53 protein-coding genes and 1 pseudogene (1 of these 54 only partly in view) are annotated in these 55353 nt (G+C 74.5%); 27 read left to right on the forward strand and 27 right to left on the reverse strand.

Annotation, left to right across the window (positions count from 1 at the left end):
* Window positions 1-101: 101 nt before the first annotated feature.
* Entirely contained in the window at window positions 102-302 is a 201-nt protein-coding gene (locus ABTZ91_RS24585) for an antitoxin (protein ID WP_352079389.1), read from the reverse strand.
* 168 nt (window positions 303-470) lie between these two features.
* Between ABTZ91_RS24585 and ABTZ91_RS24590 the strand changes: the two genes are divergently transcribed.
* Window positions 471-1760 (forward strand): alpha/beta hydrolase, encoded by a 1290-nt coding sequence (locus tag ABTZ91_RS24590; protein ID WP_352079390.1) that lies wholly within the window; start codon window positions 471-473, stop codon window positions 1758-1760.
* 101 nt (window positions 1761-1861) lie between these two features.
* On the opposite strand, the gene ABTZ91_RS24595 is transcribed toward ABTZ91_RS24590, so the two are convergent.
* The 4 genes from ABTZ91_RS24595 to ABTZ91_RS24610 all read right to left on the reverse strand — a co-directional run bounded on the left by ABTZ91_RS24595 (window position 1862) and on the right by ABTZ91_RS24610 (window position 6818).
* Window positions 1862-3193, reverse strand: coding sequence for an ABC transporter permease subunit (locus ABTZ91_RS24595; protein ID WP_352079391.1), 1332 nt, complete (start codon window positions 3191-3193; stop codon window positions 1862-1864).
* Window positions 3190-3990 carry an ATP-binding cassette domain-containing protein gene (locus ABTZ91_RS24600; protein WP_352079392.1) on the reverse strand — a complete coding sequence of 267 codons (801 nt, stop codon included), beginning with the start codon at window positions 3988-3990 and terminating at the stop codon, window positions 3190-3192. Before ABTZ91_RS24600 ends, ABTZ91_RS24595 begins: the two co-directional genes overlap by 4 nt.
* Window positions 3991-4082: 92 nt before the next feature.
* Entirely contained in the window at window positions 4083-5171 is a 1089-nt protein-coding gene (locus tag ABTZ91_RS24605) for a substrate-binding domain-containing protein (protein WP_352079393.1), read from the reverse strand.
* Between the two features lie 228 nt (window positions 5172-5399).
* A complete protein-coding gene (locus ABTZ91_RS24610) occupies window positions 5400-6818 on the reverse strand; it encodes an aminopeptidase P family protein (RefSeq protein WP_352079394.1) in 1419 nt (472 codons plus the stop codon).
* Window positions 6819-7130: 312 nt separating this feature from the next.
* On the opposite strand from ABTZ91_RS24610, the gene ABTZ91_RS24615 reads away from it, so the two are divergent.
* The 5 genes from ABTZ91_RS24615 (at window position 7131) to ABTZ91_RS24635 (ending at window position 14853) form a co-directional block, all read left to right on the forward strand.
* The gene (locus tag ABTZ91_RS24615) at window positions 7131-8114 is read left to right on the forward strand and encodes a helix-turn-helix transcriptional regulator (protein WP_352079395.1); all 984 of its coding nucleotides are present in this window, start codon (window positions 7131-7133) and stop codon (window positions 8112-8114) included.
* Window positions 8115-8525: 411 nt separating this feature from the next.
* Window positions 8526-8777, forward strand: coding sequence for a hypothetical protein (locus ABTZ91_RS24620; RefSeq protein ID WP_352079396.1), 252 nt, complete (start codon window positions 8526-8528; stop codon window positions 8775-8777).
* Window positions 8778-8880: 103 nt separating this feature from the next.
* A complete protein-coding gene (locus ABTZ91_RS24625; RefSeq protein ID WP_352079397.1) occupies window positions 8881-9651 on the forward strand; it encodes an HlyD family efflux transporter periplasmic adaptor subunit in 771 nt (256 codons plus the stop codon).
* A gap of 116 nt (window positions 9652-9767) precedes the next feature.
* Entirely contained in the window at window positions 9768-11885 is a 2118-nt protein-coding gene (locus tag ABTZ91_RS24630; protein ID WP_352079504.1) for an NHLP family bacteriocin export ABC transporter peptidase/permease/ATPase subunit, read from the forward strand.
* Between the two features lies 1 nt (window position 11886).
* Window positions 11887-14853 (forward strand): NHLP bacteriocin export ABC transporter permease/ATPase subunit, encoded by a 2967-nt coding sequence (locus ABTZ91_RS24635; RefSeq protein ID WP_352079398.1) that lies wholly within the window; start codon window positions 11887-11889, stop codon window positions 14851-14853.
* A 49-nt stretch (window positions 14854-14902) separates the two neighbouring features.
* Here the strand turns inward: ABTZ91_RS24635 and ABTZ91_RS24640 are convergent, their stop codons facing one another.
* From ABTZ91_RS24640 to ABTZ91_RS24660, 5 genes are all read right to left on the reverse strand, one after another.
* Entirely contained in the window at window positions 14903-15550 is a 648-nt protein-coding gene (locus ABTZ91_RS24640; protein WP_352079399.1) for an alpha-ketoglutarate-dependent dioxygenase AlkB, read from the reverse strand.
* 69 nt (window positions 15551-15619) lie between these two features.
* A complete protein-coding gene (locus ABTZ91_RS24645; protein WP_352079400.1) occupies window positions 15620-16486 on the reverse strand; it encodes an SDR family oxidoreductase in 867 nt (288 codons plus the stop codon).
* 230 nt (window positions 16487-16716) lie between these two features.
* The gene (locus ABTZ91_RS24650) at window positions 16717-18291 is read right to left on the reverse strand and encodes an NAD(P)/FAD-dependent oxidoreductase (RefSeq protein ID WP_352079401.1); all 1575 of its coding nucleotides are present in this window, start codon (window positions 18289-18291) and stop codon (window positions 16717-16719) included.
* Window positions 18278-18742, reverse strand: coding sequence for an SRPBCC family protein (locus ABTZ91_RS24655; protein ID WP_352079402.1), 465 nt, complete (start codon window positions 18740-18742; stop codon window positions 18278-18280). Before ABTZ91_RS24655 ends, ABTZ91_RS24650 begins: the two co-directional genes overlap by 14 nt.
* Entirely contained in the window at window positions 18721-19800 is a 1080-nt protein-coding gene (locus ABTZ91_RS24660) for an SDR family NAD(P)-dependent oxidoreductase (protein WP_352079403.1), read from the reverse strand. The genes ABTZ91_RS24655 and ABTZ91_RS24660 overlap by 22 nt, the downstream gene beginning before the upstream one ends.
* A gap of 224 nt (window positions 19801-20024) precedes the next feature.
* Here ABTZ91_RS24660 and ABTZ91_RS24665 point away from each other — a divergent pair, with 224 nt between their 5' ends.
* The 5 genes from ABTZ91_RS24665 (at window position 20025) to ABTZ91_RS24685 (ending at window position 25754) form a co-directional block, all read left to right on the forward strand.
* The gene (locus ABTZ91_RS24665; protein WP_352079404.1) at window positions 20025-21782 is read left to right on the forward strand and encodes an ABC transporter substrate-binding protein; all 1758 of its coding nucleotides are present in this window, start codon (window positions 20025-20027) and stop codon (window positions 21780-21782) included.
* Between the two features lie 6 nt (window positions 21783-21788).
* Window positions 21789-22760: an ABC transporter permease gene (locus ABTZ91_RS24670; protein WP_352079405.1), complete on the forward strand. Its 972-nt coding sequence runs from the start codon at window positions 21789-21791 to the stop codon at window positions 22758-22760.
* Entirely contained in the window at window positions 22757-23743 is a 987-nt protein-coding gene (locus ABTZ91_RS24675; RefSeq protein WP_352079406.1) for an ABC transporter permease, read from the forward strand. Before ABTZ91_RS24670 ends, ABTZ91_RS24675 begins: the two co-directional genes overlap by 4 nt.
* Complete coding sequence (locus ABTZ91_RS24680; RefSeq protein ID WP_352079407.1) at window positions 23743-24747, forward strand: ABC transporter ATP-binding protein; 1005 nt, start codon at window positions 23743-23745, stop codon at window positions 24745-24747. Before ABTZ91_RS24675 ends, ABTZ91_RS24680 begins: the two co-directional genes overlap by 1 nt.
* Window positions 24748-24818: 71 nt before the next feature.
* Entirely contained in the window at window positions 24819-25754 is a 936-nt protein-coding gene (locus ABTZ91_RS24685; RefSeq protein WP_352079505.1) for an ABC transporter ATP-binding protein, read from the forward strand.
* A 20-nt stretch (window positions 25755-25774) separates the two neighbouring features.
* Here the strand turns inward: ABTZ91_RS24685 and ABTZ91_RS24690 are convergent, their stop codons facing one another.
* Both ABTZ91_RS24690 and ABTZ91_RS24695 read right to left on the reverse strand, forming a co-directional pair.
* Window positions 25775-26932: an LCP family protein gene (locus ABTZ91_RS24690; protein ID WP_352079408.1), complete on the reverse strand. Its 1158-nt coding sequence runs from the start codon at window positions 26930-26932 to the stop codon at window positions 25775-25777.
* A 177-nt stretch (window positions 26933-27109) separates the two neighbouring features.
* On the reverse strand, window positions 27110-27769 hold the full coding sequence (locus ABTZ91_RS24695) for a hypothetical protein (RefSeq protein WP_352079409.1): 660 nt from the start codon (window positions 27767-27769) through the stop codon (window positions 27110-27112).
* 642 nt (window positions 27770-28411) lie between these two features.
* Between ABTZ91_RS24695 and ABTZ91_RS24700 the strand changes: the two genes are divergently transcribed.
* Together ABTZ91_RS24700 and ABTZ91_RS24705 are read left to right on the forward strand one after the other, a co-directional pair.
* Window positions 28412-29191 carry an NPP1 family protein gene (locus ABTZ91_RS24700; protein WP_407078021.1) on the forward strand — a complete coding sequence of 260 codons (780 nt, stop codon included), beginning with the start codon at window positions 28412-28414 and terminating at the stop codon, window positions 29189-29191.
* 240 nt (window positions 29192-29431) lie between these two features.
* A complete protein-coding gene (locus tag ABTZ91_RS24705) occupies window positions 29432-32680 on the forward strand; it encodes a BTAD domain-containing putative transcriptional regulator (RefSeq protein WP_352079411.1) in 3249 nt (1082 codons plus the stop codon).
* Window positions 32681-32765: 85 nt separating this feature from the next.
* On the opposite strand, the gene ABTZ91_RS24710 is transcribed toward ABTZ91_RS24705, so the two are convergent.
* A complete protein-coding gene (locus ABTZ91_RS24710) occupies window positions 32766-33053 on the reverse strand; it encodes an antibiotic biosynthesis monooxygenase family protein (RefSeq protein ID WP_352079412.1) in 288 nt (95 codons plus the stop codon).
* A 99-nt stretch (window positions 33054-33152) separates the two neighbouring features.
* Here ABTZ91_RS24710 and ABTZ91_RS24715 point away from each other — a divergent pair, with 99 nt between their 5' ends.
* The gene (locus tag ABTZ91_RS24715) at window positions 33153-33725 is read left to right on the forward strand and encodes a TetR/AcrR family transcriptional regulator (protein ID WP_352079413.1); all 573 of its coding nucleotides are present in this window, start codon (window positions 33153-33155) and stop codon (window positions 33723-33725) included.
* A 33-nt stretch (window positions 33726-33758) separates the two neighbouring features.
* On the opposite strand, the gene ABTZ91_RS24720 is transcribed toward ABTZ91_RS24715, so the two are convergent.
* The gene (locus ABTZ91_RS24720) at window positions 33759-34700 is read right to left on the reverse strand and encodes a MerR family transcriptional regulator (protein WP_352079414.1); all 942 of its coding nucleotides are present in this window, start codon (window positions 34698-34700) and stop codon (window positions 33759-33761) included.
* 127 nt (window positions 34701-34827) lie between these two features.
* Here ABTZ91_RS24720 and ABTZ91_RS24725 point away from each other — a divergent pair, with 127 nt between their 5' ends.
* Window positions 34828-36318: an alpha/beta hydrolase gene (locus tag ABTZ91_RS24725; protein WP_352079415.1), complete on the forward strand. Its 1491-nt coding sequence runs from the start codon at window positions 34828-34830 to the stop codon at window positions 36316-36318.
* Between the two features lie 95 nt (window positions 36319-36413).
* Here ABTZ91_RS24725 and ABTZ91_RS24730 read toward each other — a convergent pair whose 3' ends face one another.
* Window positions 36414-37079 (reverse strand): Tat pathway signal sequence domain protein, encoded by a 666-nt coding sequence (locus ABTZ91_RS24730; RefSeq protein ID WP_352079416.1) that lies wholly within the window; start codon window positions 37077-37079, stop codon window positions 36414-36416.
* Window positions 37080-37190: 111 nt separating this feature from the next.
* Between ABTZ91_RS24730 and ABTZ91_RS24735 the strand changes: the two genes are divergently transcribed.
* The 4 genes from ABTZ91_RS24735 to ABTZ91_RS24750 all read left to right on the forward strand — a co-directional run bounded on the left by ABTZ91_RS24735 (window position 37191) and on the right by ABTZ91_RS24750 (window position 39580).
* The gene (locus ABTZ91_RS24735; protein WP_352079417.1) at window positions 37191-37322 is read left to right on the forward strand and encodes a hypothetical protein; all 132 of its coding nucleotides are present in this window, start codon (window positions 37191-37193) and stop codon (window positions 37320-37322) included.
* A gap of 239 nt (window positions 37323-37561) precedes the next feature.
* Window positions 37562-38269 (forward strand): TetR/AcrR family transcriptional regulator, encoded by a 708-nt coding sequence (locus ABTZ91_RS24740; protein ID WP_352079418.1) that lies wholly within the window; start codon window positions 37562-37564, stop codon window positions 38267-38269.
* 202 nt (window positions 38270-38471) lie between these two features.
* Window positions 38472-39125: a DUF6230 family protein gene (locus ABTZ91_RS24745; protein ID WP_352079419.1), complete on the forward strand. Its 654-nt coding sequence runs from the start codon at window positions 38472-38474 to the stop codon at window positions 39123-39125.
* 2 nt (window positions 39126-39127) lie between these two features.
* Window positions 39128-39580: a DUF6114 domain-containing protein gene (locus ABTZ91_RS24750; protein WP_352079420.1), complete on the forward strand. Its 453-nt coding sequence runs from the start codon at window positions 39128-39130 to the stop codon at window positions 39578-39580.
* Between the two features lie 151 nt (window positions 39581-39731).
* Here ABTZ91_RS24750 and ABTZ91_RS24755 read toward each other — a convergent pair whose 3' ends face one another.
* A complete protein-coding gene (locus ABTZ91_RS24755) occupies window positions 39732-40082 on the reverse strand; it encodes a helix-turn-helix domain-containing protein (protein WP_352079421.1) in 351 nt (116 codons plus the stop codon).
* A gap of 71 nt (window positions 40083-40153) precedes the next feature.
* On the opposite strand from ABTZ91_RS24755, the gene ABTZ91_RS24760 reads away from it, so the two are divergent.
* Together ABTZ91_RS24760 and ABTZ91_RS24765 are read left to right on the forward strand one after the other, a co-directional pair.
* A complete protein-coding gene (locus ABTZ91_RS24760) occupies window positions 40154-41050 on the forward strand; it encodes an NAD(P)-binding domain-containing protein (protein WP_352079422.1) in 897 nt (298 codons plus the stop codon).
* 138 nt (window positions 41051-41188) lie between these two features.
* Window positions 41189-41926, forward strand: coding sequence for a dienelactone hydrolase family protein (locus ABTZ91_RS24765; RefSeq protein WP_352079506.1), 738 nt, complete (start codon window positions 41189-41191; stop codon window positions 41924-41926).
* 90 nt (window positions 41927-42016) lie between these two features.
* Here the strand turns inward: ABTZ91_RS24765 and ABTZ91_RS24770 are convergent.
* Window positions 42017-42223: pseudogene (locus ABTZ91_RS24770) on the reverse strand (alpha-hydroxy-acid oxidizing protein); the annotation flags it as partial.
* A 159-nt stretch (window positions 42224-42382) separates the two neighbouring features.
* Window positions 42383-42964 carry a Type-2Aa cytolytic delta-endotoxin gene (locus ABTZ91_RS24775; RefSeq protein WP_352079423.1) on the reverse strand — a complete coding sequence of 194 codons (582 nt, stop codon included), beginning with the start codon at window positions 42962-42964 and terminating at the stop codon, window positions 42383-42385.
* A gap of 454 nt (window positions 42965-43418) precedes the next feature.
* On the opposite strand from ABTZ91_RS24775, the gene ABTZ91_RS24780 reads away from it, so the two are divergent.
* Together ABTZ91_RS24780 and ABTZ91_RS24785 are read left to right on the forward strand one after the other, a co-directional pair.
* Window positions 43419-44582: a hypothetical protein gene (locus ABTZ91_RS24780; RefSeq protein ID WP_352079424.1), complete on the forward strand. Its 1164-nt coding sequence runs from the start codon at window positions 43419-43421 to the stop codon at window positions 44580-44582.
* 64 nt (window positions 44583-44646) lie between these two features.
* Window positions 44647-45195, forward strand: coding sequence for an NUDIX hydrolase (locus ABTZ91_RS24785; protein WP_352079425.1), 549 nt, complete (start codon window positions 44647-44649; stop codon window positions 45193-45195).
* Here ABTZ91_RS24785 and ABTZ91_RS24790 read toward each other — a convergent pair.
* Both ABTZ91_RS24790 and ABTZ91_RS24795 read right to left on the reverse strand, forming a co-directional pair.
* Window positions 45174-45515 carry a VOC family protein gene (locus tag ABTZ91_RS24790; RefSeq protein WP_352079426.1) on the reverse strand — a complete coding sequence of 114 codons (342 nt, stop codon included), beginning with the start codon at window positions 45513-45515 and terminating at the stop codon, window positions 45174-45176. The genes ABTZ91_RS24785 and ABTZ91_RS24790 overlap by 22 nt on opposite strands.
* A gap of 13 nt (window positions 45516-45528) precedes the next feature.
* Window positions 45529-46299 (reverse strand): methyltransferase domain-containing protein, encoded by a 771-nt coding sequence (locus ABTZ91_RS24795; protein WP_352079427.1) that lies wholly within the window; start codon window positions 46297-46299, stop codon window positions 45529-45531.
* Between the two features lie 28 nt (window positions 46300-46327).
* Here ABTZ91_RS24795 and ABTZ91_RS24800 point away from each other — a divergent pair, with 28 nt between their 5' ends.
* The 4 genes from ABTZ91_RS24800 (at window position 46328) to ABTZ91_RS24815 (ending at window position 49960) form a co-directional block, all read left to right on the forward strand.
* Complete coding sequence (locus tag ABTZ91_RS24800; protein ID WP_352079428.1) at window positions 46328-46831, forward strand: MerR family transcriptional regulator; 504 nt, start codon at window positions 46328-46330, stop codon at window positions 46829-46831.
* Window positions 46810-47694 (forward strand): DUF6585 family protein, encoded by an 885-nt coding sequence (locus tag ABTZ91_RS24805; RefSeq protein WP_352079429.1) that lies wholly within the window; start codon window positions 46810-46812, stop codon window positions 47692-47694. Before ABTZ91_RS24800 ends, ABTZ91_RS24805 begins: the two co-directional genes overlap by 22 nt.
* 150 nt (window positions 47695-47844) lie before the next feature.
* Complete coding sequence (locus tag ABTZ91_RS24810) at window positions 47845-49032, forward strand: phosphodiester glycosidase family protein (protein WP_352079430.1); 1188 nt, start codon at window positions 47845-47847, stop codon at window positions 49030-49032.
* Between the two features lie 130 nt (window positions 49033-49162).
* Window positions 49163-49960 carry a VOC family protein gene (locus tag ABTZ91_RS24815; RefSeq protein ID WP_352079431.1) on the forward strand — a complete coding sequence of 266 codons (798 nt, stop codon included), beginning with the start codon at window positions 49163-49165 and terminating at the stop codon, window positions 49958-49960.
* Between the two features lie 137 nt (window positions 49961-50097).
* Here the strand turns inward: ABTZ91_RS24815 and ABTZ91_RS24820 are convergent, their stop codons facing one another.
* The 7 genes from ABTZ91_RS24820 to ABTZ91_RS24850 form a co-directional block, all read right to left on the reverse strand.
* The gene (locus tag ABTZ91_RS24820; RefSeq protein WP_352079432.1) at window positions 50098-50292 is read right to left on the reverse strand and encodes a hypothetical protein; all 195 of its coding nucleotides are present in this window, start codon (window positions 50290-50292) and stop codon (window positions 50098-50100) included.
* Between the two features lie 125 nt (window positions 50293-50417).
* Complete coding sequence (locus ABTZ91_RS24825) at window positions 50418-51050, reverse strand: hypothetical protein (RefSeq protein WP_352079433.1); 633 nt, start codon at window positions 51048-51050, stop codon at window positions 50418-50420.
* Entirely contained in the window at window positions 51047-51754 is a 708-nt protein-coding gene (locus ABTZ91_RS24830) for an ATP-binding cassette domain-containing protein (RefSeq protein ID WP_352079434.1), read from the reverse strand. The genes ABTZ91_RS24825 and ABTZ91_RS24830 overlap by 4 nt, the downstream gene beginning before the upstream one ends.
* Window positions 51747-52829, reverse strand: coding sequence for an ABC transporter ATP-binding protein (locus ABTZ91_RS24835; protein ID WP_407078020.1), 1083 nt, complete (start codon window positions 52827-52829; stop codon window positions 51747-51749). The genes ABTZ91_RS24830 and ABTZ91_RS24835 overlap by 8 nt, the downstream gene beginning before the upstream one ends.
* Window positions 52826-53671 carry an ABC transporter permease gene (locus ABTZ91_RS24840; RefSeq protein WP_352079435.1) on the reverse strand — a complete coding sequence of 282 codons (846 nt, stop codon included), beginning with the start codon at window positions 53669-53671 and terminating at the stop codon, window positions 52826-52828. The genes ABTZ91_RS24835 and ABTZ91_RS24840 overlap by 4 nt, the downstream gene beginning before the upstream one ends.
* Entirely contained in the window at window positions 53664-54656 is a 993-nt protein-coding gene (locus ABTZ91_RS24845; protein WP_352079436.1) for an ABC transporter permease, read from the reverse strand. Before ABTZ91_RS24845 ends, ABTZ91_RS24840 begins: the two co-directional genes overlap by 8 nt.
* Window positions 54653-55353, reverse strand: the 3' portion of a protein-coding gene (locus ABTZ91_RS24850) for an ABC transporter substrate-binding protein (RefSeq protein WP_352079437.1). It continues 928 nt past the right edge of the window; only the last 701 of its 1629 coding nucleotides appear in the window; its start codon lies off the right edge, out of view; the stop codon is at window positions 54653-54655. The genes ABTZ91_RS24845 and ABTZ91_RS24850 overlap by 4 nt, the downstream gene beginning before the upstream one ends.

Below are 55353 nucleotides of genomic sequence, written 5' to 3' on the forward strand. Positions count from 1 at the left end.
GGCGTGCGTCCCGCAGCACGCCTGCGCCCCCCCGCCCGGCGGGGGGCGCGGCGGACGGACGGGGGCGCGCGGCCGCACCCCGGCCGCGCGCCCTTCCCAGATCACCGCTGGGGCGGCTCCTCCGGGGGTCGCTGGGGCGTGTCGCCCAGCTGCTGCCTGAGCTTCTCCTGGGCGGTGTCGACGTGACGGCTGTACTTGCCCTGCGTCCTCTTGTCGACGTAGTCGCCGCCCTTGTCGACGGCCTTTCCCGCCTGGTCCTCGTGCCCCTTGAGCATCTGCTTGAGCTTGTCCATCACGGACATCGCGGCCCTCCTCGGATGGCCCCCCTGTCCCGTCCAGGATCCCGGAACGGTCCGCCGACCGCATCCGCAGGACGGAGGGAGGCGTCCACCGTGGGGGCTACGGCGGCGGCACGAGCTCCGACCGTGGGCTGACGCAGGGGCGGTGGGCGGCGCCGTAACGTCCTCGGCATGATCAAGCCGACTCGGGCGGCCGCTGCCGCCCTTCTCGCCTGCGCGGTCGCGTTACCCCTGACCGCCCTGCCCGCCTCCGCTGCCACCCCGGCGGCACCGGCCGTGACGCCGGCCTCCGCCTTCCACTCGTCCGACGCCCTCACCTCCCCCGGTGCCCTCTCCGCCCTCGCCTCCCCCGGCACCTCTGGCGCACCCGCCGCCCTCTCCGGCCCGTCCTCGCGGGCCGCCTCCGTCCCGCTCGAACTCCCCGCGCCCACGGGGAAGTTCGGTGTCGGCGGCACGACCCTCCCTCTCGTCGACCGGTCCCGGCCGGATCCCTGGGTGCCCGCGGCGGACGGCCGGGAGCTCATGGTGACACTGCACTATCCGGCGGCCCGCCGCGCGTCGGGCGGGCCCGCCCCGTACGCGACCGAGGAGGAGGCCCGGCTGCTGCTGCAAGGGGTGGGCGTGACCGACCCCGGCTCCGTACGCGCCCTGGCCGGCATGGGCACGTACACCGCGACGGACGCGCGGCCGGCGCCGGGCCGGCATCCGCTCGTGGTGCTCTCGCCGGGCTTCGGGGTGCCGCGGTTCACGCTCACCCACCTCGCCGTGGACCTCGCCTCACGCGGCTATGTGGTCGCGTCCGTCGACCACGCCTACGAGACCTCGGGCACCGCCGTCCCGGGCGGACGGATCCTCACCTGTGTGGCCTGCACCGCCCTGGAGGAGGGCCGGGCGAAGGGCAGCGACGTGACGGCGGCGCGGGCGGCGGACGTCCGCTTCGTCCTGGACCGGCTGACCGGGCCCCGGCCCGCGTGGCGGTACGCGGCACGGGCGATCGACCGGTCGCGGGTCGGCATGGCCGGGCACTCCATCGGCGGCGCGAGCGCCGCCACCGCCATGGCCGCGGACCGGCGGATCGACGCCGGGGTGAACATGGACGGCACCTTCTGGGACGCGTTGCCGGCCGACGGCCTGGGCGGGCGGCCGTTCCTGTTCCTCGGCACGGACGAGTTCCACCGTCCGGGCGGCGAGGACACCAGCTGGGACGCGACCTGGCGCGCGCTCGGAGGCTGGAAGCGCTGGCTGACGGTGTCCGGATCCGACCACTTCAGCTTCTCCGACGGCCCCGTGATCCAGCACCACTTCGGGCTGCCCGCGGGACCGATCCCGGCCGGCCGGGCGCTCGGGGTGACCCGTGCCTACCTCGCCGCGTTCTTCGACGAGCATCTGCGCGGCCGGCCGCAGGCCCTGCTCACCGGACCGAGCCCGGAGCATCCGGAAGTGACGTTCCAGCAGCCGTAGCCGTAAGCCGTCGTCGTACCCGTAGCCGTAGTCGTGGTCGTGGTCGTCGCCACAGCGGCAGCCCCACCGTGCCGCGGGCGCGCCCGAGTGCCCCCAGGGCCTCAGGCGCGTCCCGCGGCCTTCTGGCTGCGCCGGGACAGGGAGTCGACGACCACGGCGGCGAGCAGCACCGAACCGGTGATCATGAACTGGACGGCGTTGCTGACGCCCATGATGTTCATGCCCGACTGGATGGAGCCGATCACCAGGGCGCCGAGCAGGGCCGACCAGACCGAGCCGCGTCCGCCGAACAGGCTCGTGCCGCCGATGACGGCGGCGGCGATCACGTTCATCAGGAGGTTGCCGCCGCCGGAGGTCTGGCTCGCGGACTGGATCTGCCCGGCGAGGAAGATCCCGCCGATCGCGGCCATGGTGCCGGCGATGGTGAAGACGCTCATCCGGACGAAGGGCACGCTGATGCCGGCCCGGCGGGCGCCCTCGATGTTGCCGCCGACCGCGAAGATCTGCCGCCCGTAGCGGGTGCGGCGCAGCACGAAGTCGAGCACCACCAGCAGGATCAGGAAGATCAGCAGTGCCAGCGGCAGTCCCTGGTAGCGGTTGAGGATGTACGCGGCGGCGAAGGCGAGGGCCGCGATGACGACCGTGCGCAGCACGATCTCGGCGACCGGCCGGAACGGCACCCGGGCGGCCCGCCGGCGCCTGGCGTCCAGGAGCGAGGCGAGCAGGAAGAGTCCGACGCCCACGGCGGCCGTGACGTACGCGGCGGCGGGGCTGTGGAAGATCGTCGAGTACAGCTTGGAGACGACGCTCTCGCCGGGGATGTTGACCGTGCCGGTGGTGCCGAGCACCTGGAGCATGAGCCCGTTCCAGGCGAGGTTGCCCGCGAGGGTGACGACGAACGCGGGCACGCCGACCTTGGCGAAGAAGAAGCCGTGGATCAGGCCGACGGCCGCTCCCCCGGCGACGGCGACGAGCAGCGCCAGCCATTCGTTCATGCCGTTCAGGACGTTGAGGACGGCGAAGATCGCCGCGCACAGACCGCTGACGGAGCCGACGGAGAGGTCGATCTCGCCGAGCAGCAGCACGAAGACGATGCCGACGGCGATCATGCCGGTGCCGACGATCTGCTGGCTGAGGTCGGAGAGGTTCTGCGCGGAGAGGAAGGCGCTGTCGAGGCTGCCGAAGACGGTCCAGATGATGATCACGGCGACGACGACGGGCAGGGATCCCAGCTCGCCGCTGCGGAGCTTGCGGCGGAACTCGCCGAGGTAGCCGCGCAGGCCCTCCTCGCGGACGATCAGCCGGCTGTCGACGGCGGGCACGGCCTCGGGCGCGGGCCCGGCCCCGGGCTCCTGCCCGGCGGCGCCGCGCGCGACCGGGCCCTCAGGGTCGCGGGGGTCGCGGGGGTCACGGGGGTCCTGGGAGCGTTTCATCGCGTCTCCTCCCCCCGCTGTTCCCGCTCCTCGCGGATCCGGGCCTGCCGGCGGGTGACGGCGCTCTCGGTGGCACCGGTGATGGCGGAGATGATCTCCTCGGTGGTGGTGGAGCGTTTGTCGAAGAGTCCGTTGTTGCGGCCGAGCCGCAGCACCGCGATCCGGTCGGCGACGGCCATCACGTCCACCATGTTGTGGCTGATCAGGATGGTGCCGAGGCCGTGCTCGCGGAGCCGTTCGACGAGGTCGAGGACCTGGGCGGTCTGCTCGACGCCCAGCGCGGCGGTCGGCTCGTCGAGGATGACGACCTTCGGGTCGCCGATGAGCGACCGGGCGATCGCCACCGTCTGGCGCTGGCCGCCGGAGAGCGAGGCGACGGGAATGCGGACCGAGGGGATCCTGATGGAGAGGGTGTCGAGGAGTTCGCGGGAGCGCTGCTCCATGCGGACCTCGTCGAGGACGCCGAAGCGGCGCAGCTCCCGGCCGAGGAAGAGGTTGCCGACGACGTCGAGGTTGTCGCACAGCGCGAGGTCCTGGTAGACGGTCGCGATGCCGAGGTTCTGGGCGTCGTGGGGCCGGTTGATCGAGACCGGCCGGCCCTGCCATGTGATGACCCCGTCGTCGGGTGGATTCACCCCGGCGATCGCCTTGACGGCGGTCGACTTCCCGGCGCCGTTGTCGCCTACGAGGGCGACGACCTCACCGGGACGCACCTCGAGGTCGAAGTCCGACAGGGCCTGGACCGCGCCGAACCGTTTGGAGATCCCCCGCAGCGTCAGCACTGGTGCTTCCGGCACCGCGACCGCCTCCTCGGCGGGATACGGGCTGTGCCCGGGGCAGGGCTCCCCGGGTGCGGGCTCCGGTGACGGGTCACCGGAGCCCGGCCCGGCTACTGGAGTCCGGCCTGCTTGCAGGCGTCGGCGTAGGCGGGCGTGCAGATCTCCTGGACCGTGTACAGCCCGTCCTTGACGACCGTGTCCTTGATGTTGTCCTTGTTCACCACGACCGGGGTCAGCAGGGTGGCCGGGACCTTCTGCCCGCTGCCGCTGGTGACGGTGGTGGGGGTCAGGTCCTTGGAGAGCGGCTTGCCCTCGGCGAGCTCGACCGCCATCCGGGCGGCGATGTCGGCCTCCGGCTTGTACGGCTTCTCCACGGTGATGGTCTGGGTGCCGAGCAGGATCCGCTGGATTGCGTCGAGTTGGGCGTCCTGGCCGGTCAGCGGCACGTTCATGCCGGCGGCCTTGAGCGCGGTCGCGATGCCGGCGGCCAGTCCGTCGTTGGCCGAGTAGACGCCGACGATCCGGTCCTTGCCGAGCGCGCTGATGGCGCCGGACATCTGCTGGTTGGCGTTGTTCGGGTCCCAGTTGGGAGTGTCGTACTCCTTGCCGATCTTCACCTTGCCGTCGAGGACCGAGTGCGCCCCGGCCTTGAACTCGGCGGCGTTGGGGTCGGTGGGCGATCCGTTGTGCATCACGATCTCGCCGTCGTCGGCCTTGTCGCCGATGGCGTCGAGGAGCGCCCTGCCCTGCAGCTCGCCGACCTTGCGGTTGTCGTACGAGACATAGGCGTCGACCGGGCCCTGGGCGAGGCGGTCGTAGGCGACGACCTTCACGCCCGCCCGGTTGGCCTTCTCCACGGAGGACTGGATGGACTTGGCGTCCACGGCGTCCAGGATGAGGACCTTGTTGCCCTTGGCGAGGGCGGTGTTGACCTGCTGTTGCTGGGTGGTCGCGCTCTCGGCCGCGTTGTAGTAGTCGATCCGGGCGCCGGGCGCGAGTTCCTTGATCTTGGCCTCGATGTAGGGCCGGTCGAACTTCTCGTACCGGGTGGTCTTGCTCTCCGGCAGCAGCAGTCCGATCCTCACGTCCTCCTGGGCGGCCGCCTCGCCGGTCGCCTGCGCGCCGCTGGTGGCGAGCGCGCCCAGGGACAGGGCGGCCGTTCCCACGAGGGCGATCGCCGCTCGCACTGTACGGGTCATGGCGGGCTCCTTCCGCGCGCCCTGGGTCCCTCCACCGCGGGACTGTGGGGCTTTCGAGAACCGCCAAGCCGCGGGAGCGCCGGCGCACCTATGGCCTATGTACCGACACTAGCCCCCGCTCGGGGGCGGCGCAGGCCGAGCGGGGTCAGCCGGTGGCCGGCCGGGGCCGGGGCCGGCCCGGGCCGGCCGGGGTCGGGATCAGCCGGGTCGGCCGGTGGCCGGCCGCGGTCAGCCGGCGGTACGGGCCATCCAGGCCTCGACCTCGTCGGCCGAGCGCGGCAGGGCGGCCGAGAGGTTCTCGTGGCCGTCCTCGGTGACGAGCAGGTCGTCCTCGATGCGGACGCCGATGCCCCGCCACTCCTCGGGCACGGTGAGGTCGTCCGGCTGGAAGTACAGGCCCGGCTCGACGGTGAGGACCATGCCCGGTTCGAGGACGCCGTCGACGTAGTCCTCGACGCGGGCCTCGGCGCAGTCGTGGACGTCGAGGCCGAGCATGTGACCGGTGCCGGCCATGGTGAAGCGGCGCTGGAGGCCCAGGGCGTAGGCGCGGTCGGCGGGGCCCTCGACGAAGCCCCAGTCGACCAGGCGGGCCGCCAGGTGACGCTGGGCCGCCTCGTGGAAGTCGCGGTAGGCGGCGCCGGGCTTCACGGCGGCCATGCCGGCCTCCTGGGCCTCGTACACCGCGTCGTAGACCCGGCGCTGGACGGGCGTGAAGGTGCCGCTGATCGGGAGGGTGCGGGTGACGTCGGCGGTGTAGAGGGTCCTGGTCTCCACGCCCGCGTCGAGGAGCAGCAGTTCGCCGGGCCGGACGGGGCCGTCGTTGTCGGTCCAGTGCATGATCGTGGCGTGTGCGCCGGCGGCGCAGATCGAGCCGTAGCCGACGGAGTTTCCCTCCAGGCGGGCGCGCCGGAAGAAGGTGCCCTCGATCCAGCGCTCGGAGGTGGCGACGGCGCGGGAGAGCTCGGCGACGGCGTCGGTGAAGCCGCGCACGGTGGAGTCGACGGCCTTGCGCATCTCGCCGATCTCCCAGGCGTCCTTGACGAGCCGGAGGTCGCCGAGCGCCTCCTCCAGCTCGGCGTCGCGCTCCTCGTCGGTGGTGACGGCGGCCTCGAGGGCCGGGTCGACGCCGCGGACGATCCGGGTGGGGACGGTGGAGGCGGTGGAGGCGGCGAGGTCCTGGGCGGCGGTGCGCACGTCGCGGCAGGTGAGGCCGAGGACGCGCGCGGACTCGGCGAGGGAGCGGCGGCGGCCCGTCCACAGTTCGGCGTGGTAGCCGATCCAGAACTCGTCGGTGTCCCGGCTGTCGCGCGGCAGCTGGTAGCAGTACGCGTCGTGGCCGCCGTCGGGGCGGGGCTCCAGGACGAGGGCGCCGTCGCGGCTCTGGTCGCCGGTCATGTGCACGTAACCCGAGTAGGGCCGGAACGGGTAGGTGTCGTCGTTGGAGCGGACCTTGAGGTTCCCGGAGGGGATCACGAGGCGCTCGCCGGGGAAGCGGGCGGAGAGCGCGGCGCGGCGGCGGGCCGCGTGCGGGGCCTGCTCGTCGAGGGTGAGGTCGTGCCGCTCGGTGTCCGCCCAGCCGGTGCGCATGAGCGCGGACAGTTCCTCGGAGATCGCGGTGTACAGACCGTTCTTTCGGCGCTTGGCCACGGGTGCCCCTTCGTCGGGTGGGTGTGTGCGCTGTGTCGGCCCCTGGACGGTAGCCCTCGCGGCGGCCGCCGGGGGCCGAGGAGTGTCAGTGGCACTGATCGGCCACGCCGGGAGCGTGGGGCGCGTCGATAATGCGTCGCGTGACGAGCGGACGGACGACGAGGGGGACGGACGGATGACGAAGGAGACGGACGGACGACGAGGGGGACGGACGGATGGCGAAGGAGACGGGCGGATGACGAGGGGGACGGCGGATGACGAAGGGGACGGACGGATGACGTGGGGCGCGTCGCACGAGGAAGGGGTCGTCGCATGACCGACGGGAGGCTCGGGGAGGCGCTGCGGCTGCTCGGTGTCGGCGAGGCCGCCCGCCGGGTCTACCTGGCGCTGCTCGACGCGGCGCCCGCGCCGCTGGGGACGGTCGGGCGGGCGGCCGGGCTGGGCGGGGCGGAGCTCGCGGCGGCGTACGGGGAGCTGGTCGAGGCGGGTCTCGCGAGTGCCGCCGCCGGGGACGGGGACATGGTGGCCCCGGTGCCGCCGGCGGCGGGTCTGGAGATCCTGGCCCGGCACCGGGCGGCGGAGCTGGAGGAGTCCAGGATCGCGGTGGGCGGTGCCTTCGAGTCGTTCCGGCGGCACCGGCTCGCCGCGTACAACGACCATCTGGTGGAGGTCGTCACCGGGGACGCGATCGGTCCCCGGATGCGGCAGGCGTGGGCGAGTGCGCGGGAGCAGATCCGGCAGCTGGACTCGCCGCCGTACGTGCCGATCGCGGGCGCCACCGAGGACGCGCTGGCGACGCTCGCCCGGGGCGTGAGGCAGCGGGTGGTCTACTCGCAGGGCTCGCTGGAGCATCCGGGCAAGCTGGCGACGGTCGTCGAGCCGTGCATCGAGGCCGGCGAGCAGGCGAGGGTGCTGCCGTCGGTGCCGGTCAAGCTGCTGATCATCGACGAGGCGTACGCCCTGGTGTCGCTGTCGATCCAGGAGGCGGACGTGGTCAACACGGTCCTCGTGGTGCAGCCGTGCGGGCTGCTGTCCGCGCTGGTGGCGCTGTTCGAGCAGTCCTGGCAGAGCGCCCTTCCCTTCCACGGCCGCACCGCCCGCCCGGCCGGTCTGGCGCCCGCCGACCGGCGGCTGCTGCGGCTGCTCGCGGGCGGCGCGAGCGACGAGGTGATCGCCCGTGAGCTGGGGATCAGCCGCCGCACCCTGTTCCGGCGCCTCCAGGTCCTGATGGCCCGGCTCGGCGCGGCGAACCGGTTCCAGATGGCGCTGCAGGCCCAGCGCTCCGGGTGGCTGTGACGGCCGGACTCCGTACGGGCCGGGCGCGCCGGCCACGGACGGCCCCCGGCCCCGTGGCGCCCCCCGCGGGGCCGACGGGCCGCTCCCGCTCTCTGCCGAGAATCCGCACATTGTGTACGTGCGGCGAAGTCGGCCTCCCTCGCCGCTCCCCGGTCGGGCACCGGCACCCGGGCCCTTCTGCCCTCATTGGGCGTGTTCGTCCCCCGGGTGAACCGGACCGCCGAAATCCGTTACTCCCTCCTGCGGAGAACGTGTCGCCATCGTGTGAAACATGCTGCACGCCGGTCGCCCGACGTGCACGAACGCACCTGAAAGAGCGTCAACGAAATTGGATCGGCCACCCGTTCGCGTGCTTTGATCTGCCGCGCCGCGGCAATCGGATTCCCCCCTCCCTGACGAAAGGTGCGCTCCATGCGTAACGACATCGAGACCATCGAGCTCGACGACAACGCCCTCGACGCCGTCTCCGGCGGTGTCATCAGCGTGAACGGCGGTCTCGCCGGCGCCGCGACCGGTGACGTCGCCTCCGTGCTCGGCACCGTCGGCAACCTGCAGACCGTGCAGGCCGTCGAGGGCATCGCCACCGGCGTCCCGGGCCTGGCCCAGGGCATCACCGGCGTCTCGGTGAACACCGCCGCCGTGACCGGTCTCGCCGGTCTCTGAGCAGACCCGTCCGTGGACCCCGGGGCGCTTTTCCGCCCCGGGGTCCACGGCCCCCGCCGCTCTTCGTGGCGCAGCGCAGCACCTGCAGTCGAAGGAACAGTCCATGCAATTCCGTCAGAAGGCTCTGTCCAAGCTGCAGTCGCCCGAAGAACTCGATCTTCCGGTGCGTTTCGCCCGGCCCCAGGGCCGTCTCGTCCTGGCCGTCACGGTCCTCGTCATGGCCGCCGCCGGGGTGTGGGCGTTCACCGGCACGGTGACCTCCAAGCTGAGCGCGCCCGGGATCCTCACCCGGCCCGAGGGCCGGTATCTGCTGCAGAGCCCCGTCGCCGGACAGGTGACCGAGCTCCTCGTCGCCGAAGGCGCGCGGGTCTCCCCCGGTCAGCCGCTCGCCGTCGTCCGCACCGAGCGGGGCGACCGGCCGGTGCGCGCCGTGGCCGGCGGCCGGCTGGCCGCGCTGCACGTGGCGACGGGCGCCGTGCTCGCGACCGGCGCCGACGTGGCGACCGTCGAGCGCGTCACCGATCCGAACGACCCCCTCGTGGCCGTCCTGTACGTGCCGCCCGGCGCCAACGGCACCGTCCGGGCGGGTGCCCGGGTCGACATCACCCTGCCCTCCGTGGCCGGGGACGGCAGCGCGGTGCTGCGCGGCCGGGTCGGCTCGGTGGGCCGCGCGCCCCAGACGCGCGCGCAGATCGGCGGCTTCCTCGGCGACGACGGGCTCGCCGCGCAGTTCACCCGGCAGGGCAGTCCGGTCGCGGTGCTCGTGACCCTGGAGCGCTCCGGCGGCCGCCCGGACGCCGACGACTCCGGCACGCCGGTCGCCGGCGCCGTCCACCTCTCCTCGCAACGCCCCGTCGACTGGCTGCTCCCGTGAACCGGCTGAACCCGCGCAAGAAGACCTCCCCGACCCGCCGCCGTCCCGCGCCCCGGCGCCGCCCCGTCCTGCGGGGCGGCAGGCCCCGGACCGTCCGCACCCCCACGGTGCTCCAGATGGAGGCGGTGGAGTGCGGCGCCGCCGCGCTCGCGATGGTGCTCGCCCACTACGGCCGCCACGTGCCGCTGGAGGAACTTCGGATCGCCTGCGGCGTCTCCCGGGACGGTTCGCGGGCCAGCAACCTGCTGAAGGCGGCGCGGAGTTACGGGCTCCAGGCCAAGGGCATGCAGATGGACCTGGCGGCGCTCGCCGAGGTCGTGGCCCCTGCGGTGCTGTTCTGGGAGTTCAACCACTACGTCGTCTACGACGGCATGGGCCGGCGCTTCGGCCGGGCCGGGGTGTACGTCAACGACCCGGCCAAGGGCCGCCGGTTCGTGCCGATGGAGGAGTTCGACACCGCGTTCACCGGCATCGTCCTCGTCTTCGAGCCGGGTGCCGGTTTCCGCCCCGGCGGGCGCCGGCCCGGCGTTCTCGGCGCCCTGCCCGCCCGGCTGCGCGGCACCTCGGGCACGATGGCCGCCGCGGTGCTCTCCAGCATCCTGCTGGTGGCCGTCGGCGCGTGGGTGCCGGCCCTGAGCCGTACGTACATCGACACCTTCCTCATCGGCGGCCAGGACTCGCTGCTCGGGGTGCTGTTCGCGGCGATGGCGACCGCGCTGGTGCTCACGGCGGTGCTCACCGCGCTGCAGCAGACCAATCTGCTGCGCGGGCGGATCGTCTCCTCCACCCTCGGCGGGGCCCGCTTCCTGCGTCACCTGCTGCGGCTGCCGGTGGCCTTCTACGCGCAGCGCAGCCCGGCCGATCTGGTGCAGCGGCTGCGGTCCAACGACTCCGTCGCCGAGACCCTCGCCCGCGACCTGTCGGCGGCCGGCGTGGACGCGGTGGTGGTGCTGCTGTACGCGGTGCTGCTGTGGACCTACGACCCGCAGCTCACCGTCGTCGGCGTCGGCGTCGCGCTGCTCAACGTGGTGGCCCTGCGGATCGCGGTCCGGGTCCGGGCCACCGGAACCCACAAGCTGCGCGCGGAGAGCGCCCGGCTGACGAACACCTCGTACGGCGGTCTCCAGCTGATCGAGACGATCAAGGCGACGGGCGGCGAGGACGGTTTCTTCCGCCGCTGGTCCGGGCAGCACGCCGTCACCCTCGACGTGCAGCAGCGGCTCGGGGTGCCGAGCGCGTGGCTGGCGATCGTCGCGCCCACCCTCGCCGCGTTCAACAGCGCCCTCATCCTGATGATCGGCGGACTGCGGGCCGTCGAGGGCCATCTGACGGTGGGGCTGCTCGTCGCCTTCCAGACCCTCGTGACCGGCTTCACCACGCCGATCGCCCGGCTCGGCGCGGTCGCGGGCCGGGCGCAGGACTTCGCCGCCGACGTCGCCCGGCTCAAGGACGTCGAGAACTTCCCCGTCGACCCGGTCCACACCCGGCGCGAACCCGCCGGCGGTGCCCGCCGGCTCACCGGCCATGTGGAGCTCGACGGCGTCACCTTCGGCTACAGCCCGCTCGACCCGCCGCTGCTCACCGACTTCTCGCTCGCCGTCGGGCCCGGCCGGCAGGTCGCGCTCGTCGGCGGCTCCGGCAGCGGCAAGTCCACCGTCTCGCGTCTGATCGCCGGCCTGTACGCCCCCTGGGAGGGCACCGTCCGGATCGACGGGATGCGGCTCGCGGACATCCCGCGCGGCGCGCTCGCGGCCTCCGTCGCCTTCGTCGACCAGGACGTCTTCCTCTTCGAGGGCACCGTCCGGGACAACGTGGCGCTGTGGGACCCGTCCGTGCCGGACGAGGCCGTGGTCGCCGCGCTCGCGGACGCCTGCGTCCTCGACGTGGTGTCCCGGCGGCCGGGCGGCATCCACAGCCGGGTCGAACAGGACGGCCGGAACTTCTCCGGCGGCCAGCGCCAGCGCCTGGAGCTCGCCCGGGCCCTGGTCCGCGACCCGAGCGTGCTGGTGCTCGACGAGGTGACCAGCGCGCTGGACGCGGTGACCGAGCGGGAGGTCATCGACAACCTGCGGCGCCGGGGCTGCGCGTGCGTGGTGATCGCCCACCGGCTCAGCACCGTGCGGGACAGCGACGAGATCCTCGTCCTCGACCGGGGCACGGTCGTCGAGCGCGGCCGGCACGCCGACCTGGTGGCCGCGGGCGGCCCGTACGCCGAACTGGTCAAGGAGCACTGACGTGACCTCGCCGACCCCGTTCCCGGCCCCCTCCCCCACGGCGGCCGCGGCCGCCCCGCCGTCCGACCCGGTGCTCGCCGCGCTCGGCGGGCTCGGCGCGGGCGTGGACTGCTCGGGCCTGCGCAGCCTCGCCCTGGAGGGCCCGTCGGTGCTGTGGCTGGTCGTCCACGGCAGCCTCGACCTGTTCGCGGTGGACGCCGCGCACGCCGGCGCCTGGCACTTCCTCGGCCGGGTGGAGGCGGGCGCGCTGCTGCTCGGCCCCGCCGAGGGCCCCCGGCACACCCTGGTCGGCCGGCCCTCCCAGGAGTGCCTGTTGCGCCGGATCGAGCTGCGCGAACTGCGGCGGCCGGAATACGCGGCCGTCCCCGAGCAGGGCACCTGGGGCGGCGCCTGGGGCGGATCGTGGTACGAGGAGCAGCCGGGGGCGTACGGGGCGTACGACGGGTACGGGACGGCCGCACCGGCCGGCTCCCCCGTCGGCGCGCCGGTCGCGAGCCCGCTGGAGGACGCCTTCGCGCTCGGCATCGGCCGGGGCCTTCGGGTGCTGTACGAGGCTCCGCTCGACGGCAGGTTCGGGCAGGCGCGGGGCGGCGCCGACGACGAGGTCGTGTGGATGCACGTCACCCCGGGCGGCCTGGCGTACGGCGCGGCCTACGAGGCGGAGGCGGCCGGCACCCTGCTCGTCGACCCGGTGCTGTGGCAGGGCATGGTCGAGCAGCAGTACCGGCTGCTGTACGCGCTCGACGACTGGATCGAGGAGCGCGAGCGCGCCCAGGAGGACCGGACGGCGGCCGGCCTGGCGGCGGGCCGGGCGGCCGGCAGCGAGGCGGACCGGGCGCTGCTCGCCGCCCTCGGGCGTCCGGGCGGGCGCGACCGGCGCGCCGACGGGGCCGACGCCACCCTCGCCGTGTGCCGCCTGGTGGCCGCGGAGGCCCGCATCGCGCTGCCGGAGTCGGTCGCCTCTGCCGTCTCCGCGACGGCGGGGAGCGGCGAGGAGCGGACGGACCCGGTGGACCGCATCGCGCTCGCCGCCCGGATCCGCACCCGCGAGGTCGGGCTGCGCGGGCGCTGGTGGCGGGAGAACTGCGGGCCGCTGGTCGGCCGTCGTGACGCGGACGGCTCACCGGTCGCGCTGCTGTGGCGGCGCGGCCGTTACGTGGCGGTGGACCGCGCCGGCGGGCGGCGGGAGCGGATCGGGGAGGCGAACGAGGCCGACTTCGAGCGGCGGGCCGTGATGTTCTACCGGCCGCTGCCGGAGGGCCGCCTCGGGCTGCCCCGGCTGCTGCGCTTCAGCCTCCGGGGTACCCGCCAGGAGCTGCGCGACCTGCTCGTGGGCGGGCTGGTGGCGGTGGTCCTCGGCGCGACGGTGCCGGTGGCGACCGGGCGGATCCTCGGCGAGTACGTGCCGGCCGCCGAGCACGACCTGATCGTGCAGACCTCGCTGGCGCTCGTGGCGACCGCCGTGGTGTCGGCCGCGTTCATGCTGCTGCAGAACGTCTCCCTGCTGCGCATGGAGGGCCGGATCGAGGCCACCCTCCAGCCGGCGGTGTGGGACCGGCTGCTCCGGCTGCCGACGACCTTCTTCACCGGACGCTCGACGGGTGAGCTGGCCAACGCGGCGCTCGGCATCGGCGCCATCCGGCGCATGCTGGCCGGGGTCGCGCCCGTGTGCCTCCAGGCGGGCACGGTCGGCGTGACCAACCTGGTCCTGCTGCTCGTGCACAGCGTGCCGCTCGCCCTGGTGGCGCTCGCGCTGCTGTTCGTCGTCTCCGCGGTGTTCCTGGGTCTGGGGCTGTGGCAGCTGCGCTACCAGAGGCGGCTGGTCGAGCTGGGCAACCGGCTGGACAACCAGGCCTTCCAGACCCTGCGCGGGCTGCCCAAGCTGCGGGTCGCCGCCGCGGAGAGCTTCGCGTACGCGGCCTGGGCGCGGGAGTTCGCCCGTACCCGGGTGCTCCAGCAGCGGGCCGGCCGGATCCAGAACGCGCTCACGGTGCTCGGCGCGGTGTGCCTGCCGGTGTGCTCCCTGGTGATGTTCATGCTGCTGGCCGGACCGGCCCGCGGCAGCCTGTCCGCCGCCGAGTTCCTCACCTTCTCCACCGCCCTGACGATGCTGCTGTCCTCGGTCACCCAGCTGACCGGAGCGCTCCTGTCGGTCGCGGCGGTGCTCCCGGTGTTCGAGCAGGTCGAGCCGATCCTGCGGGCGGAACCGGAGGTGCGCGGCGGGGCGGCGCGGCCCGGCGTGCTCAGCGGCGCGATCGAGGCCCGGCAGCTGTCGTACCGCTACAGCGAGGACGGCCCGCTGGTCCTCGACGGCGTCGACCTGGCGATCCGGCCCGGCGAGTTCGTCGCGATCGTGGGGGCGAGCGGCTGCGGCAAGTCGACCCTGCTGCGGCTCCTCATCGGCTTCGACCGGCCCACCGAGGGCAGCGTGCTGTACGACGGCCAGGACCTGGCCGCGCTCGACCAGGCGGCGGTGCGCCGCCAGTGCGGGGTGGTCCTCCAGCACGCCCGGCCGCTGACCGGGTCGATCCTCGACTGCCTGCGCGGCGCGGAGGCGTACACGCTCGAAGAGGCCTGGGAGGCCGTGACGCTCGCGGGGCTCGCGGAGGACGTCAAGGCCATGCCGATGGGCCTGCACACGATGCTGTCGGACGGCGGCGCCACCGTGTCCGGCGGGCAGCGGCAGCGTCTGATGATCGCCCAGGCCCTCATCCGCAAGCCGCGGATCCTCTTCCTCGACGAGGCGACCAGCGCGCTCGACAACGAGGCGCAGCGGGTGGTCATCGAGTCCACGAAGGCGCTGGCCGCGACCCGGGTGGTGATCGCCCACCGGCTCTCCACGGTCATGGGCGCCGACCGGGTGATCGCGATGGCGGAGGGCCGGATCGTCCAGCAGGGCACTCCGGCGGAGCTGCTCGCGGACGCGGGCGGGCTGTTCCACGAGCTGGTGCGCCGCCAGCTGCGCTGACTCGTTTCTCGGGGCTCGGTTCGCCTCGATCGGCTCGTTCGCCCGTGTCTCAGCTCACCCCGCGGGGGCGGAACTGCACGCTGATGCGGGGGCCGACGGCGCGGGTGGTCTTGGGGACGGCGTGCTCCCAGGTGCGCTGACAGGAGCCTCCCATCACGAGGAGGTCGCCGTGACCGGAGGGCAGGCGGAGGGCCACCGGGCCGCCGCCGCGCGGGCGGAAGGCGAGGTCGCGCGGGTCGCCGAGGGCGAGGATCGCGACCATGGTGTCCTGGGTGGAGGAGCGGCCGGTGCGGTCGCCGTGCCAGGCGACGCTGTCGCGTCCGTCGCGGTAGAGGCAGAGCCCGGCCGTGACGAAGGGCTCGCCCAGCTCGTCGGCGTAGTGCGCGTCGAGGGCCGCGCGGGCCTCGACGAGCGCGGGGTGCGGGAGCGGGGCGCCTTCCCGGTAGTACGCGAGGAGCCGCGGGACGGCGACGACGTTGTCGTACATCGTGCGCTCCTCGGCCTGCCAGGGCACGCCGGTGACCAGCTCCTCGAACAGGGCGTCGGCGCCGTGGAACCAGCCGGGCAGGTGGTCGACCCAGGCGCCGTCGCCCAGCTGCGTGCGCCGGACGCCGTCGAGGGGGCCGGGTCCGATGTCGGAGCCCTGGTCGAAGAGGGAGCCCTGGAATCCGGGGAGGTGGGGTCGTACGGCGGTCATGGTTCCAGCCTAGACGATGAATCGAACGTTCGAGCGATTCGGGTCCGGTGGGCAGGAGGACGCGGCGGGTCAGGAGGCGAGCAGGCGCCGGTAGCTCTCCGGGTGGGTCGCGAGGAAGTCCGCGAAGGACTGCGGCGGGTGCCCGGTCAGGGTGCGCACGTCGTCGGACACGTCGTCCATCTCCCCGGCGGCCACGGCCTCGTAGGAGGTCACCCACCCCTCGACCTCCCACTCGGGCGCGTCGTAGACCGCGCGTGAGGCGTACGCCTCCTCGCGGGTCTCCGGGCGGTAGGTGATCGTGCGCCCGCACGCACGCGTGAGCGCGGCCGCGACCTCGTCGAAGCTCAGCGCCTCGGGGCCGGTCATGTCGTACGTGGCCCCGTCGTGCCCCTCGCCGAGCAGCACCGCCGAGGCGGCGTCGGCGATGTCGTCGTGGGTGACGGCGCCCACGCGCCCGTCGCCGGCCGGTCCGCGCAGGACGCCCTCGGAGGAGGTCATCGCGACCAGGTCGGCCTGGTAGGTGCTGTCCCGCAGAAAGGTGAAGGGCAGACCGGTGGACCGGATGTGCTGCTCGGTGTGCCAGTGGTCGCGGGCGAAGGTGAAGGTGGCGTGCGGGGCGGCGTTGAGGTACGAGAGGTAGACGATCCGCCGCACCCCGGCGGCGACGGCGGCGTCCACGGCCGTGGCGTGGGTCCTGACCCGGCCGGGCGCCTCGTGGGCGGAGACGAGGAAGAGCGTGGCCGCGCCGCCGAGGGCGGCCCGCATCCCGGCGGCGTCGTCGTAGGACGCGGCCTCGGTGTCGGCGACCGGCAGCGCCGCCAGCTTCGCCGGGTCGCGCCCCAGCGCCCGGACGTCGGCGCCCGCCTCCGCGAGGTGCCGCACCACCCGCCGCCCGATCCGCCCGGTGGCCCCGGTGACCGCGATCAGCTCGCCCATGCCCTGCCGTCCTCTCCGCCGGACCCGCGCCCGCGCGCGCCTGAACCCCCATTCGACCGCGACCAGGCGCCGCGCGCACCCGCGCGCGTACGGGCGGGAGGCGGTCGGGCGTCAGGCGGCGGTCGGGCGTGAGGCGACCGGGCATGAGGCGATCGGGCGTCCGGAGGGTCTGGCGAGAGGGCATCGGGCGGCTGCGGCCGGGCCGGACCCGCCGTCAGGCCCCCCGGCGTTCACCGCCGCCGGAGCCGTGGGTGCGCCCTGAGCGCGGCGCGGGCCGCGTTGGCGCCCGGGGCGCCGTGGACACCGCCGCCGGGGTGCGCGGTGGCGGAGGCGAGGTAGAGACCCCGGACCGGGGTACGGGGGCGGCCGGTGCCGGGCAGGGGGCGGAAGACGAGCTGCTGGTGGAGGTTGGTCGTGCCCTGGTTGACCGCGCCTCCGACCAGGGCCTGGTTGCGCCGTTCCAGGTCGGGCGGGGCCAGCACCCGGCGGGCCAGGATCGTGGCCCGGAAGCCGGGGGCGAGCCGCTCGATCCCGGCCTCGACGCGGTCGGCGACGGCCTCCTTCTCCGCTTCGTCCCACCGGCCTGTGAGCCCGTCGGGTCCGGCGTCGCCCCGGATGCGCTGGGGCACGTGGGTGTACCCCCAGGCGGACTCGGTGCCCGCGGGAGAGCGGGACGGGTCCGCGGTCGTCATCTGGCCGAGCACGGTGAAGGGCACCTCCGGGACCTGCTCCATGGCGAGCTGTCCCGCGAAGCGGGTGAGCGCGTCGACGCCCTCGGCGACGTGAACCGTGCCGGCGCCCCGCGCGCCCGCGCAGACCCAGGGGATGGGGCGCGCGAGGGCCCAGTCCACCTTGACGGTCGCGAAGTCCCACTGGAACCGGGCCAGGTCGGCCCGCACGCGCGCGGGAAGGTGCTCCTCGCCGACCAGCCGCCGGTAGAGCAGGGGCGCCGGGACGTCGGCGAGGACGGCCCGCCGCGCCGGGATCTCCGTACCGTCGTCGAGGCGTACGGCGACGGCACGGCCCGACCGCACCAGGACCCGGGTCACGGGGTGGCCGCAGCGCAGTTCGCCGCCCCGGTCGCGCAACCGGTCGACGAGGGCGCGGGTGAGCATGCCGGCGCCGCCCACCGGCACGGGGAAACCGTGGACCTGGCCGAGCATGGACATCAGCCAGCCGAAGCCGCCGCCCAGGGCGGACTCGGGGCCGAGGTCGGCGTGCAGGGCGTTGCCGGCGATGAGGAGCCTGCCGCCCTCGCCCGCGAAGTTCTCCTCCCCGAAGCGGCGGGCGGGCAGCAGCATGGTCCGGGCGAGCCGCAGCAGGTCGGGGCCCGTACGGCCGGCGAGGCGCAGCCCGGCCAGGAGGGGCGGGAAGGGAGTGAAGAGGGAGCGGACGAGGTCGTCGCCGACGCGTTCCCACAGGCGGTGCAGGCGCTCCCAGGCGGCGCCGTCACCTGCCGAGAAGCCGTCGACGGAGTCGGCGGTCCGCCGTACGTCCCGGCCCAGGACCGCGCAGCGCCCGTCGGCGAGCGGGTGGGCCACGACGTCGGGGGCGTGGCTCCAGCGCAGGCCGTGGCGTTCCAGGTGGAGCGCGCCGAGCACCGGCGAGGCGGCGGCCAGCGGGTAGAAGGCGCTGAAGGTGTCGTGGACGAAGTCCGGGTGGACGCCCCGGTCGCTGCGCACGGCGCCGCCCGGTTCGTCCTGGGCCTCCAGGACCACGACGTGCCAGCCGGCGTCGGCGAGGACGTTGGCGGCGACCAGACCGTTGGGGCCCGCGCCGATGACGACGGCGTCAGGCGGGGGCACGGGACGGGTCCTCGCGCGGGCCGGCCTTCTCCCTGACGGCTCGTTCGAGGCGGGCGAGCATGCTGCGGTGCCGCCAGCGGATGAGCGCGTCCAGGGCGGTGTTGTGCAGGGGGGTCGCGGGCCCGGTGAGCGGGTGCTCGTCGACCAGGACCAGGCAGCCTTCGCCCCACCGCAGGGTGCGGAAGCCGATGCGGGCGCTGCCGAGCCCGTTGACCGCCTCCAGCTCCAGGCGGTCCTGCGGCTCGCAGAGCCGCGAGATGGTCCTGCCCTCGACGGTCCACGGGCCGAGTTTCACGGTGTAGCCCAGCTCGGCGCCTTCGGCCGGCCACGCGCCGTCGCGCTCCCAGGTGTCGTGGGTGCCCACCACCCAGCGCGCGTAGAGCTCCCCGTCGCCGAGGACGGACCAGACGTCCGCCGGGGGCGCGTCGATCAGTCGGTGCCATTGAGCCATGAGCGGGGTCTCCTTACGGGTCGGGTGAACGGACGCGGGAGAGAAGAGGTCGGCCGGGAGCGGGTCCGGGCGGCGGCCCGGACACCGGCGGCGGCCGCGCCGAGGGCCGAGGCGGCACAGGCGGCGCGGGCTGCCGTACGTGCCCGGCCGGCGCGCCCGCCCCGTACGGCGGCGGAGTCGCCGGACGGGGTGCGCAGACGGCCCGCCGTGTCGTCGGCCGAGCCCCGGGGGCCGAGGTAGTGGTGCTCGGTGCGCCAGGCGACGAGGCCGAGCACGGGCCGCCGGGCGACGGCCGTCGCGGCGGGCAGCAGCCGTGCGCCCGGTCCGACGGTCACCCGGCGGCGGGGACGGACGGCCGTGTGCACGACGGCGCGGGCCACCCGTTCCGGTGTGGCGACCGCCGGCAGGGCGCGCAAACGGCGGCCGGTGCGGTTGGCGGCGTGGTGGAAGAACGGGGTGTCGACCCCGGTCGGCAGGAGGGTGCACACGGCGACGCCGCGGTCGCCGGCGAGCGAGAGTTCCCGGCGCAGGGTCTCGTCGAGGGTGACGAGCGCGGCCTTGGACGCGGCGTAGGCGCCCATGTAGGGGGCCTGGACCGCCGCCCCGAGCATCGAGGAGATGTCGACGATCACTCCTCGGCCCTGGGCGCGCATCGCGGGCAGGGCCGCCCGTGCGCCGTGGAGGGCGCCCAGCACGTTGACGTCCCACAGCCGGCGCATGTCGTCGAGCGGCACCTCGGCGAGGCTTCCGAGGACGCCGACGCCGGCCGCGTTCACCCAGACGTCGATGCGGCCGTACCGGGTGAGCGCCGTGCGGGCGACCCGGTCCACGGCCGCGGCATCGGTGACGTCGGCCGGCACGGCGACCGCCTCGGCCGCCGGGTGCGCGGACCGGCACTCTTCCGCCACCTCCTCCAGCACCTCGCGGCTGCGCGCGGTCACCACGACGCGGGCGCCGCGCCGCGCGAAGGCGAGCGCCGTGGCGCGGCCGATGCCGCTGGAGGCGCCGGTCACGACGGCGACGAGTCCGGGCCGGATGCCGTGTCCGAGCAGGTTCACCCCCGGCGTGTCTCCCGCTGACGACGGTTTCATGCCTCGCGCGGCGAACCGAGTGCGCATGGGGAGGACCGAGCGGGTCCGGTGGGAGCGGAACCGGCCCGGTGGTGAGGGGAGGTCCCGGGAAATCGGCGCGGCGACGTCCGAGGGCTTGCGCAGTACAATTTCACATTACTATTTTACGGGTCACATTTCAGTCTGAGCCTCTCCTCTCGGAAGTGACCCTGATGGACCAGCACGCTCGACTCGCCTCCGCCGCCGCCCTGTTGACGGCCCTCGCGCTCACCACCGCCGGTTGCTCGGGCGCGGCCGGCGGCACCGCCGCGGGCGGCGGACGCCCCGGCTCCCATCCCGCGACCGGCACCAACGGCACCGTCGTCGGCGGCACTCCGGTCAAGGGCGGGACCCTGACCGTCCTGTCCAGCCAGGACTTCACCCACCTCGACCCGGCCCGCAACTGGGTGATGGGCGACATGGACTTCGGCACCCGGCTGCTCTACCGGACGCTGCTCACCTACCAGGCCCGGCCGGGGGCCAAGGGAGGCGAGCTGGTCCCCGACCTCGCCGAGGACCTCGGCACGTCGTCGAACGGGGCCAGGACCTGGACCTTCCGCCTGAAGAAGGGTCTGAAGTACGAGGACGGCACCCCCGTCACCTCCCGGGACGTCAAGTACAACGTGGAGCGGTCCTTCTCCCCCGACCTGCCCGGCGGCCCCGACTACGCCGCCCGGTACCTCGCGGGAGCCGAGGGCTACCAGGGCCCGGCCGGCGGCAGACACCTCGACTCGGTCAGGACGCCCGACGAGCGCACGATCGTCTTCGAACTGCGCAAGCCCTTCGCCGAGTTCCCCTACGCGACGGTGCTGCCGACCTTCGCCCCCGTGCCCAGGTCCCAGGACAGGGGCCCCCGCTACGACAACCGGCCCTTCTCCTCGGGGCCGTACAAGATCGAGTCGTACGCCCGCGACAAGCAGCTCGTCCTCGTCCGCAACCCCCACTGGGACCCCGCCACCGACACCGTCCGCAAGGCCTACCCGGACCGGATCGTGGTGACGATGGGCCTCAAGGGCAACCAGATCGACGACCGGCTGATCGCGGGCGCCGGCGCGGACGCCTCCGCCGTCGCCTGGGCGAAGCTCCGCCCCGAGTCCACGCCCAAGGTCCTCACCAAGCCCGACGTCCGGGCCCGGCTCCTCGCCGAGTCGACCAACTGCACCGAGATGCTGCAGATGCACACCGGCCGCGCCCCCTTCGACGACATCCGGGTCCGCAAGGCCGTGAGTCACGCCCTCGACCGCCGGGCCGTGCTCACCGCCTCCGGCGGCCCGGCCTTCAACGACCTCGCCACCGCGCTCATGCCCGGCTCCCTGTTCGCCGGCGGCAAGCAGCCCGACACCCTGCGGATCCCGCCGACCGGCGACGTCACCAAGGCCAGGCAGCTCCTGAAGGAAGCGGGCAAGGCCGACGGCTTCTCCACCGGCCTCACCGTCTCCACCGGCGACAAGGCCGTCGCCGAGGCCGTCCAGCAGTCCCTCGGCCGCGCCGGCATCAAGGTGGTCATCGAGACCGTCGACCCGTCCGCCTTCTACGACACCATCGGCGACACGAAGAACCGCACCGACCTCGTCTACACCGGCTGGTGTCCCGACTACCCCTCGGGCTCGACCTTCCTGCCCTTCGTCTTCGACGGCCGCTTCATCAAGGAGAAGGGCAACTCCGGCAACCACTCCCTCTTCCGCGACCCGGCCACCATGAAGCGGATGGACGAGATCGCCGCGATGACCGACGCCGCGCAGGCGGGCAGGGCCTGGCAGGAACTCGACGGACGGATCCTCGCCAAGGCGCCCACCGTGCCGGCCGTCGTCGAACGCCTGCCGCTGCTCGTCGGCCCCAACATCGCGGGCGCCTTCGGCCACACCTCCTTCGGCGGTCAGATCGACTACGCGACCGTCGGCCTCAAGGACCCCGCGAAGAGCGGAAGCTGAGAGGCCGTGAACTCCACCGACACCGCACCGGGCGCCGGGAGACCACCGGCCGCCGACGCCGCGAAACCCTCCGCCGCCGGACGCGGCGGCCCCTGGCGGCTCGCCGCCGCCGAGCTGCGCCGCCGCACCTCCGCCCTCGTCGCGCTCGGCGTCGTCGCCCTCTTCGCCGTGATGGCGACGGCCGCCCCGCTGCTGAGCGCCTTGGGCGGCTGGGGCCCCGACGAGTTCGACCCTTCGGCCGTCGACCCGTACCTGGGCGGCCTGCCCATCGGACCGCTCGGCGGAATGTCCTCCGAACACTGGCTCGGCGTGGAACCCGTCACCGGCCGCGACCTGTTCGCCCGGGTGGTGCACGGCGCTCAGGTCTCGCTGCTGATCGCCTTCGCCGCGACCGCGATCGTGGTCGTCACCGGGGTCGCGGCGGGCGTCGCCGCCGGCTGGTTCGGCGGCCGCACCGACACCGTGCTGTCCCGGCTGATGGACCTCACCATGTCCTTCCCCTCCCTCATCTTCATGATCGCGATGATGTCGGTGGCCAGGGACGTCAACCGGATCCTGCTGATGACCCTGGTCATCGGCCTGTTCGGCTGGCCCGGCATCGCCCGGGTCGTGCGCGGGCAGACCCTGTCGCTCAAGCACCGCGAGTACGTGGCCGCGGCCCGCGTGAGCGGCGCCTCCCACCTGCGGATCCTCACCCGGGACGTCCTGCCCGGCGTCGCCGGGCCCGTCATCGCCTACACCACCCTGATCGTCCCGGGGATGATCGCCACCGAGGCCGCGCTCAGCTACCTCGGCGTCGGGGTGCGCCCGCCGACCCCGTCCTGGGGACAGATGATCGCCGAGAGCGTCGCCTTCCACGACACCGACCCGATGTACTTCATCGTGCCGAGCCTGTGTCTCTTCCTCACCGTCCTCGCCTTCACCCTCCTCGGGGACGCGCTGCGAGACGTGTTCGACCCGCGGGGAGGCCGGTCGTGATCCTCTACCTCGGCCGCCGGCTGCTCGGCGTGCTCGGTGTCCTCGTCGCCGTCGCCGCCGTCACCTTCGTCATCTTCTACGTGCTGCCCTCCGACCCCGCGGCCGCGGCCTGCGGCAAGTCGTGCAGCACCGAACGGCTCACGGCGATCCGCGCCCACATGGGCCTGGACCAGCCGCTGTGGCGGCAGTTCACCGACTTCCTGACCGGAGTCGTCACCGGGCGCACCATCGGCACCGGCCCGTACGCGCTCGCCTGCGACGTCCCCTGCCTGGGCTACTCGTACGAGAACAGCCAGCCCGTCTGGGACCTGCTGGTCGACCGGCTCCCGGTCTCCGCCTCGCTCGCGGTCGGCGCCGCCGTGATCTGGCTGGTGCTCGGGCTCGGCGCCGGCGTCACCGCCGCCCTGCGCAAGGACACCCTCACCGACCGGGCACTGATGGTCGGCGCGGTCGCCGCCGCCTCGCTGCCGGTCTACTTCACCTCGGTGATGCTGATCTACGGCCTCATCCGCGTGGCCGGGCTGCTGCCCTATCCCACGTACGTGCCGTTCGGCACGGATCCGCTGTCCTGGGCGTCGAACCTGCTCCTGCCCTGGCTGGCCCTGGCGGTCCTGTACGCGGCCATGTACGCCCGGCAGAGCCGCGGTTCGATGATCGAGTCGATGGCGGAGCCGTACATCCGCACCGCCCGGGCCAAGGGTCTGCCGCGGCGGACCGTGGTGGTCAAGCACGGCCTGCGGGCCGGGACGACCCCGATCCTGACCATCTTCGGCATGGACCTCGGCGGGCTGCTCGCGGGCGCCGTCATCACCGAGTCGATCTTCGGTCTGCCGGGTGTCGGGCGGCTGTTCTACGGGGCGCTCGCCACCGGCGACCAGCCGGTGATCCTCGGCGTGACCCTGCTCGCCGCCACCTTCATCGTCGTCGCCAACCTCTGCGTCGACCTGCTGTACGCCGTCGTCGACCCGCGAGTGAGGTACTGATGACCGCTCCCGAGACCCTGCTGTCCGTCCACGGTCTGACGGTGGTCTTCCCGACCCGGCACGGGCCGGTGCGCGCCGTGGACGGGCTGGACTTCGACGTGCCGCGCGGCCGCACCCTCGGCATCGTCGGCGAGTCCGGCTCCGGCAAGTCGGTGACGTCGATGGCGGTGATGGGCCTGCACACCGGCGCCGAGGTGTCGGGCTCCGTCACCCTGGAGGGGCGCGAGCTGGTCGGCCTGCCGGAGCGCGAGCTGAACCGGCTGCGCGGCCGGCGGATGGCGATGATCTTCCAGGACCCGCTGTCCAGCCTCCACCCGTACTACACCGTCGGCGAGCAGATCGCCGAGCACCACCGGGTGCACTTCGGCTCACGGCGGGCAGCCGCCCGCCGGCGGGCGGTCGACGCGCTCGGCGAGGTCGGCATCCCCGATCCGGGGCGGCGGGCCGGCGAGTACCCGCACCAGTTCTCCGGCGGCATGCGCCAGCGCGTGATGATCGCCATGGCGCTCGTGTGCGAACCCGACCTGCTCATCGCCGACGAGCCGACCACCGCCCTCGACGTCACCGTGCAGGCCCAGATCCTGGAGCTGGTCGCGCGGGTCCAGCAGGAGCGTGGGCTCGGCGTCGTCATGATCACGCACGATCTGGGCGTGGTGGCGCGGGTCGCGCACGAGGTCCTGGTGATGTACGGCGGGCGGGCGGCCGAACGGGCTCCGGTGGACGACCTGTTCGCCGCTCCCGCGCACCCCTACACCCGCGGGCTGCTCGACTCGCTGCCCCGGCTCGACGACCGGGACGACCTCCCGCTGCGGGCCATCCCCGGCTCACCGCCCTCGCTGCTCGACCCGGCGCCCGGCTGCGCCTTCGCGCCGCGCTGCCCGCGGCCGGCCGCCGGCACCGGCGAGGAGCGGGCCCGGTGCGCGAGCGAGCGCCCGGTGCTCGCCGGCCGGGCCGGCCATCCGGTCGCCTGTCACTTCCCCGCGTACGAAGGCGTCGCCCCGTGACCACACAGCCCACACCACTCACCACACCCGCAACGCCCGTACCGCCTCTGCTGTCCGTACGGGACCTGACGATGACCTTCCCCGGGCGCCGGTCCCGCTCCGCCCGGGTCCGGGCCGTCGACGGCGTGAGCTTCGACATCGCGGCGGGCGAGACCCTGGGACTGGTCGGCGAGTCCGGCTGCGGCAAGTCGACGACCGCCCGGATGATCGTGCGGCTGCTCCGGCCCACCTCCGGCAGCGTCGTGTTCGACGGCCGCGACATCAGCGGGCTCTCCCAGCGGGCCCTGAGGCCGCTGCGGCGCGAGCTCCAGATGGTCTTCCAGGATCCGCACTCCTCCCTCAACCCGCGCCGGACGGTGGCCCGGATCATCGCCGACCCGCTCCTCGTACACGGCACTCCGGCCACGCGGGCGCGCCGGCGCGCGGCCGAGCTGATGGAGCTCGTGGGGTTGGCCCCGGAGCATCTGGACCGCTATCCGCACGAGTTCTCCGGCGGCCAGGCCCAGCGGATCGGGATCGCACGGGCGCTGGCCACCGGGCCGCGCCTCGTGGTCGCCGACGAGCCGGTGTCGGCGCTCGACGTGTCCGTGCAGGCGCAGATCGTCAACCTGATGGAGCGGCTGCGGAAGGAGCTGGGCCTCGCCTTCCTCTTCGTCGCCCACGACCTGTCGGTGGTGAGGCGGGTCTGCGACCGGGTGGCGGTGATGTACCTGGGGCGGATCGTGGAGATCGGCCCGAAGGACCGGGTGTACGAGGACCCCGCCCACCCCTACACCCGGGCGCTGCTCTCGGCCGTACCGTTGCCGGACCCGGTGGCCGAGCGGGCGAGGGAGCGGATCACCCTCCTCGGCGATCCGCCGAGCCCGGCCGCGCCGCCGCCGGGCTGTGCCTTCCATCCGCGCTGCCCGAAGGCGCGGGAGGTCTGCCGGACGGAGCCTCCGCTGCTGCGGATCACCCGGGCGGGGGAGGCACGGGAGGTGGCCTGCCACTTCCCCGGGTCCGGCTGAAGCCCTGGCCGCGTCCGGCGTCAGTTGGTCGCCGGGCGCAGCCGGTCGACGGGGTGGGTGTTCACGTACGTCGCCAGGTCGTCGTCCTTGAACGCCTGCCACAGCTCCGCACAGCGCGCCCGGTCGAGGTGGACCACCGACTGGCCCTTCTCCGTGCCGGTGCCCTTGACCGGGGCGTTCATGAAGGTCATGTCCCCGGGGCGGACCTCCCGCATGTTCCAGACCAGGCGGCGCATCTCGTCGTCGCCGAAGCGCTCGTCGACGCTGACGGTCTCGGTGAAGATGTCGAGGGTCCGCTTCAGGCCGCGCGGGTCCTTCAGGGACGCGGAGGTCATCACCTTGGCCAGGACCGTGCGCAGGTAGTTCTGCTGCCGGTGGGTGCGGTCGAAGTCGCCCTTGGGCAGGTTCTCGCGCTCCTGGACGTAGGCGAGGGCCTGTTCGCCGTTCATGTGCCGGCGCTCGCCGTCGGCCATGAGGATGTCGACGCCGCCGACGGCGTCGGTGAGCTTGCGGAAGCCGCTCCAGTCGATGACGGCGAAGTGGTCCACGCGGACGTCGGTCAGGCGCTGGACGGTGTCGATGAGCAGCGGCGGGCCGCCCCAGGAGAAGGCCGCGTTCAGCTTGGCCCGTCCCCGGCCGGGGACGTCGACCCAGGAGTCGCGGGGCAGCGAGACGACGTACGCGGCGGAGTGGTCGTCCGGGATGTGCACGAGCATCATCGCGTCGCTGCGCTGGTCGCCGTACTTCCACATCCGGCCCTTGGCGTCGCTGCCGGTGGTGGGCACGTTCGACCGCGAGTCGAGTCCCATCAGGAGGAAGTTCTGTCCGCCCTTGGAGCCGGCGGGCACCGGCGCGTTCGTGGGGAAGGTCTGCGGGATCCGCTGGACCCGCCCGGTGTAGTGCTGGTACGCCCAGTAGCCCGAGCCGGCGGTGAGCAGCACGGCCCCGACGAGCAGGGCGAGCGCGCTCAGCAGGACGGTCCTGGCCTTCGGGCGCCGCCGGCGTCGCGTCGGGGCCCCGGCCCGTTCGATCGCTTCGGCCGCGTCCTGCCGTTCCTCAGTGGCGCGTTGCTCCGTGACACGTTCTTCCGTGGCGCGTTCTTCCCTGGCCTGTGCCTGCCCGGCGGGTGTCTTCGCCGCCCGTCCCTCGGTGTCCTGTTCCCGTTCCCGCGCGCTCATCGACTGCGTCTCCCCCTTCGCCGGCCGCCCCCGGCCCTCCGGCTCCCCGACTCGGCCCGCCGGGAGCGCCGTTCAGGCCACCAGGATGCCGAAGACCCGCCCGCTGCGGGGCGAGTCCGAGGAACCGGCCGGGATCGGGCCGGTGCGGGGTGACGTGCCCGCACCGGCCCCGGGGGTTCAGCCCGTGACGGTGATCTGCTGGGAGGGGTCGGTCGTGTCGCTGATGCGGTAGGTGGCGCTGAAGGTGGCCGACTGGTTGCCGGTCGGGCAGAGGAAGCCGCCGGTGACCGTCGCCGGGACGGGCGCGTTCGCGATGGCCAGGGTGGAGGGGGCGCCGTTGGTCCAGGTGCCGTTGACGGCGGTGGGGCCGCTCGGGGAGGCGGTGATGGTGCAGGAGGCGAAGCCGCTGGTCTTCAGGACGACGCCGCCCTTGGGGATGGTGAAGCCACCGGTCACGGGGGCGCCGTTCTGGGTGGAGAGCGTCCAGGCGCCGTTGGTGGCGTTGCTGGTGACGGTGACGCTCACGCCGGAGATGTTGGTCGTGCACCCGCTGAAGGTGGGCGGGTTGACGGGGACGGTGACGGGGCCGGCCGCGTTGTGGTTGGCGGGGGCGGCGGGGACCTTGTTGTTGGCGCCGGACGTCGGTACGGAGGCGGAGACCGTACAGGTCATGGTGGTCGAGCCGGCGACGAAGGTGGCCTTGCCGGTGAGCTGGGCGGAGAAGGAGTGGCCGGCCGGGAGCAGCGTGGTCGACGCGGCGGCCTGCGGGCCCGTCGCGCCGAAGGTGAGCGCGGTGGCGGCGGCGAGCCCGGTCACGGAGACGAGCAGCTTGGACATGGGGATCTCCTCGGTGTCGGAGGGTGGGGAGCGAGGAGGTGCGGATGCGCGTGGGCTGACGTGCCAGGTGGGGGGTACGCGCAAAGTGACTTGAGAGTAGAACCGGCCGGTAGGGGTGTCCAGGCACGATTTCCGCCACTGCTGACAGTGTGTCAGACACAATGGCGTGACGGAGTGCTTGACGACGGCCGTGCCGCCGCGCCCACGACACCGCCCCCGGAGCGGAGCCTCGTTCCGGGGGCGGCGGGAGCGGCGATGTCGGCGCACGACGCTCGGGGTGCGGGATCCGGGAGCCCCCACGGCTCCCGTTCGGCTGTGACCCCGCACCCCTGATCCTGCCGTGTCCCGCGACCTGTTCGGCGATCTTCCGACACGTCCCACACGATCCGACGAAGGCGCGGCCGCCCGCTTGACGGTTCATGCGCCCCTCGTGCGCCTCTCGTCCACCCCCGCGCACCGGCCGCGCCGGCCACGCGCGCCCCCTCGCCCGCCCCTCGCCCGCCCGCCGTCCACCCCCTCACCGCCCGCTCGCCCGCCCGCGCGTTCCGTAACCCCCCGTTCTCCGCACGGTGGTTGACGCTCCGCACGCCCGGCTGCGAGGGTCTGGCAGCCCTCCCCCACATCCAAGGAGTTGACGTGCACTTGATATCCGCAAGCCCCGCGTCAGGGCGCCGGAGGTCGGCATGGGCCGCCGTCCTGTGCGCCCTCGCCCTCGTCCTGGGGCTTCCGGCCACCGCCCACGCCGCCGTGCTCCAGCCACTGCCCCAGAACGCCGACGGCCTGGAGCAGACCTTCGCGCCCGCGTACGACTTCGACACCGACGGCTGCTACATGACCGCCGCCATCGGCGCCGACGGCACGCTCAACCCCGGACTCAAGCTGGGCGGCACCGTCAACGGACAGTGCCACGACTCCGCCCAGCTGGCCGCGGCCAACTCCTACTCCCGCGCGAAGTGCAACAACGGCTGGTGCGCCGTCGTCTACGCCGGCTACTACGAGAAGGACCAGGCGACCTGGGGGCCGCTGGCCATCGGGCACCGCCACGACTGGGAGCACGTGGTGGTCTGGATCAGCGGCGACCAGGTCCAGTACGTCTCGGTCTCGCAGCACAGCGGCTACCAGGTGGCCGCCCGCTCGGCGATCCGCTTCGACGGCACCCACCCCAAGATCGTCTACCACAAGGACGGCGCCTCCACCCACTGCTACCGCTTCGCGGGCGCGGCCGACGAGCAGATCGAGAACGCCACCGGCGCCTGGTTCTACCCCCGCCTCGTCGGCTGGAACGGCTATCCGGCCGGACTGCGCGAGAAGCTCACGGCCGCGGACTTCGGCTCGGCGACCCTCAAGATCAGGCACTCGGACTTCGCGAACGCCCTGGCCCGTGCCGAGCCGGCGGGCCTTCCGTTCGACCCCTACGCCTGACCCGGCCGGTCCCGGGCGCCCCCGACCGGCCCCGACCGACGGCCCCCGGCCGGTCCTCCGGGCCTTCCGACGCTGGTCCGGACCGGTTCCGGACGGTCGCGGGGCGGGTGCCGGTCCGGTTCCGGCCTGGACCCGTCCGGTTCCGGCCTCTTCCGACGTCTGGAGGGTTCCGACAAAGGCCCCGGGCGCGCCGGTGGGGATACTGGGAGCCCCACGAAACAGAGCGACAGGGAGGGCCGGGTGGAGTTCCGCCTGCTCGGGACGGTGTCCATCGCGGCCGAGACGGGTGAACTGCCGCTCGGCCCCGCCAAGCGGCGCAGCGTGCTCGCCGCGCTGCTGCTGCGCGCGAACGCCGTGGTCCCCGTGGACCGGCTGATCGACACCGTCTGGGCCGAGGACCCGCCCGCGCGGGCCCGTACCGTCGTGCAGGGCCATGTCTCCCGGCTGCGGGCGCTCTTCGACCAGGGCGGCGCCGGCGACTACGGCGTCGAGCTGGCCACGCACACCCAGGCGTACGAGCTGCGCATGCCCGACCAGCTCCTCGACACCCACCGCTTCGAGGAGCTGGTCCAGCTCGCCGGGCATCAAAGACATCCGGCCGACGCCGTCCTGATGCTCCGTGAGGCGCTGGCGCTGTGGCGCGGCCCTGCCCTGACCGGAACGGTGGCGAGCGAGCCGCTGCTCGTCGCGGCCCGGGCCCTGGAGGAGACCCGACTCGCGGCGGTCGAGCAGCTGGCCGCGGCGTACGCGCGGCTCGGCGAGCACGCGAAGGCGGCGGCCCTGCTGCGCGCCGAGGCGGCGGCGGACCCGCTGCGCGAGTCGCTGGCGGCGGCGCTGATGCTCTCGCTGTACCGGGCGGGGCACCAGTCGGACGCCCTGGACTGCTACCACCGCACGCGCACCCAGCTCGCGGAGGAGCTGGGCGTCGACCCCGGTCCGGCGCTGCGGGCCGCGTACGAGGCGGTGCTGCGGGGGCTGGCACCGGCCGGACAGACCGTGCCGTGGCCGGAGGCCGCGTACGGGGCCCCCGGCCCGCACCCGGGCCGGTGGACCGATGGGACCGCGGGGACCTCGGGGACCTCGGGGACGGGCGGGCCGACCACCGGTCTCCCGGGCGGCGGCCACCGGGAGGACGGCGCCCCGCGCGAGGGCACCCCACACGCCGGCCCCTCGGGCATGGGCTCCTCCGGACCCGGCTTCTCGGGCACCGGGTCCCCTCATCTCGGCTCCCCCGGTGCCGGCTTCCCCGGTCACGGGCACTCGGGCACCGCATCCCCCGGTCCTGGCCCCTCAGGCGTGGGCCCCTCAGCCACCGGCTCTTCCGAGCGCGGCTACTCCGGGCCCGGCTCCCCCGGTCCGGCCTCCCCGGGCATCGGCCCCTCAGGCACCGGCTCCCCCGGCGCCGACTTCCCCCATCTCGGCTCCCCCGGCGCCGGCTTCCCCGGTCCCGGCCCCTCAGGCATCGGCTCCTCCGGCCCCGGCTTGCCGGGCGGAGCAGCGTTCCGCGACAGCGGCGCTCCCTCCAGCGGCGCCGCGTCATCCGCCGCCGGGCACGAGGACGGCGCCGCCGGTCCGGCGGCGGGCGGTCCGCCGCCCGCCCTGCCCGCGCCCGATCTGCTGCCCCGCACCCCGCGCGGTTTCCTGGGGCGCGAGCGGGAGCTGGCGGCGCTCGACGCGGCCGTCGAGACCGCCCGGGTGGCCCTGGTGACCGGCCCTGCCGGGGTCGGGAAGACCGCGCTCGCCCTGCACTGGGCGCACCGGCGGTCCGGGGACTTCCCCGACGGCGTGCTCTATGCCGACCTGCGGGGGTTCAGCGCCGACGACGGGCTCGACGCCCTCGACGTCCTCCGGGAGTTCCTACCTGCCCTCGGCGTGCCGCCGCGCCGGATCCCGGAGTCGCCGACGGCGGCCGCCGCGCTGTACCGGTCCCTCACCGAGGAGCGGGCGCTGCTCGTCGTCCTCGACAACGTGCGCGGCGCCGACCGGGCCAGGCCGCTGCTGCCCGCGGGTGCGCGCAGCGCCACCGTGGTGACCTCGCGGCTGCGGCTCAGCGGGCTCGTGGTCTCCGAGCTGGCCCGGCCGGTGCCGCTCGGCGTGCTCGGTCTCGACGAGTCCGCGGCCCTGCTCGCGGCGGCCGTCGGCGCGGACCGGGTCGAGGCGGAACCGGCCGCGGCGCGGCGGCTGGCCGAGCTGTGCGACGGGCTGCCGCTCGCCCTGCGGGTGACCGCGGCGCAGTTGGCCGCCCGCCCGCACTGGCGGCTCGCCGATCTCGCCGACGAACTCGCCGACGAGCAGCGGCGGCTGGCGCTGCTGTCGGTGGGCGGCGCCGAGGAGGACACCGAGGGCGCGGGCGTGGCCGCCGCGCTGCGGCTCACCGTGCAGGGCCTGCCGGCCGAGGCGGCCCGGCTGTTCCGGCAGGTGGGCGTGGCGCCGGGCACGGACCTGGACCGGCACGCCGCCGCCGCGCTCCTGGACCGGACGCCGGCGGTGGCCGCCGAGGCTCTCGACCGGCTGTGCGACGCGCACCTGCTCGCCGAGTACGCGCCGGGCCGGCACACCGTGCACGACCTCGTACGTCTCTACGCGCGCAGCCTGGAGTCCGACGAGGACGCGCTGCTGCGGCTGCTCGACCACTACACGCTGACGGCCATGGCCGCGACACGGGCCGCGGAGCCGGACGACCTGCCGTGCTGCGCGGCGCCGCCGGACGCCCGGGTGCCCCGTACCGCCGTGCGCTTCGCGGGCCGGGACGCGGCGCTGCTCTGGTACGCGGCCGAGCGCGACAACCTCGCGGCGGCGGTCGCCGCCGCCCGGGCGGCCGGACACCACGACCGGGCCTGGCGGCTCGCCGTCCTCCAGTGGCCGTACATCCTGTGGAACAGTCACGACGGCTGGGTGCCGCTGCTCGAGGACGCCGTGGACTCGGCCGCGCGGGTGGACGATCCCGACGCCGAGTCCCGGGCGCGGGCGCTCCTCGGCTGGCTGCTCACCCAGGACGGCCGGCTGCCCGAGGCCCTCGTGCACCTGCGGCTCGCCCCCGCGCTCGCGGCCCGGGCGGGCGAACGGTCCAGCGAGGCGACGGCCCTGGTCAACCTCGCGGTCGCGCTGGACCGGTCCGGTGTGACCGAGGAGTCCCTCGCCCACACCGCCCGTGCCGCCGAACTCGTCCGGGGCAGCGGCGACGTGATGACCGAACTCCTCGCCCTGGAGCACCGCGCCCGCCAGCTCCTCGCGGTCGGTGACCCGCGAGGGGCCCTCGCGTGCGCGCGCGAGGGCCTGGCCCTGGACGGCGACACCGTCAACGGCCTGGTCGGCGTCCGCCAGAGCGAACTGACCGCCACGGCCGGCGCCGCCCTCCTGGACCTGGGCCGCCCCGCCGAGGCCCGCGCCACCCTCACCCGGGCCCGCGAACTGGGCCTGGCCCACGGCTACCAGGAGAGCGTCCGCCGCGTGGAGACCCAGTTGCTCCGCATCCGCGAGACGGCGTAGGCGCCGGCGCTCATCGGGACGGCGCAGGACCCGGCGCGGCACCGGGACGGCGCAGCACCCGGCGCGCACCGGGACGGCGTCGTGGCTAGCGCGACACGAGGAAGTGGACCTCGCGGGGCCTGACCTCCAGGTCGCTCAGGCCGTCGGGGGTCGCGCCCATCTCGCGGCCGATCTCGGCCGCCGCCCGGAACGCCTCCTCGGACTCGAAGGCGCCGGTGGTGACGACGGCGTCGCCGGCCGGGGTGACCCAGACGTCGACGGACAGGAAGCCGGGCTGGCGCCGGGTCGCCTCGGCGACCTCGTGGCACTCGGCGACGAACTCCTCCAGGTGCTCGGGGGCGGGGTAGTGGAAGGCGACGAAGCCGAAGGACATGGGTGTCCCCTCTCGGTTATACGATGCCGTACAACGCGAGCCTAGGGGCTGATATACGGCCCCGTATATCCCCCGGGCCGGGAGTGAGGTGGATCACCGATGGGTGCGTTGCGCACACCGCGGGAGAAGTGGATCGAGGCGGGGCTGCGCGCCCTGGCCACCGGCGGGGTCGAGGCGGTGCGGGTCGAGGCGCTGGCCAAGGCGCTGGGAGTGACCAAGGGCGGCTTCTACGGGTACTTCGCCGACCGCGAGGCGCTGCTGGCCGCGATGCTGGACACGTGGGAGCGCGAGAGTGTCGACGACATCATCGCCCGGGTGGAGCAGGAGGGCGGCGACGCCCGGGACAAGGTCCGCCTGGCCGGGCAGCTCACCTCCTCCGGCGACCGCCTGCTCCCCGTCGACCTGGCCGTCCGCGAGTGGGCCCGGCGCGACGACCAGGTCGCCGCCCGCCTGCGCCGCGTGGACAACAAGCGCTTCCAGTTCGCGCGCGACACGATCGCCACCTTCTGCGCCGACCCCGACGAGGTGGAGGCCCGTGCCCTGCTCGCCTTCTGCACGGCGATCGGCAGCCATTTCCTCGCCGCCGACCACCCCGGCCGCGACCGCGCCCCGGTCATCGCCCGCGCCGCCGACATCATCCTCGACGTCCCGGGCGGCGAGCCCACCGGATGACATTCCGTCAAAACCCTGACGTGCGCGCCGGGATCACCCCGGCCACGCCGGAGCCGACGGGTCCGGTGGTGGCGCGCCGAGGTCCGCCTTCAGGGCACCGCACAGGCGTCCGTGCAGGGCGCCGGCCGTCGGCCCCGGGGTGAGGGCGGCGGCGAGCCGCCAGTAGCGGCCGATCAGCGGGTCGGCGCCCTCGGACAGCAGGCCGGCGAGCCGGCGGCGGAAGGCGGGGCTGTCGCGGGTGCGGAGGGCGCGGGCGTAAGCGGCGACGAAGCAGTCCAGGGCCTCTCCCACCCGTGCCCCTGGGGCGTCCGCCTCGGCCACGGCCAGGTCGTACGCCTCTCCCAGGCCCGCGTACAGCACGCTCGGCCGGTGCTCCACGCCCGCGAGGTGCACGGCCGGGGCCGGGGCCCGTGCGACGAGGGCGTGCAGGCGGGCGAAGGCGAGGACCTGGGCGGGCGTCGGGTCGTCCGGTGGCTGTGGCACGGCCGCGTCGAGGACCGTGGTGGCGAGCCGGGCCGGCAGGCGTACGGGCAGGGTGCGCCGCCAGAAGCGGGCGAGGGCGGTCGTGTCGGGCGGCAGGGACAGGTCGCCGAGCAGCCGCAGCCGTTCCGCCCGCTCCCCGGGCGCGCAGTCCCGCAGGAGCCGCAGCGCCGCCTCCCGCCAGCGCAGCGCGGCCAGCCGCCCGCGGACCTCGTCCAGCCGGTGCGCGAGGACGTCCTCCAGCGCGTCGTCCTCGTCCAGGACACGGGCGACGTCCGGGACCGGCAGGTCGAGGGTGCGCAGCGAGCGGATGAGCCGGAGCCGTTCCAGCGCCTCGGGCCCGTACCGCCGGTGGCCGCCGCCGCTGCGGGCGGCCTCGGGCAGAAGCCCGCGGTCGGAGTAGAAGCGGACGGTCTTCACGGTGACGCCGGCCCGCTCGGCGAGGTCGCCGATGCTCCACGGTCCGCCGTCGTCGGTGCTGACGTCCAGGCCCATGCGGACAGCGTACTGAGGGCCCGTCAGGGCCTCTCGGGCGCCTTCGGCCTTGAACCTCCCCCAGGGGGAGTTCCTACGGTTCCGGCGCGAGGCGAGACGACTCGCGGTGCGGCGGGAGGAGAGCGTGATGGCCGTTTTCGTGCTGGTGTCGGGGCCCTTCACCGGGGGGTGGGTGTGGCAGGAGGTGGTCGAGCGGCTGCGGGCGTCGGGGGCCGAGGCGTACGCGGTGACCCTGTCCGGCATGGTGCCGGGGACGGAGGCCGGGAGCGTCCGGGCCGGGGAGGTGGACCTGGAGGCCCATGTCGAGGACGTGGTGCGGGTGATCGACGGCATCGAGGCTCCTGAGCTCGTCCTCGTCGGGCACGACTACGGGATCCATCCGGTGCTCGGGGCCGCCGACCGGCGGCCGGACCGGTGCGGGCGGGTGGTGTATCTGGACGCGGGGATGCCGGCGGACGGCGATCCGGCGGCGGCATCGCTACCGGACGGGTCCGTCGCCGCGTCGGCCGACGGCCTCGTCCCCGCGCCGTCGGGCGGGCAGTGGGAGCGCTGGGGCAGCACGGCGGGCCTGTCCGCCGAGGCCCTGGAGCGGCTCGACCGGCTGGCCGTGGCACAGCCGGTGCGGACGCTCACCCAGCCGCTGCGGCTCACCGGCAGCCCCTTCGACCGGCCGACGACGGGTGTGCTGTGCACCGCGAACGGTTCGGGGATCTCGATGGTGGAGATGCTGGTGGCGTCGGGCCCGCCGCGTTTCCGGGTGCTCGCCGGCCCCCGGGTGGGTTTCTTCGAACTGGACACCGGCCACTGGCCGATGCTGTCCGCACCCGGGCCGCTGGCCGACGTGCTGCTGCGGGCCGCCGCCGACGAGGGGACCCGGCTGGCCGTCGCGGAGTCCGCGCCGCCGCCGGCCCACGCGGGCTCGTTCCTCCTCGACGTGCCGCGACGGCCGCGGGTGCGCCGGGGCCGGGTCGATCTGCACCTCCCGGAGGCCGAAGAGCCGCGTCCGGCCGTGCTGTTCGTGCACGGCGGGCCCGTGTCGCCGGAGCAGCGGCCCACTCCGCGCGAGTCCGCGACGTTCCTCGGGTACGGGGGCCATGCGGCCGCTCTCGGCCTGGTCGGCGCGACCCTGGACCACCGGCTGTACGGGCTCGGGGACTATCCGAGGGCGGCCGGGGACGTCGCCGAGGCGGTGGAGCTGGTCCGGGCGGACCCGCGGGTCGACGGGGAGCGGATCGCGTTGTGGTTCTTCTCCGCCGGCGGACTGCTCGCGGCGGACTGGCTGGCGGCGCCGCCGCCGTGGCTGCGGTGCGTGGCCCTGACCTATCCGGTCCTCGCGCCGCCGCCGGACTGGCGCGCGGTGCCCGCCCGGTTCGACCCCGCGGGGGCGGTGGGGGCGTCGAGCCCGCCGGTCGTGCTGACCCGGGCGGGCCTGGAGCACCCGGTGTTCCAGGCGACGGTCGACGCCTTCCGCACCGCCGCCGACCGCTCGGGCGCCACCGTGGACCTGATCGACGTCCCCCTCGCCCACCACGGCTTCGAGACCCTGGACCACACCGAGGAGACCCGGGCGGCGGTGCGCCGTGCGGCGCGTGCGGTGCGGCGGTACGTGACGGAGTGAGCGCGCGGGTTCGCCGGCCCGTCCCGTACCGGGGCAGGCGGAGGGGCGGCGCCGGTGGCCTTCCGGTCCGGCGCCGCCCGCCCCGTGGTGGGACGTCAGTTCACGAACACCACCGGGCTGCCGGCCTGGCTGGTGTCGCGCACGGGTCCGTACTTGGCGCTGAAGTAGCCGTTGGCCGGACAGGTGGACGGGCCGCTGTACTTGGTGAACAGCTGGTTGGCGAAGCTGAGCGAGTTGTCGGCGTTGTTCGGCGTCGCCGTGAGGCTGCCGGCCCGGTAGACGCAGGTCGTGACGCCCAGAATGGTGTTGATCTTCAGGGTCGTCTGGATCGGGCCCGCGGCGCCGGCGGAGACGGTGAGGCTGCCCCCGGAGGACACGGCCGCGGCGAACGGCAGGTTGTTGACGGTGATGCTCTGCACGCCGGTGGCGCCGCTGATGTTGGTGGTGCAGCTGCTGAGCGTGTGGGCGGTGACCGTCTCCGTGGCCGTACCGGGAGCGGTCGGGTTGCTGTTGACGGTGGCGGTGAAGGCGGAGCTGTTGCAGGTGATGCCGGTGCTGCCGCCCTGGGTGGTGGTGATCTTCGCCTGGGACCCGGAGGCCAGGGAGGCGGAGAGCACGTCACCGGCCGCGACGGCGGTGCCGCCCGCGCTGCCGGTGGTCAGCACGTTTCCGGCGGAGGCGGTCGCGGAGGCGGAGGCGGTCACCGCGAGCACGGCGGCGACGGCGGCTCCGAAGGCCGCGGAGAGGGCACGCTTGTCCATGGGGGTTCCTTTCGCACGAAGGCGGAGCGTGGAAGAACGCGACGGTCGGCGTGGGTACGGTGGGCGCACGCGGGGACGTACGCGCACCGGGGAGGTACGAGGGGGTGCGCCGTGGTGGGGATCACGCGCCGAGCGCACACCGGTCGCGGCTCCGGCGTCGCCGAGGTCACCGACGAGGACGCCGGGGACGACGGGGACGGTGCGCCGGAGACGGCGCGAGGCATGGGCACGGTGGCGTGGTGACACGGCGGCACCATGAGGGCGACGGCCGCCGCCGGAACGATCCGGCGCCACGGATCTCCGGCAGCGGTGTCGCGATACGGGGTGGAGCGTAATACTCGGTGTGCGGTGCGCGGCGGGGGCGCATCCCGTCCCACTGGGGTGCGGCTCCACCGGATCGCCCGGAGCACCGAGAGGAAAACCCACGAGGGTTGTAATCCTGTCGAGTATGTGACGTCAACAACCGCAGAAGGATGTGGCCGATGACGAGCGTTCGCGGCGCCGAGGAGGAACTGGTCCTGCCGGGGGCCCGCACGGGCCGCGAGCCCGAGCGCTCGCTGCGCCCCGGGCCGCGCCGGCTGAGCGCCGAGCAGGTGGCCTCCCGTCAGCGGGAACGCCTCCTCGACGGCGTGGCCCGCACGGTCGCGGCGAACGGCTACACGGGGGCGCGGATCAGCGACATCTGCCGGACGGCCGGGGTGACCCGTCCCGTGTTCTACGAGCTGTTCTCCGGCAAGGAGGACGCGGTGCTCGCCGCGTACCGGGGCGGGACGCAGACGGTGGTGCGGGCCATGCAGCGGGCCTACGACGAGGCCGGTGGCGCGGGTGACTGGCCGGTGGCGGTGCGGGCCGGGCTGCGGGTGCTGCTGACCCTGCTCGCGCAGACGCCGGCCTTCGCCACGATGGTGGTGGAGATCGAGTCCGTCGGGCCCGCGGGGCGCCGGGCCCGGACCGAACTTCTGGCCGATTTTCGCCGGTTCTTCGCGGACGCCCCACCGGGCCCGCCGGGGGTGGAGCGGGCGGAGCTGGTGGACACGGTGGTCGGCGCGGTGCACGCGGCGGTGCACCGGGCGGTCGACGAGGGCCGGTTCGCGGACGCGGGCACGGGAACCGGCGGGCTGCCCGGTCTCCTGGACGTGCTGGTGCATGTCGTCGTGACGCCGTTCGCCCGCCCGGCCGACCCTGAATGATCGCCGGGAAAACGGCTGAATGATCGTCAACAAGCTTTTGTTACTGACTGGTTGACGCGACTTATAACGGCGCGTACGGTCCGTTTCGGTTCCCTGCGGCACGGCCGCCTCCGCACGAGTCCGGGAAGACCCAGGTGGATGGGGAACCGTCCGCGCCAGGACGTCGCCGCGCTCTGTTCCCTCATCACGTCAGGAGCACCGCATGGCCCTGTCCGAAGGCACCACCGACCCCGTCTCGCCGCCCTCCCCGGGCGGTGCGGACCGTCGCGGCGGGGTCCGCTACCGCCGCGCCGCCCTCATGGGCGTCCCCGCGCTGCTCGCCGCGAGCACCCTCGTGGTGCTCACCGCCCAGGGCGCCCTCGCCGCCCAGTTCGCCATCTCCGGCATGCCGTTCACCGTGACCGCCGACACCCTGGAGGGCACCGGCTTCGGGCAGTTCGGCGCCCTGGACAACATGGCGGAGGGCAGCCCGAACGCCGGCGACACCGGTGGCCAGGTGCTGGTCATCGTGACCGCGATCCGCGAGGCCAAGCTCACCAACCTGTGCCAGAGCGTGGAGCTCGGCGGCACGCATCTGCTGATCACCGCCGGCAACAGGGGCACCCCGGTCAAGGCCTCCGGTCTGACCACCGACTCGACGGCGATGGCCGCCAAGCTGGCGGAGTTCGACAACATCGAGATCGGCGGGGACGCCAGCACCTTCGACAAGCCTCCGGTGAAGGGCCCGCTCGGCTCCTTCGGCCAGCAGGCGGACACCGTGCGCATCAAGAACGTGCGGCAGACCAACTACGCCACCACGGCGACCCGGTTCACCCTGCCCGATCTCCACATGCGCTTCAGCCCGAAGGGCTGCTGAGCATGGCGCCGGGCACGGACGAGGCGGTCGCGGCCCCGGCGGCGGGGCACCGCCGCCGGCACCCCTGGCGGGCCTTCCGGAGCTGGCGGCACCGCCGTCCGTTCGGGGCGGGCCTCGCGCTGGCGCTCGGCGGCGCGGAGATCCTGGTGACCCAGCGGGCCAGCGTGTCGGTGGTCCTCGCGGCCGGCGCGGACAGCCTGGCGGGCTATGTGCTGCCGATCATGATGGTGGTCTGCGGCGTGCTCATCGTGGTCAACCCCCGTCAGCGGCTCTTCTATTCGGTGATCGGTGTGCTGGCGTCGCTCGCGAGCTGGGTGACGTCCAACCTCGGCGGGTTCTTCGTCGGCATGCTGCTCGGCCTGGTGGGCAGTTCCCTGGCCTTCGGCTGGCTGCCCGACCGGCCCCGGCGCCGCCCGTGGGCGCGCCGGAACCGCCGTACCCAGGAGGCCGGCTGACGCGCGCCGCTCCCTTGTCGGTCACTGGCGTCCGCCCTTCTCCGAGCGGGCGCCACACCCACTTTTTTGTGGGTACTTGTGACGCCACGGCCCCCGGGAGAACCTGGTGGTGGCCGAGGGAAAGGAGAGAACGACCAGGCAGGAAGCGGCCTCAGGACACGGCGCGTTCCATGACGAGCCGGTCGAGCCGGCGGTGGCCCCACTCCGACAGCGGAGCCAGCGCCTCGGAGAGCTCGCGGCCCTCGAGGGTCAGCGAGTAGACGGTCTTCGGCGGCCGCACGTCGTACACCTCACGGTGCACGAGACCGTCCTCCTCCATCTCCCGCAGTGTCTGGGTCAGCACCTTCTCGCTGATCTCGGGGATCCTCCGGCGCAGTTCGCCGGGCCGGTGCGGGCCGGATTCGAGCAGCCAGAGCAGCAGTGTCTTCCACTTGCCGTCGATCACCGAGACGGCGGCGGTGACACCGCACACGTTCGTCTCCCTGGTCCGCATGCTCGTCATCGTCCTCGTCCTTCTCTTCCCTCTGCTCCGTACGTTCTTCCGTCCTGCCTTCACTACAAGGGAGTTCTTTCATGTCTTCTTCCCCCGAGTCCACGCCGGACCGGTCCGTCACCGTGATCGGGCTCGGCCCCATGGGCCGCGCGCTGGCCGGCGCGTTCCTGGCCGCGGGGGTCCGCACCACCGTGTGGAACCGCACCCCGGGCCGTGACCGCGAGCTGGTCGAGCGGGGCGCGGCCGGCGCCGCGAGCGCCGCCGAGGCGGTGGCGGCGAGCCCGCTGACCGTGGTCTGCCTGGTCAACTACGACGCCACGGACGCCGTGCTGCGCCAGGAGGAGGTGACGGCCGCGCTCAAGGGCCGCGCACTGGTGAACCTGAGCGCCGACGTCCCCGAGCGGGCCCGGGACACCGGGCGGTGGGCCGCCGAGCACGGCATCGCCTATCTGGACGGCGCCATCATGACGCCGACCACGACCATCGGCACGCCGGCGGCCGTGTTCCTGCACAGCGGCCCCGCGGACCTCTACGGGGAGCACCGCCCGGTGCTGGACGCGCTGGGCGGCACGCACACCCACCTGGGCGAGGACGTCGGCCGGGCGGCGGCGTACGACATCGCGCTGCTCGACATCTTCTGGACCGCCATGACGGGTTACGGCCACGCGCTCGCGCTGGCCGCCGCGGAGGGCGTCTCGCCGCGCGAACTGGCACCGTTCGCGCAGGGCATCGGCGCGATCCTGCCACCGGTGTTCCAGGAGGTGGCCGAGGAGGTGGAGAACGGCACCTTCTCCGGCGAGGGGAATCCGATCACCTCGGCGGTGTCCACGATGGCGCACGTCGTGCACGCCTCGGAGTCGCACGGCATCGACGCGGGCGTGATGCGGGCGGCCGAGGGCCTCGCCCGGCGGGCCGTGGCGCTCGGCCACGGCGCGGACGGCTTCTCCCGGATCGCCGAGGTCCTCGGCCGCCGCTGAAGCCGGAGCCCCGCCATGGGGGGTGCCGGTTCTCGCGAACCCTCCCCCGGTTCCGGAGGGACACCGCGCTGTTCCGCCGGCGGCGGAACACCGGCCGGACGGGCGTGCCGCTCACTACCGTCCCGTCTCATGACGACGATGACGCAAGTGACGACGCGTACGGTCGAGTACCCGGCCGACGATCTGACGATGATCGGGCACCTCGCGCTCCCGGCCGGGGCCGGCCGCCGGCCCGCGGTGCTGGTCGGACCCGAGGGCATGGGGCTCAGCGACATCGAGCGCCGCCGGGCCGACGCCCTCGCCGAGCTGGGATACGTCGCGCTGGCCTTCGACCTGCACGGTGGGCGCTATCTGGGCGACCCCGAGGAGATGCTGGCCCGTTGCCTGCCCCTGCTCGCCGATCCCGACCGGATGCGGGGCATCGGCCATGCGGCGCTCGACGTGTTGCGCTCCGAACCGCGGACCGACCCCGACCGGATCGCCGCCGTCGGCTACGGCACGGGGGGCGCGATCGCACTGGAACTGGGTCGCGCCGGCGCCGACCTGCGCGCGATCGGCACCGTCAACGCGCTGACCACCGGCCGGCCCGGCGAGGCGGCACGCATCCGCTGCCCCGTGTGGGCGGGGGTCGGGTCGGAAGACCCGATCATGCCGCCCGCGCAACGGGAGGCGTTCACCGCCGAGATGCGGGCCGCGGGCGTCGACTGGCGCCTCACGGTCTACGGCGGCGCCCTGCACGCCTTCCACCACCCGCCGGTCGACCACCCCACGGTCCCCGGCGTCGGCCACCACCCCCAGCACGCACAGCGGGCCTGGCGCGACGTCCTCGACCTGCTCGCCGAGTGCCTGCCCGTGACGGAGGATCCGGGGGCATGACCCAGGTGAGAAGGCCGGCATCCGCCGCCCCGCCGGCGCGTGGCTCGCTCGCGTCCGCCGACGGGGCCAGGACCCCGGCTCGCAGGCGGCTCAGACCCGGCGCAGGGCCCCTTCTACCCGGAGGTCCGCGAGGGTCGGGTACCCGTCGACGGCCATGATCAGGTCGGCCTCGGCGAGCAGTGAGCGCAGCACGTGGACGATGCCGTCGGTGCCGTCGAGGGCGAGGCCGTACGCGTAGGGGCGGCCGACGGCGACGGGGGTGGTGCCGAGGGCGAGCGCCTTGACGACGTCGGCGGGCGGCGGGGTCGCCGTGTCCGTCCTGGGCGCACAGGCCCATGACCCCGACGGGAGCCATGAGCAGCGGGGTGAGCAGATCTTCGCTGCGGGGACGCTACCGCCCGGTGCCCGCGGGTGGCCATGGCCCGGGACGGCGGGCCGTGACGGATCACGGGGAGGTCAGGCGGCGACGGGGGCGAGGTCCTGGCGGACGACGATCGCGTTGAGCCTGAGGGCGAACGGGGCGGTGTCGGTCATCCGCAGGGCGCCGACGCGGGCCTTGTCGAGGCCGATGGTGACGTCGATGCAGAAGGCGATGGCGTACAGGTAGGCGCCGGTCCCCTCGTCCTGCAGGGCGAAGAACAGGTCGCGGTAGTAGCGGGTGCGGTCGGGTGCCTCCTCGTAGTAGGAGAGGCCGGGCATGCCCTCCTGGTCGGCGAGGCCGGTGAAGGCGCTCACGAGTTCGCGCTCGATGGTGTCCCAGAACGATGCCTCCGCCGACTCGGGCGGCAGCGCCTGGCGTACGGCCTCCTTGAGGGAGAGCACCATCACGAGGACGGGGGCCTCCTCCTGAAGGCCCCAGCCGCGGACCATCTTCACGACGGCGCTGTCGGGCAGGGCCGCGGCGGCGTCGCGGATGTGGTCGAAGTCGAAGTTCACGGTGGCGGGGGCGATGGCCTCCTGGAAGGCGCGGCCGAGGGCCTCCGCCTGGGCGAGGTGGGCGGGCCCGACCTCGATGACCGTCTTGAAACTGGCGGCCAAGACTCCTCCTTATGTCTTTCAACAATCTGTTGATCAAGGAGGCGTCAGTATGTCCGGGCATGACAGTCCCCGGCAATCCTCGTCCGGTTCGCGGGCCGTCCGTCGTCACGGGCGCTCGCGTCGCCGACGGGATCTGCCGGGGGCCTGGCCAGAGCCTGGATCGAAGTCACGCGGGCCGTCGGACGTCTCCGGCGGCGGGTGCGGCTCTCTCCGGTATTCCGGTGTATTGACAAGTTTCCTCCCTGTATGCCCCATGTCAAGACCTTGTTGCTGCGCGGGCACGGCGCCCCGCCGGACGGGGGCGGCCGCGCTCCTCGTCCGGGGCACCGGCCCGCGGGTCAGCCGATCGGCTGACCCGCGCGCGCCGGGAGCGGCCGGAGCATGGGAAGCGGGTGCGGGCCGTCCGGTCGCGCTCCCGACGTCCGTCCGCCCGTGCTCATGGGGAGCTCCGCCGATGAACCGATCCCGTGCCCTCGCCGTGCTGGCCGTCTCCGTCACCCTGCTCGCGGGCTGCGCCCAGGGCGGCGGGGAGCCCGCCCGGTCCGCCGAGAGCCGCCCGGCGACCGGCGCACCGCCCGCGCCGAGCCGCCCGGCCACGGCCGCACCGCCCGCCGCGAGCGCGGCGCCCTCGCCGTCGGGCCGTACCCCCGCCGGCACGCTCCTCGTGGCCGACTTCGGCTCCGACACCGTCACCTTCGTGGATCCGGCCCGGGGGCCGTTCGCCTCCGTGGAGGTGGGCACCGCCCCGTACGGCCTGGTCGTCGGCGCCGACGGCCGCGCCTGGGTGTCCACGGCCGAGGGGGTGGCCGTCGTGGACACGAAGACCCGCACCCGCCTCGCGCGCGTGCCGTACCGGACCGCGTCGGGCCCCGTGACCGACGGCGAGTACCGGGGCGGCGGCATGGGCATCGCGCTCTCCCCGGACGGGCGCCGGGTCTACGTCGGCGTGAACGTGCCCGGCGGCAACGGCGCCCTGGAGGTGATCGACACCGCCTCGCTGAAGGTCACCGGCCGGGTGCCGGTCGGCCGGCGCCCCTTCGACGTGGACGTCGCGCGCGACGGCTCGGAGGTGTACGCGACCAACCACGACTCCTTCGACGTGACCGTGGTCCGGGCGCAGGGCCTGGGGACCCGCCGGAACGAGGTGGCCCCCTACGGCACCGAGGGCGGGCTCGGTTCCTGGCTGAAACCGCACTACGCGGCCGTACGGCCCTCGGACGGGCGGCTCCTGCTGCCCTTCGAGGGCGAGCGGCTCGTGGTGGTCGATCCGCGCACCGGCCGCTCGGAGATCCGGCCGATGACGGCGAACACCCACCAGCACGGCGTGACGGTCACTCCCGACGGCACCCTCCTGACCGTCGGCACGGGCCCCATCGACCCGGCCACCGACCGCGGGCCCTCGCTCACCGTCCGGGAACCCGACGGCACCGAGCGGGTCGTCCCGCTGGACGGCCCCCACGAGAACGTCGCCGTCTCCCGGGACGGCCGCACCGCGTATGTCACCGGCGGGTTCACCCGTGACGGCTTCTGGGACGGCCTGACGGTCGTCGACCTGTCGGACGGCTCCACCCGCCGCCTGCCCGCGGGCTCGCGCCCGCTGGGCATCGCGGTGCTGTGACGCGTCTGTCCGCGCCATGGTGTTGGCTGGGGTCCGCACCCGATCCCGCAGGAGGAGGCCCGTCATGACCGTCCCCGCCCACCGCAACGCCCAGCCGCCCGACGCCCAGGCCTCCCTGGGCGCGGGCGTGGTGGTGACCGACGGCGCCGGCCGGGTGCTGCTCGGTCTGCACCGCTCGGGGGTGTGGGAGCTGCCCGGCGGCAAGGTCGAGCCGGGCGAGTCGATCGAGCAGGCGGCGGTGCGGGAACTCGCCGAGGAGACCACGCTGGTGGCCTCGGCGGCCGACGTCTCGGTCATCGGCCTGATCCTCGACACCGCGACCTCGGCCGAGCTGACCCGGATGACCGCGGCGACGGTCGTGCACGCCCACACCGGCACGCCGGCCGTGGCCGAGCCCGACAAGATCGACCGCTGGGAGTGGTTCCCCCCGGACCGGCTGCCGGAGTCCCTCTTCCTCCCCTCGGCGCAGACCCTGGCCTTCTGGCTGCCCCAACTGCCGCTGCCCGAGGGACCGTTCCACCGGTACGCGATGGAGCCGGGCCCTCGGGGTCCGGGCCAGGGTCCGGGTCAGGGACCGGGCCAGGGACCGGGTCAGGGGCCGACGTACTCGTAGACACCGCCGTGCGGGTGCCGCAGGACCGCCCGGTGCCCGTTCGGGGTCGGTGCGGCGGGTGCGACGACCTCCGCGCCGGCCGCCACGGCTTCCGCGACCGCCTCGGACACGTCCGCGACGGTCAGCGTGGCGGCCACCCGGGCCACCTGGGCCACGGCCTCGTCCGGGCCGCTGAAGAGCAGGAAAGGGCCGACGGCGGCCAGGCCGACCCCGGCGAAGGCGAAGCGGTTCGCTGGCGCGCCGGTCAGCTTCTCGTAGAAGGACACGGCCGCGTCGAGGTCGTCCACGCGCTGCCGCGTGACCACGGATTCGATACGCATGCCGATGATCATCTCATCTCGTTCCGGCCGCCAGGAAGAGCGGCAGGGCGAGGAAGAAACGGTCCGTCTCGGCCCTGCGGCGCTGGTCGGCCAGCCAGTCCCGGGCCTCGGCCGCGCCGACGTCGCCCGACGCGCGGGCCGCCTCGGCGAGGCCGGTGACCAGCGGGAGCATGTCGGGACCGGTGAAGACGTCCGTGCTGACCTCGGCGGTGACGTCCGTGAAGCCGGCGTCCAGCAGAAGTGCGCGGTACGCGCGGGCGGCGCGCGGGGACGGGACGCGGTCGGCGCGGGCGTGGACGAGCCGGCGGGTCAGCTCGGGGGCGTCGGAGTCGAGGACGAGGGTGTCCCAGTCCTGGCCGACGAGCACGATCCGCCCGCCGGTCCGGAGCACCCGGTACGCCTCGGCGGCGGCGCGGGCCGGGTCGTCGAGCCCGTGGTAGACCTTGTCGGCCCGATAGCCGTCCAAGGTGCCGTCCGCGAAGGGGAGTTCGTACGCGTCGGCGTGCCGGAAGGCCGGGCCGGGATGGCGGGCCCGGGCCAGCGCCAGGGCTTCCGCGTCGATGTCGACGCCCTCGGCCCGTACGCCCCGGGCGGCCAGCTCGGACACGGCGCGTCCGGTCCCGCAGCCGACGTCGACGGCCCGGGCGCCGGGCTCGGCGGCGAGCAGGTCGTAGGTGCGGGCGCGGAGCCGTCGCGCCGACGGCAGGTCGTCGAAGCGGTCGAGCAGGGCGAGGAGGCGGGCGGGAGGGCGGGAGGGCGGCTGGGCCGCGGATTTCGTGGACACGCGTGCCACGCTGCCGTTTCATGTCGACATGAAGTCAAGCGAACAGCCGGGGGACTCCGGCGCGTTGGGCATCGGCGCGCTGGCCGGCCGCTTCGGGCTCGCTCCGCACGTGCTGCGGCACTGGGAGAGCGTGGGGCTGCTGGACCCGGCGCGGGACGCGGCGGGCCGGCGGGTGTACGGGGCGGCGGACGTGGTGCGGACGGCGGTGATCCTGCGGGCGAAGGAGGCGGGGCTCTCGCTCGACGCGATCGGCACGCTGCTGGCGGCGCCCGGCGGTGCCGGTGACCGGCGGGAGGTGCTGCGGCGCCGGGCGGCGGCGCTGCGCGCCGACATCGCCCGCGCCCGGGCCCGGTTGGAGCTCGTCGAGTGCGCTCTGGGCTGCGCTCACCCCGACATGGCGGACTGCCCGGACTTCCGCGGTGTGGTCGCCGGGGCTCTGGCAGGGGCCGACGGCCGCTGTCATCATGCCGACGGGGGTGCGCGCGGGACACCCCCGAGGGGGGATGCGCCATGGGGGAGCTCGACCGGGTGACGGTGCCGCCGCCGGACGAGGTGGCGACGCGGACGGCGCGGGAGGCGGAGCTCGGGGTCTATCTGCGCGGGTTCCGCGCCCGGCACGACGTGGACGACGACGGTGAGGACGGGGGACGGCGGGGGCGCCAAAGGCCCTTGCCGCAGCTCCTCGTGCTCCTGCTCGCCGGCGCGGCCCTCGCGCTGCCCGCCCTGGCGACGCGACTGGTGGGGCCGGGGCTCGGAGTGCCCCTGTTACTGGTGCCGTTCGGCGCCCTGGTCCGGTTCCTGTGGCGGTCGTTCCGCGCGCCCGCGCCGGCGCTGCGGCCCGGGCAGTACGTGTACCTGTACGAGCGGGGGCTCGTCTGCCCGGGTCAGGGCGGCACCGCGCGGGCCGTGCCCTGGCGGTCGGTCACGGCCATGCACCAGGACGTCACGCGCACGTACCTGAACGGCGGTTACACCGGCACCCACTACGCGTACCGGCTGCGCACCGGCGACCGGCGCGGGGTGACCGTCGGCGGGTTCCTCGACGAGGAGACGGCGGTGCCGCGGGCGGGCGATCCGCAGATCCGCGAGCTGGCGCAGATCGTCCTGGACGAGACCGTGCGCCGGGCGCTGCCTCCGGCGGTGACGGCCCTGGAGGAGGGCGAGCGAGTCGTGTTCGGCGAGGTGGCGCTGCACGCGGAGGGGATCGGGCTGCCGTCGGGGAAGGCGCCGTGGGAGCGGGTGCGACGGCTGGAGTGGCGCGGGGACGGTCTGGTCGTGGTGCGGACCGCGGGGGCCGGACGCTGGGCGCGAGAGGCGAAGGACATCCCCGATTTCCCGGTGTTCTGGACGCTGGTGAAGGAGCTGTTCCCGGACGCGCGCGAGGTCCGTCGCTGAGTCTCCGGACCGCGCTTCACCCGAACGGGCGTCTGGTCAACTCCCCTTCGCCTTGGGACATTGGAGTGGGCGCCAGGGGGCCTGGCTGTCGGGGACGCCAGGAGGGCGGGGGGATCGGTGACGTGTCGACGGACGCGGCCGCGTGCGGTCGTGACCCTGCTGCTCGTGTGGTGCGCCGTGGCGCTGGGGCTCGCGCCCGGGGCGGCGGGCGCGGCGGCCTGGCGGCAGCTGGCGCCGGGGGTGGCGTACCGCAGCTTCGAGACGACGGCGGCGCGCGGGACGGTCCGGGTGCATCTGCTCTCCGTCGACCTGCGTCACGCGGGCGTGGAGGTCGATCTGCTGTATCCGGGGGTGGTGGCGGCGCGCTCGCCGCTGTCCCGGCTCGCGGACGCGCGCGGCGCGGTCGCCGGGGTCAACGGGGACTTCTTCCACCTCTCGGAGACGCAGCATCCGGGCGTGGAGGCGACCGGCGCGCCGGTCGGGCCCGCCGTCGCCGGCGGGCTGGACCTGAAGGCGGCGGTGCCGCGGGGACAGCGGTTCGGGCCGGCGCTGCCACCGGGGACGGGGACGCGGGAGGTGTTCGGGGTGGGGACCGACCGCCGGGCCCGGATGGACCGGCTGGTCCTGGACGGGTCGGTCGACGCGCCGGAGGGTTCGTTCCCGTTGGGCGGGCTCAACCAGTACGCGCTGCCCGTGGGGTCCGTCGGTGCGTACACCGCCGCGTGGGGCGGCGCCTCGCGGCAGCGCGCGGTGTGCGGGACGGACACCGACCGGGCGGCGCCGTGCTCCACGGAGACGTACGAGGTGACGGTGCGCGGCGACCGGGTCGTGGCGGTGGCGGACGCTCCGGGGCGTGGCCCCGTCGCGCGGGACACGGAGGTCCTGGTGGGGCGGGAGGCGGGCGCCCGGCGGCTGCGGGCGCTGGCGGTCGGCGACCGGGTGAAGGTCCGCCACCGGCTGGTCGCGGAGGACTCCCGCGTCCCGTACCGCTTCGCCGTCGGCGGCCATCCGCTGCTGCGCGACGGCACGCCGCTGTCCGGCCTGGACCGGGTCACCTCGGCGGTGCGGACGGCGGCGGCCGTCACGGACGACGGCCGGGGGATGCTGCTGATGGCCCTGGACGGCTCGCCGGGCCTCCGGTCGGGGATGACGCTCGCCGAGGTCGCCGAGCTGCTCGCGGCGGAGGGCGCGCGCGACGGTTTCGGTCTGGACGGCGGCGGCTCGTCGACGCTGGTCGCGCGGGCGGCGGGCGAGGCGTCGGTGACGGTGCGCAACCATCCGAGCGGGGGCGTCGAGCGGCCCGTTCCGAACGGGGTCGGCGTCTTCTCCCGCGGCTGAGGAGCGGGAGACGAGGCCGCCGGGGCGACGGGTGCCGGTGCTCACGGTGGGTCACCGAGCGCACGGCGCCGGTCGTGGCTAGCGTGGCCGGTGAGACAGAGACGTCATCGATCGGAAGCGAGTCACCGTCATGCCCTCACGACCTGAAGGCACCCCGGTCTGGACCGACGCGATGTTCACGGACATCGAGGGCGCGAAGTCGTTCTACGGCGACGTGCTCGGCTGGACCTTCGGCGAGTCCTCCTCGGAGTACGGCAACTACACCCAGGCCTACAAGAACGGCAAGGCCGTCGCGGCGGTGGTGCCGCCGATGCCCGGCCAGGACGGCGAGCCGAAGTCGGCCTGGTGTCTGTACTTCGCCTCTCCGGACGTCGCCGCCACGGCCGAGAAGATCAGGCAGGCGGGCGGCGCGGTCCTGATGGAGCCCATGCAGGTGGGCGACTTCGGCTCCATGTGCCTCGGACAGGACCCGACGGGTGTGGTCTTCGGCGTGTGGCAGCCGGGCACCCACGAGGGCTTCGAGCTCGAGGGCGAGGCGGGCAGCTACGTGTGGGCGGAGGTGTTCACCCGCGAGCCGGCGAAGGCGGACGACTTCTTCACCCGGGTGTTCGGCTTCAACTCGAAGAAGATCAAGGACGAGCAGATGGACTACCGGGTCTTCGACCTCGGTGCCGACCCGGTGCTCGGCCGGATGGTGATGACGGCGGACGACTTCCCGGCCGACATCCCCGCGTACATCCAGATCTACTTCGCCGTCGACAACTGCGACAAGGCCGTCGAGGCGGCCGAGCGGGCCGGTGGCCGGAAGGTGTTCGGGCCGATGGACAGCCCCTTCGGGCGCTTCGCGGCCCTCCTGGACCCGCAGGGCGCGGCGTTCGCGGTGATCGACGTGCGGACGACGGTCGGCGAGATGCCCGAGATGGAGTGACTCCTCTCCCCCGCCGTACGCGCCGGTGCCCGGGACCACGGGGGTTCCGGGCATCGCCGTGCGCGGCCGTTCCGGCCGAGGGTGGTCGGCGCCCGGTCGACGTCGTGGGGGCACCGGGCCGGGGGCGCGGTGGAAGGTCAGGGCTTGAGGCTGGAGACGACGTTGGCGGTGGCGGCCACGCCGTTCTGGATGGTGGGCGCCATGCTGGTGCTCGCCAGGAAGAAGCCGAGCAGCGCGCAGACGATCGCGTGGGACAGCTTCAGGCCGCCGCTGCGGAGAAAGATCACGGCCAGGATCAGCAGAAGCAGCACCACGGACACGGAAATGGCCATCACGCTCACCCTCCTTGCGCCGCACAGGAATTGCGGCGTTCGGCGGACAGTGTGACGTAACGGACGAACCGGACGGACGCATGGCAGGGCGGCCATCCGGGTGACTTTCCGGATCCGGCCGTTCCTCAGGGTGTGGCCAAGGCTTCGGCGATGCTCGGGTGGCGGACCGCCTCCAGCTCCTCGTCGGCGAGGAGGGCGGCGATCAGCCGGGCACTGCCGAAGACCTCGGTGGCACACAGGTCCCAGTCGGTCAGCACGAACCAACTTCCGTCGACGGCCCACCAGTTGGCGGGGAAGTTCGCTTCCCTGGCGGCGTGGTGCGCGGGGGCGTCGGCGAGCCGCCCGAGACGGGCCGGGAGCGGGTGCTCCGCCCGCTCGATGCCGGCGTGGACCGCGTAGCACGGGGTGTCGGGTCCGCCGGAGCCGTGGCGGGCGAGGAGTTCGACGAGCCGTACGAGCGTTTCGTGGTCGATCTCGCCGTCCGAGGGGCCGTCGTACGCCTCGGTGCCGGCGATTCCCTCGAAGAGCAGGTACGAGGGGGTGTGCGGCCAGTCCGCGAGGCTCCGGCCGGCCTGGGCCAGCACCTCGTGCCAGCGCAGCCGGCGCCCCTGCTCGTCGCGGATGGCGTGCAGGACCCAGCAGCGGTCCTCGAAGCCTTCGCGCGGCTCGTGGCCGAGTTCGGCGTCCGGCCCGTCGAGGACGGGCCGCAGCCCGCCGAGGGGGTGGTCGTCGGGCAGCGCCGCCCAGGGGCCGGTCATGCCGCCTTCTCCCCCGGTCCGCCGGCCGACCCGGCTTCCGGGTCTTCGGCGGCCAGGCAGTCGGCCCACTCCACCGTGCGGTCGCACCAGCGTTTCAGGAGCACCCGGTCGTGGCCGACGGCGAGCAGGCCCGCGCCGGTCTCGGCGCGGTAGGACTCGACGGCCGCGACGAGGGCGGCGGTCGTGGAGGCGTCGAGCATGGCGGTCATCTCGTCGCAGATCAGCCAGCGGGGCCGCAGGACCAGGGCGCGGGCCAGGCAGGCGCGCTGCAGCTGGCCGTCGCTGACCTCGTGCGGGCGGCGGCCGAGCAGGTCCTCGGTGAGGCCGACGGCGGGGACGAGCTCGGCGAGCCGGCCGGGGACCTGGTCGCGGCGGCCGGTCGCGCGCAGCGGCTCCGCGATGAGGTCGGCGAGCCGCAGGCGGGGGTCGGCGGACAGGCGGGGCTGCTGGAAGACGACCCCGACGGCCGTGCGCAGGGCGCGCGGGGCGCGGTGCCGCCAGGCCCGTACCGGGGTGCCGTCGAGGACGACCCGGCCGGCGTCGGGGCGGTGCAGCAGGGCGGCCACCCGGGCCAGGGTCGACTTCCCGCAGCCGCTGGGGCCGAGCAGGCCGACGGCCTCGCCGGGGGCGACGGTGAGGCTCGCGCCGCGCAGGACGGGGTGGCGCCGGTCGTATCCGGCGGTGACGTCGGTCAGTTCAAGCACGGGGTGCTCCGTCGGGGTGGTGGCAGGCGACGCCGGCGAGGAGTTCCGGGCGGGTGGCGCAGGCGTCGGTCGCCACGGGGCAGCGCGGGGCGAAGGCGCAGCCGGCGGGCAGGTTCGACAGTTCGGGCGGCAGCCCGGGGATCGGGGTGAAGCCGCGCTCGGGGAGGGCGTCGAGCAGTCCCCTGGCGTAGGGGTGGCGGGGGCCGGGCTCCCCGAAGAAGCGGTCGGCGGGCGCGATCTCGACGATCCGCCCCGCGTACATGACGGCCACCCGGTCGGCCACCCGCCGGGCGGCTGCCAGGTCGTGGGTGATGAGCAGCAGCGCCTTGCCCTGGTCGGCGTGGCGGCGCAGCTCGTCGGCGGTGCGGTCGACGAGTTCGCGGTCGAGCCCCGTGGTGGGCTCGTCGGCGAGCAGCAGCGGCGCGTCCCCGATGAGGGCGAGCGCGGTGGCCGCGCGCTGGGCGAGCCCGCCGGACAGCTCGTGCGGATACCGGTCGAGGTGTCCCACGGGGAACGCGGCCCGCTCGGCGGCGGCCTCGGCCACGGCCCGCCGCTCCCGGCGCGGGGTGCCGGTCAGCGCCCGTACGGTCTCCTCCAGCTGCGCCCGCACGGTCCGCACCGGCGTCAGATGGGCCGCCGGGCTCTGCGGGACGAGCCCGATCCGCCGCCCGCGTACGGTCCGGGCGAGGGTCCGTTCGTCGGCGGCGAGCAGATCGACGCGGGGCAGGTCGGTGCCGCCGTCCTGGGCGCGAGTGTCCCTGGCCGCATCGCCCGGCGCCGCGGCGGCCCCCGGGCCGCCCCCCAGCAGCGCCGCGCCTTCCGTCTCCGCGTTCGCGGGGAGGAGGCCGAGGAGGGCGGAGGCCAGGACGGACTTGCCGCAGCCGCTCTCGCCGACGAGGGCGAGGCATTCGCCGGGCCCCAGGTCGAAGGAGGCGTCGGTGACGGCGGCGACGGTGCGGCCGCCGCGGAGGCGGAAGCGGACGGTGAGGCCGCGGACGCTGAGGAGGGCGTCGTCGGCGCGTTCGGCGGTGCCGGCTTCGAGGGCGCGCAGGACCTGCTCGTTCGCGGCGGTCACAGCATCAGCTCCGATCGTCGGCGGGGGTTGAGCCGGTCGCGCCAGAGGCCGGCGAGGCCGGCGACGGCCAGGGTCGGCACGATGAGGAGGAGGCCGGGGAAGAGCGTCGGCCACCAGTCGCCGGCGAGCAGCGAGGAGCGGGCGCTCTGGACGAGGTTGCCGAGGCTGGCCTGGTGGCTGGGCAGGCCGAGGCCGAGGAAGGAGAGCGCCGACTCGTGCCACATGGCGTGCGGCACCATGAGGACGGCGGCGAGTCCGGCCTGCGGCAGGACGGCGGGCAGCAGGTGCCGCACGGCGATCCGCCACCGGGACGCGCCGCCGGAGATCGCGGCGTCGACGAAGGGGCGGGAGCGCAGCGAGAGGACCTCGGAGCGGACGATCCGGGCGGTGGAGAGCCAGTGGGTGAGCGCCACGGAGACGATCACCGGCCAGACGCCGGGCCGGAACATGGCGACGATGAAGATGCCGAGCAGCAGGTGCGGCACGGACGCGAAGCCGTCGACGATCCGCATGACGAGCCGGTCGGTGCGCCCGCCGAGCGCTCCGGCCGCGGCGCCGACGGCGGTGCCGATGACGGTGGCGACGAGGGCCGCGACCAGGCCGACGAGCAGCGAGATCCGCAGGCCGTAGACGCAGCGCAGGAGCAGGTCGCGGCCGACGTCGTCGGTGCCGAAGGGGTGCTCCCACGACGGGGGCAGGAGCTTGCTGCCCAGGTCGACGGCCTGTTCGTCGAGCTGGACGAGGGGCGGTACGAGGAGGACGGCCAGGAGGACCGCGCCGGTGACGAGGGCGGAGCTCCACAGGCGGATCCGCCGTGTGCGGGTGCCCTGGGGGTCAGCCATCGAAGCCCACCCTCGGGTCGGCGAGCCCGTACAGGAGGTCGGAGAGCAGGTTGCCGAGCAGGACGGCGGCGGTGGCGAGCACGGTGAGCGCGGCGAGCAGCGGGAAGTCGACGGAGACGGCGGCCTGGACGGTGGCGGCGGCGATGCCGGGCCAGCTGAAGACGGTCTCGACGAGGAGGGCGCCGGTGATGAGTTCGGGGACGCGGGAGCCGATGAGGGTGAGCATGGGCAGCATTCCGGAGCGCAGGGCGTGGCCGGTGAGGACGGTCCGTTCGCCGAGGCCGCGGGCGCGGGCGCCGCGCACCGGGTCCTCCTCCAGGGCGTCGCCGACGCCCTGGCGTACGTACAGGAAGAACCAGGGCAGCTGGGAGATCCCGAGGACGACGGCGGGCAGGACGAGATGCGAGGCGACCTGGCCGGCGGTGACGGTGTCGCTGGCGGTGTCGGTGAGGCCGCCGGCGGGCAGCGCGCCGAGCTTGAGGGCGAAGAGCCAGATGGCGAGCAGTCCGAGCCAGAAGGCGGGGGCGGCTTCCAGGGTGTACGCGGCGGAGCTGACGGCCCGGTCGAGGAGGCCGCCTCGGCGGCGGCCGGCGAGGACGCCGAGCGCGGTGCCGAGGGCGACGGCGAGGAGGAAGGCGGTGGCGGCGAGCAGCGCGGACCAGCCGACGCGTTCGGCGATGACGTCGGCGACGGGCTGGCGCATGACGCTGGAGTCGCCGAGGTCGCCGGTGACGGCGTGGCCGAGCCATTCCCACCAGCGGGTGAGCCAGGGCCGGTCGGCGCCGAGGTTGGCGCGCAGCTGGTCGAGGTTCTCCTGGGAGGCGGTGAGGCCGGCGGTGCCGGCGTAGGCCTTGACGGGGTCGAAGGGGGAGGCGGCGGCGACGGCGAAGACCGCGAGGGTGACGCCGAGGAGGACGGGGACGGCGGCGAGCGCGCGCCGTCCCGTCATCCGGGCCATGGCTCCCCAGGGGAGGCGGCGGCTCACTTCGCGGCCGCTCCGCTGCCCTTCGGCTTCCAGTCCTCGACGTTCCACCAGGGACCGGAGGCGAGGCCGTGGTCGTGCGGCTCGGTCTGGGTGGTGAGGTCGCCCGCGTCGGTGGTCCAGCGGTCGGCGACGACGTAGAGGTGGTCGATGTGGGTGAGGAAGGTGTAGCCGGGGTTCTTCACCAGTTCGCGCTGGACGGTGTCGTAGGCGGCGCGGCGCTTGGCGGGGTCGTCGGTGCGGCGGCCTTCCTCCAGGGCGCGGTCGACGGCCTTGTTGTCGTACCAGGCCATGTTGTTGAAGCCGTCGCCGGCGAGGGAGGACTTCAGCAGGAGGTACTGGTCGAAGTCGGGGTCGCCGGGCGAGCCGCCGCCGGCGAGGACGGCGTCGGTCTTCATGCGGGGTTCGATGACCTCCCAGGTGCCGGCCTGGGTCTTGATCTCGACGCCGGCCTTCTTGGCGTCGGAGGCGTAGGCGAGGGCGTGGTCCTGGCGGAGCTTGTCGCCGGAGAGGTACCAGAGCGGGAAGGCGGCGCGGACGCCGTTCTTGACGCGGATGCCGTCGGGGCCGGGCTTCCAGCCGGCCTCGTCGAGGATCTTCCGCGCGCCGGCGAGGTCGTGGCGGCGCTCGGTGCCCTTGGCGAACCAGGGGCTGTCGGTGGGGACGGGCCCGTAGGCGGGCTTGCCGGCGCCTTCGAGGA

The sequence above is a fragment of the Streptomyces sp. NPDC126499 genome, assembly GCF_040302485.1.
Classification (GTDB): domain Bacteria; phylum Actinomycetota; class Actinomycetes; order Streptomycetales; family Streptomycetaceae; genus Streptomyces.

Excerpts from the sequence above, each read along its gene's own strand:
- ABTZ91_RS24585 (WP_352079389.1), bottom strand. The coding sequence starts at position 302 with ATGTCCGTGATGGACAAGCTCAAGCAGATGCTCAAGGGGCACGAGGAC.
- ABTZ91_RS24590 (WP_352079390.1), top strand. The coding sequence starts at position 471 with ATGATCAAGCCGACTCGGGCGGCCGCTGCCGCCCTTCTCGCCTGCGCG.
- ABTZ91_RS24595 (WP_352079391.1), bottom strand. The coding sequence starts at position 3,193 with ATGAAACGCTCCCAGGACCCCCGTGACCCCCGCGACCCCCGCGACCCT.
- ABTZ91_RS24605 (WP_352079393.1), bottom strand. The coding sequence starts at position 5,171 with ATGACCCGTACAGTGCGAGCGGCGATCGCCCTCGTGGGAACGGCCGCC.
- ABTZ91_RS24615 (WP_352079395.1), top strand. The coding sequence starts at position 7,131 with ATGACCGACGGGAGGCTCGGGGAGGCGCTGCGGCTGCTCGGTGTCGGC.
- ABTZ91_RS24620 (WP_352079396.1), top strand. The coding sequence starts at position 8,526 with ATGCGTAACGACATCGAGACCATCGAGCTCGACGACAACGCCCTCGAC.
- ABTZ91_RS24625 (WP_352079397.1), top strand. The coding sequence starts at position 8,881 with ATGCAATTCCGTCAGAAGGCTCTGTCCAAGCTGCAGTCGCCCGAAGAA.
- ABTZ91_RS24630 (WP_352079504.1), top strand. The coding sequence starts at position 9,768 with ATGGAGGCGGTGGAGTGCGGCGCCGCCGCGCTCGCGATGGTGCTCGCC.
- ABTZ91_RS24640 (WP_352079399.1), bottom strand. The coding sequence starts at position 15,550 with ATGACCGCCGTACGACCCCACCTCCCCGGATTCCAGGGCTCCCTCTTC.
- ABTZ91_RS24645 (WP_352079400.1), bottom strand. The coding sequence starts at position 16,486 with ATGGGCGAGCTGATCGCGGTCACCGGGGCCACCGGGCGGATCGGGCGG.
- ABTZ91_RS24655 (WP_352079402.1), bottom strand. The coding sequence starts at position 18,742 with ATGGCTCAATGGCACCGACTGATCGACGCGCCCCCGGCGGACGTCTGG.
- ABTZ91_RS24665 (WP_352079404.1), top strand. The coding sequence starts at position 20,025 with ATGGACCAGCACGCTCGACTCGCCTCCGCCGCCGCCCTGTTGACGGCC.
- ABTZ91_RS24680 (WP_352079407.1), top strand. The coding sequence starts at position 23,743 with ATGACCGCTCCCGAGACCCTGCTGTCCGTCCACGGTCTGACGGTGGTC.
- ABTZ91_RS24685 (WP_352079505.1), top strand. The coding sequence starts at position 24,819 with ATGACCTTCCCCGGGCGCCGGTCCCGCTCCGCCCGGGTCCGGGCCGTC.
- ABTZ91_RS24690 (WP_352079408.1), bottom strand. The coding sequence starts at position 26,932 with ATGAGCGCGCGGGAACGGGAACAGGACACCGAGGGACGGGCGGCGAAG.
- ABTZ91_RS24695 (WP_352079409.1), bottom strand. The coding sequence starts at position 27,769 with ATGTCCAAGCTGCTCGTCTCCGTGACCGGGCTCGCCGCCGCCACCGCG.
- ABTZ91_RS24710 (WP_352079412.1), bottom strand. The coding sequence starts at position 33,053 with ATGTCCTTCGGCTTCGTCGCCTTCCACTACCCCGCCCCCGAGCACCTG.
- ABTZ91_RS24715 (WP_352079413.1), top strand. The coding sequence starts at position 33,153 with ATGGGTGCGTTGCGCACACCGCGGGAGAAGTGGATCGAGGCGGGGCTG.
- ABTZ91_RS24720 (WP_352079414.1), bottom strand. The coding sequence starts at position 34,700 with ATGGGCCTGGACGTCAGCACCGACGACGGCGGACCGTGGAGCATCGGC.
- ABTZ91_RS24725 (WP_352079415.1), top strand. The coding sequence starts at position 34,828 with ATGGCCGTTTTCGTGCTGGTGTCGGGGCCCTTCACCGGGGGGTGGGTG.
- ABTZ91_RS24730 (WP_352079416.1), bottom strand. The coding sequence starts at position 37,079 with ATGGACAAGCGTGCCCTCTCCGCGGCCTTCGGAGCCGCCGTCGCCGCC.
- ABTZ91_RS24740 (WP_352079418.1), top strand. The coding sequence starts at position 37,562 with ATGACGAGCGTTCGCGGCGCCGAGGAGGAACTGGTCCTGCCGGGGGCC.
- ABTZ91_RS24745 (WP_352079419.1), top strand. The coding sequence starts at position 38,472 with ATGGCCCTGTCCGAAGGCACCACCGACCCCGTCTCGCCGCCCTCCCCG.
- ABTZ91_RS24750 (WP_352079420.1), top strand. The coding sequence starts at position 39,128 with ATGGCGCCGGGCACGGACGAGGCGGTCGCGGCCCCGGCGGCGGGGCAC.
- ABTZ91_RS24755 (WP_352079421.1), bottom strand. The coding sequence starts at position 40,082 with ATGACGAGCATGCGGACCAGGGAGACGAACGTGTGCGGTGTCACCGCC.
- ABTZ91_RS24760 (WP_352079422.1), top strand. The coding sequence starts at position 40,154 with ATGTCTTCTTCCCCCGAGTCCACGCCGGACCGGTCCGTCACCGTGATC.
- ABTZ91_RS24765 (WP_352079506.1), top strand. The coding sequence starts at position 41,189 with ATGACGCAAGTGACGACGCGTACGGTCGAGTACCCGGCCGACGATCTG.
- ABTZ91_RS24780 (WP_352079424.1), top strand. The coding sequence starts at position 43,419 with ATGAACCGATCCCGTGCCCTCGCCGTGCTGGCCGTCTCCGTCACCCTG.
- ABTZ91_RS24785 (WP_352079425.1), top strand. The coding sequence starts at position 44,647 with ATGACCGTCCCCGCCCACCGCAACGCCCAGCCGCCCGACGCCCAGGCC.
- ABTZ91_RS24790 (WP_352079426.1), bottom strand. The coding sequence starts at position 45,515 with ATGCGTATCGAATCCGTGGTCACGCGGCAGCGCGTGGACGACCTCGAC.
- ABTZ91_RS24800 (WP_352079428.1), top strand. The coding sequence starts at position 46,328 with ATGAAGTCAAGCGAACAGCCGGGGGACTCCGGCGCGTTGGGCATCGGC.
- ABTZ91_RS24805 (WP_352079429.1), top strand. The coding sequence starts at position 46,810 with ATGGGGGAGCTCGACCGGGTGACGGTGCCGCCGCCGGACGAGGTGGCG.
- ABTZ91_RS24815 (WP_352079431.1), top strand. The coding sequence starts at position 49,163 with ATGCCCTCACGACCTGAAGGCACCCCGGTCTGGACCGACGCGATGTTC.
- ABTZ91_RS24820 (WP_352079432.1), bottom strand. The coding sequence starts at position 50,292 with ATGGCCATTTCCGTGTCCGTGGTGCTGCTTCTGCTGATCCTGGCCGTG.
- ABTZ91_RS24825 (WP_352079433.1), bottom strand. The coding sequence starts at position 51,050 with ATGACCGGCCCCTGGGCGGCGCTGCCCGACGACCACCCCCTCGGCGGG.
- ABTZ91_RS24840 (WP_352079435.1), bottom strand. The coding sequence starts at position 53,671 with ATGGCTGACCCCCAGGGCACCCGCACACGGCGGATCCGCCTGTGGAGC.